Source organism: Ensifer sp. Root423 (genome assembly GCF_001426275.1).
Taxonomy (GTDB): Bacteria; Pseudomonadota; Alphaproteobacteria; order Rhizobiales; family Rhizobiaceae; genus Ensifer; species Ensifer adhaerens.
The window spans coordinates 55662-113332 of sequence record NZ_LMEG01000002.1 but is presented as its reverse complement, the minus strand read 5'-3'; the positions used below and the strand labels follow the sequence as shown (position 1 = coordinate 113332).

Here is a 57671-nt window from a genome sequence, read left to right as displayed (position 1 = left end):
GAAACGGCGACGGCAAACTGCTGGAACAGCTGGCCGCTGAGGCCAGGAATGAAGGCGACGGGCACGAAGACGGAGAGCAGCACGAGCGTGATGGCGACGATGGCGCCGGTGATTTCGCCCATCGCACGCCTTGCCGCTTCCGCAGCCGACAGGCCTGGATTTTCCTCCATCACCCGCTCGACGTTTTCGACGACCACAATCGCGTCGTCAACGACGATGCCGATCGCCAGCACCATGGCAAGCAGCGACACGGTATTGAGCGAGAAGCCCATGGCGAGCAGCACGGCGAAGGTGCCGATGAGCGCGACCGGAACGGCAACAAGCGGGATCAGGGTCGCCCGCCAGTTTCCGAGGAACAGGAAGACGATGATGATGACGAGGATGAAGGCCTCAAACAGCGTCTCCTCGACGTTGTCGACGCTGGCTTCGACAAACTGGCCTGTGTCGTAGGCGACCGAATAGGTGAGGCCCGGCGGGAAGGATTTCGACAATCGTTCCATCGCCTCCTGCACGCCCCTGGCGGCAGCAAGCGCGTTGGCGCCCGGCGCCTGGTAGGTGCCGATCATGGCGACCGGCTTGCCGTTGATCCGGGCGTTGGAATCGGAGCTGGCGGCGCCGAGCTCGACGCGCGCGACGTCGCGGATGCGCACATAGGAGCCGTCGGGCCGTGCGCGCAGCACCACATCCTCGAATTGCTTGGGATCGGTCAGGCGCCCTTGCGTCTGGAGATTCAATTGAAACAGCGGGTCGTCGGTCATCGGCTGGGCGCCGATGCGGCCGATCGCGGCCTGGACGTTCTGGGCCTTCAGCGCATTGATCACATCGGTCGGCGTCAGGTCGAGGCTGGTCATGCGGTCGATGTCGAGCACGACGCGCATCGAGTAGTCCTGGGCGCCGAAGAGCTGGGCATCGCCGACGCCGGGCACGCGCTTGACCGTATCAAGCACGTTGATCGTGGCGTAGTTGGACAGGAACAGGCTGTCGAAGTTCTGCTTCTCGTCCGCTGCAAAGATCGTGACGACCTGCATCAGCGCGGAGGACTTCTTGCGCACGCTGACGCCGCTCTGCTTGACCTCGGAGGGCAGGCCGGCCTCGGCGAGCGACACGCGGTTCTGCACGTTGACGGTGGCGATATCAGGATCGGTGCCGACGGCGAAGGTGACGGTCAGCGTATAAGAGCCGTCGGCGCCGCTCGTCGACTTCATGTAGAGCATGTCGTCGACGCCGACGACTTTGCTTTCGATCGGCTGGGCGACGGTGGTTTCGACCACGTCGGCGCCGGCGCCGGGATAACTGGCGGTGACGCTCACCTGCGGCGGCACGATATCGGGGAACTGGGCGATCGGCAGACGGGTGAGCGCAAGCAGACCCGCCAGCGTCAGCACGATGGAAATGACCGTGGCGAAGCGCGGGCGATCGATAAAGATCTCTGAAATCATCGCTTAGCCACCTGCTGCCGTGGCCGCATCGACGGTGATGCCGGGCCGCACCTTGCCGGCGCCTTCGGTGATGACGTTCTCGCCTTCCTTGAGGCCCTTGCTGATGACCGCCTGGCCGCGGGCGTTGCGTGACACGTCGATGCGGCGAAGCTCGACCTTGGAGCTGGCATCGACCACCAGAACGAAAGCGCCCTGCTGGTCACGCTGGACCGCTTGCTGCGGCACGGCAAGCACGTCCTGCTTGTCGGATTGTTCGAGCATCACCCGCACCAGCGCACCGTCGAGCAGGATGCTGTCCGGATTGGGGAACTCAGCGCGCACGGTCACCGTGTCCGTCCCTTGCGAGACGTTGCTGGCGATAAAGTTGATCGTGCCTTTTTGCTTGTACTCGGTGCCGTTCGGAAGGCCGAGCCCGACATTGGCGCCGCCGCTGATCTCGCCCTTCAGCACCCGTTCGCGATAGGTGAGGTAAAGTGCGGTCGCCACCGGAAACTGGACATAGATCGGGTCGAGCCGGGTCAGCGTCACGAGTGGGCCGCTGTCCGGGCCGACGAGGGCGCCGACATCGGCCGCCGTCAGGCCGACGATGCCGTCGAAAGGCGCCGTGATCTTCGTATAGGAGAGGTTGAGGTCGGCGTTGTCCTTGCTGCCCTTGAGCCGGATCAGGTCGCCTTCGGCTTTCCTGACTTGCGCGTGCGCTTCGTCGACCTTGGCTTGGCTGATCGTCTTGCTGGTGAGGAGTTGCTCGGCGCGGTCGCGCTCGAGGATCGCGAATTCCTTGGCGGCTTCGGCCGCCTCGATCTGCCCTTCGATCTCCTGCACCGCGGCGCGGTAGGCGCCGTCTTCCACCCGGTAGAGCTCCGTGCCCGCCGTCACCTTCTGCCCTTCGGTGAAGTTGACCGCCTCGAGGAAACCCGAAACGCGGGCGCGAATGTCGACCTTCTGGATCGCCGTAACCTTGCCCGTCAGATCCACGCTCTCGCGCAGGTCCATGATGGTGGCCGGCGCCACGACCACGGCCGGCGCCTGCTGCGCCAATGCCGTTTGCGCGGAAAACCCGATCGCGACAAGCAGTGCTGATGATAGTGAAAGGGCAGGAATTCTCGAACGACGCATGCAACGTTCCCCCTGAACGAAACAGCTGGAGATAAGATCAGTCCTTGGCAGTGCATTGAAATCAGAACATGTTCTCCGCGCCAAGTCACGCAATCATGGGTTGATTTAAGCGGAGGCTTGCAAAGATGATGCAAATACCCGCGAAAGGCGGGTTCAGAGAGAACTTGTCACAAAAGCAATGATTTGCCGGACCGCCGTGCGTTCACGGCAGAGGGAGGCGACAGGCTGATTTTGTCGGATTTCGGTTGAGGGAGATGCGTGGAGGCGAACGTTTTACGTGTGCCACATCGTCACAATTGACGAGACCGGTCTGCAACCTCCGGTGACAGTTTCGCGAAGCCGCTGGGCAGATAGGTCCCGGCGTGGTGCCGGGACCAAGCTTAGTACTGTTGCCGGATCGAGCCTTCAGACGAGGTCGAAACGGTCGGCGTTCATCACCTTGTTCCAGGCCGCGACGAAGTCGCGTACGAACTTCGCCTTTGCATCCGCCTGGCCGTAGACTTCGGCGATGGCCCGCAGCTGCGAGTTCGAACCGAAGACGAGATCGATGCGGGTGGCCGTCCGCTTGACGTCGCCGGTTCTGCGGTCACGCCCTTCGAAGACATCCTTCGCGTCGGACGTCGCCGTCCAGGCCGTGCCCATGTCGAGCAGGTTGACGAAGAAGTCGTTGCTGAGCGTTTCCGGGCGATCGGTGAAGACGCCGTGAGCGGTCTGGCCGTGGTTCGCGCCGAGAACGCGCAAGCCCCCGACGAGCACGGTCATCTCCGGCGCGGTCAGCGTCAGCAACTGCGCCCTGTCGATCAGCAGCTCTTCCGGCGAAACCGCGTACTGGGCCCGCTGGTAGTTGCGGAAGCCGTCGGCGATCGGTTCGAGAACCGCGAAGGACTCGACATCGGTCTGCTCTTGCGTCGCATCCATGCGGCCAGGCGCAAAGGCGACGTCGATGTCGTGGCCGGCGGCTTTGGCTGCCTTCTCGACCGCTGCGGTGCCGCCGAGCACGATCAGGTCGGCGAGCGACACCTTCTTGCCGCCGGACTGGGCGTCGTTGAAGCTACGCTGGATGCCTTCGAGGACCTCGAGAACCTTCGCCAGCTGTGCCGGCTGGTTGACCTGCCAGTCCTTCTGCGGGGAAAGGCGGATGCGCGCGCCGTTGGCGCCGCCGCGCTTGTCCGAGCCGCGGAAGGTCGAGGCCGACGCCCAGGCGGTCGAAACCAGTTCGGATACCGAAAGGCCCGAAGCGAGGATCCTGGCCTTGAGATCCGCGATATCCTTGGCGTCGACGAGCGGATGATCGACGGCCGGGATCGGATCCTGCCAGATCAACTCTTCGGCCGGCACTTCCGGGCCGAGATAGCGGGCGCGTGGACCCATGTCGCGGTGCGTCAGCTTGTACCAGGCGCGGGCGAAGGCGTCGGCGAAGGCATCCGGGTTCTCGTAGAAATGCCGTGCGACCTTCTCGTAGGCCGGGTCGACGCGCAGGGCGAGGTCGGTCGTCAGCATCGACGGCGCATGGCGCTTGGATTTGTCGTGCGCGTCCGGCACGGTGTTGGCACCCATGCCATGCTTCGGCGTCCACTGGTGTGCGCCGGCCGGGCTCTTCGTCAGTTCCCATTCGTAGCCGAAGAGGTTCCAGAAGAAGTTGTTGCTCCATTTGGTCGGCGTCGTCGTCCAGGTGACTTCGAGGCCGCTCGTGATGGTGTCGCCACCACGGCCGCTGGCGTAGGTGCTCGCCCAGCCGAGGCCCTGTTCCTCGATGCCGGCAGCTTCCGGCTCGCGGCCGACATTGGCCGCATCGCCGGCGCCATGGGTCTTGCCGAAGGTGTGGCCGCCGGCGATCAGCGCCACGGTTTCCTCGTCGTTCATCGCCATGCGCGCGAAGGTTTCGCGGATGTCACGCGCGGCGGCGAGCGGGTCCGGAGTGCCGTTCGGGCCTTCCGGATTGACGTAGATCAGGCCCATCTGAACGGCGGCGAGCGGGTTCTCGAGGTCGCGGTCGCCCGAGTAGCGCTTGTCGTCGAGCCAGGTCTTTTCCGTGCCCCAGTAGATGTCTTCCTCCGGTTCCCAGACGTCGGGGCGGCCACCGGCAAAGCCGAAGGTCTTGAAGCCCATAGACTCGAGCGCACAGTTGCCGGCGAGGATCATCAGGTCGGCCCAGGAGATGCTGTTGCCGTATTTCTGCTTGATCGGCCACAGCAGCCGGCGTGCCTTGTCGAGGTTGGCGTTGTCCGGCCAGCTGTTGAGTGGCGCAAAGCGCTGCTGTCCGGCGCCCGCGCCGCCGCGGCCGTCACCGGTACGGTAGGTGCCGGCGCTGTGCCAGGCCATGCGGATGAAGAGCGGGCCATAGTGACCGAAGTCGGCCGGCCACCAATCCTGCGAATCGGTCATCAGCGCGAAGAGGTCCCTCTTCACCGCCGGCAGGTCGAGTTTCTTGAATTCCTCGGCGTAGTCGAAGGCTTCGCCCATCGGATCGGACAGCGAAGAGTTCTGGTGCAGGATCTTCAGGTTGAGCTGGTTCGGCCACCAGTCGCGGTTCGAGGTGCCGGGCGACTGTGCGCTCGTCTGGGCTCCGTGCATGACGGGACATTTGCCCGTTTTGTCGGCTTTCGCGTCCATTTTTATCTCCCTTCAAGATGACGTGAATTTTGGATGGGTCAGAGGAAAAGCGCCAGGCGCTGACAGGCGCTCAGCCGAGCCTGCGGCCCGGCATGTCTGGTGCCGTCGGTGGTTGTCGTTCCGCGAAGCGGTGTCGCCACTGGCTGCGTCTCCCTCATTGTGCCGTAGACTCTATCAAAGTGGTTCCATTAATTTAAGTTGGATTTCCTGATTGTGGCGATAAGCGAATCCTATCGCTAATGGACATGGGTCCCATGGGCACATGCTTGCAGCCCTCCATGCATTTTTGATGACGTTGGAGCGTTGCCGATTGCAGCCGATACAAGAAAATTGTTGCACTGCACTCCCGCCAAACTTGCGGAAGGTAGCGCCAATGGTTAGTCACACCGCAACGACTCAAGAGCTTTCCATTTTTCGTGTGACGAAAGGACAGAAATCGTGGCTGAGACAGAAATTGGTGCCGGCAAGGGCCGTCGCAAAGCACTTTGGGCTGCTGTCGCGGTCATCGCGATCGCAGCCGCGGGTGTCGTCGGCGGGAAGTTCATGCTCGAAAAGGCGGTCGGGACCTTCATCGCCGAGCGCGGCGGGAAGGCCGGCTCGGTTGAGGCGGACTTCTTCGGCCGCGTTCATCTGCGCGACGTCACGCTGCCTTTCGCCGATGGCGTCAGCGCGCGCATCGCGGCAATCGACGGACGTCCGAAGATCTTTTCGCTGAGCGGCAAGCTCGACGTGAAGGGCCTGGAGCTCGACCTGAAGGCCGCCAAGCTTTCCGTGCCTGCGGCAACGCTGGAAGATCCCGACTTTTTCGCAGCCGGCCTGACGGCAAGCGGGGAAAAGGCTGACCTTTTGAAGCGCATCGAGCGTTTCGCGGCAAAGCAGGTCTCCGCGCCGGAAGTTGCCATCGTCCAGAACGTTGCAAGCTCCGAGCAGAAGACGGTCTACAAGGATGTCCGGCTCGAGGATATCGCCAGCGGCCGCGTTGCGCGCTATTCGGCGAGCGGCGCCACGTTCGCCTTTGCCATGGATATTCCTGACGGCGAAGGGGCAACGAAGCGGGAAAAGATGGACGGCACCATGGGCGCCGTCACCGGAGAGAGCTTCGATGTGGCCTACATGGCCCGCATCTACACGCAAAAAGCCGGTCCTGAAGACAAGGAACCGAAGCTGCTCTACGGCCCGATCTCCGTAAAGAACCTTGCTTTCTCCGATAGCAAGTCGCGTTTCGGCTACGACGAAGTGCGCAGCAGCGGCCTCAGCGTCCGCATGCCGACCGAGCCGCTTCTCGAAACGCTCGAGCAACTCCAGGCGGTCATCGATCCGGAAGCCCTGCCACCAGCGGAGCGCCAGGCATTCTTTAAACGCATTCTTTCGCTGGTCGACATGCTGGCAAAGGGCGACATGGAACTGCTCGGCCTGAAGATGGAAGTGCCGGAGCAGGCAAGCGCCGAAGGCAAGCTCGTGAAGCTCGCCGTCGACAAGATGGCCTTCCAGCTCAACGGCCGCAGTTTCGATGGCACGATGAACGGTGTCACGGCGGGCGAGGGGACCGACTACTTCAAGTTTGCCGAAGCCAGCATCAACGGTTTCTCCTGGGCTCCGACCATGGAGGCACTGACGAAGCTTGCGGGCCTGAAGGAGGAGGAATTCGAGACCTTCCCCTATACCACGCTGATGCCGGAATTCGGCACGATCCGGATCGCCGGGCTCGACGTGGACATGCCCGGCGGCGACCCGGCAGCCGTGACGGACAGTGAAACCGTCGAGGACGAGAGCGCGACCGAAACCGAGGTCGATCCGTCGATCAGTGCCGAACAGGCGCCGGAAGCCGAGCAGGTGCCGGACGAAACGACAGACGGCGAAGCCGCCAGCGACGCGGCGGTCCCCGGCGATGCAGCAGAAGAGCCGATGGCCGAGGCGCCTGCAGAGCAGTCGGCAGATGAAGCGACCGACGGCGAAGCCGCCAGCGGCGCGGAGATCGCCGGTGAAGTGCCGGAAGACCCGATGGCCGAGGCGCCCGTAGAGCAGTCGGCCGTGCCGTCCGTTCCGGAACGCGTTCGTTTCACGCTCGATACCTATGAAATCGCGCTGACGAAGCCGCGCAACGGCATTCCGACGGATGTCCGCGTCAGCTACCGCGATCTCAGCGTTCCGATCCCTGCGGACACGCAGGAAGAGGGCTTCAAGACGCTGCGCAAGATCGGCCTCGACAAACTGGTCTTCTCGTCCAACGTCGAACTGTCGTGGGATGAGCCCAACGAGAACTTCGTCATCAAGCAGATTTCGCTGGATGGCAAGGACATGGGCAGCCTCTCCTTCTCCGGCGTCATGGGCGGCGCTTCGGAGGACTTCTTCTCCGGCGACCTCAATGCCGCGCAGATCGCGATGTTCGGTCTTACGGCGAGGGAAGTCACGCTCAAGCTCGAGGACAAGGGCATCATGGCCAAGGGCATCAAGCTCTATGCCGAGGATAACCACATGACCGAGGACAGCGTTCGCGGCCTGCTCGTGTTGATGACGAGCGCCGGCGTGCAGCATTTTGCCGCCACGCAGCCGAAACTGCAGGACGCGGCGACGGCGTTTACCCAGTTCATCAGCAAGCCCGGCACCTTCACGCTGAAGGTCAAGGCCAAGGATGAAGCCGGTGTCGGCGCGCTCGAACTGATGGGAGCTGCCGAAAACCCGGCGCTTCTGCTCGAGCAAGTCGATATCGAAGCCAAGGCGCAGTAAAATCTATCGCGGGCCGCGTCATCAGATGCGGCCCGCATTGCTTCAGGCGATGGCCGCCTGAAGGAAATCCCGAAGCGCTATCAATTCATCCTGCCCGATCTCGTGTGCGCCCCGATTGTAGAGGGCTCGGACATCAGCTTTCTGCCCCGCAAGATAATCGACCAGTTGTTCGGTGAGGGCCAATGGACCGGTAGGATCGTCTTGGCCGCCGGTGGCCAGGATCGGTTTGCCCTGAAGTCCGGCGTTGCCGGGTGGCACCCACGACACAAGGGGATGCAGCAGGACCGCTCGCTCGAACAGACCAGGATATTTGACCAGGAGTGCGGCGAGCAGCGTCGCGCCTGTGGCGTAGCCGATGCCATAGACGGCTTGGCCCGGGTACACACGCCGCCTGTCGCCGATGGAGTTCGCCAGGTCTTCCACGGAGGCCGCGAATGCCCGGATATCGCACAGCCCGTCAATGGCTGCCGCTCAGGGTTGCCAAGTTCTCAGATTTCTTCGAGAGCTACGTCACCGAGACGCGGCCGCTTTGAAGCGGCGGGATCATGCGGCATGAAGTCAATACAGAGCCGTTTGCGGCTAAATGTGAGCAAAGGATACAAGAAATTACTGGCAGCACCCCCCATGTTTTCTCGGATATGAGCGGCAATAGCGAGATGCCCCCTTGCGTCGGATCTTTCGCGCATCGAAGCGGATTGCACGCGAGGAGTGAACTCCATCGCCAGGGGGCGGGGCTGGACGGATGATGACAGAGCCAAGCGGGATTGGAGCGTATTTTGGCGAGCCAAAGGCGCCGTTTCTCATGGTGCGGCCCGTGCGGGACGCCCGGTTTTCGGTGACGCGCCTGCGGTGCCGGCTGAACGGAGAATTGAGCCGCATCGTATCGCTGCCGGCCGACGACGCCTATTTCCTGATGTTCTACTTCAAGGATGTCATGCACTGCGACCTGGTGCCGGGCGAAAGCGAAAGTGAAATTCGCCGCTACCGGCAGGGGTCGATCTGTCTCGTCGATCTCGCTGAGGGCGCCAGTATCCGGCTTGTCAGCGATCTCGATTCACTCGCTTTCCATCTGCCACGGGCCTTGTTTCGTGAAGTCTGCGAGTTTTCGCATGCTCCCGCCGTCACCAGTCTCAGATGCCGTCGCGGCGAGGTCGACGACGTCATGCACAATCTCGCCTTGGCGCTGTCGCCGCTTCTTGACGAGAGCGAGGGTGAACCGGGTGCGGTACTGCAGCACATCGCCGTCGCCATCTGCGCGCATCTTCTGCATTCCTACCCGGATCGCGCCATCGCATCCGGCGGCCCCGATCTGTCTGTGTGGCAGGAGAAGGCGGCCAAGGATTTCATGATCGACCATTGGGCCAAGGACTTTTCGTTTGCGGCAGCAGCAGCGGCCGCAAATCTTTCGGAGGAGGGTTTTGCCGCGGCTTTTGCATCCGTGACCGGCCAGACGCCGCAAGAGTGGTTGATGCGGTACCGGATCGGTCGCGCCAAGCGCTATCTGATCGAAGAGGGATGGTCGCTGAGCAAAACCGCCGCCAGCTGCGGCTATGCCGACGAAGCCCGGTTCGTCGAGGCCTTTCGTGAGGTGACGGGCGTGACACCCGCCGTCTGGCGCGCGCGCTGGCTGCAGTGAGGGTACCATGCTGACCTTTGACGCTCGGCGATGCATCGCTGGATTTGCCTCTATATTGCGACAGCCAACCGTTGTAGCATCCGCCCGGCCGCTGAAGCGGGCGGCTGAGCTGGAAATCGGGAGACCCTGACCGATGGCCTTGCAAGAAGGACTGAGCGCAGACGAACGCACACCGCGCCCGATCGTCAAGCGGATCAGCGTCGGTGACATCACCGTCACGAGAACCTTCTCGGATCGCTTCGATCTGGAACTCGGGCCGCTGATTCCGGTCGCCGATGCCTTCAACGTCATCGTCCAGATGCTTGACTTCGAGGCGCATCGCCTGTGGCGGCGTGGCGAACTCGTGTATGAGGGAGGGCATCCCAAGGCTTCGCTCGCGATCACCGATCTTCGCGACCAATGGCAGTGCCACCATCTGTCGCCCTTCGACAATGTCCGCTTCCAAATTCCCTTTGCCTCAATGCGGAGCTTTACCGAAAGGGCCGGGCGCGGCGAGTATGTGTCGCTGTCTCCCGTGCAGGGACGCGTGGATCCGGTCATGTTCGGCCTTGCCCAGGCGCTGCTGCCCTCGCTCGATGAGCCGGACCGGGCCAATCTGCTCTTCGTCGAACAGATCAATCTTGCCGCATTGGCCCATCTCAGCCAGGCCTATGGCGGTCTGCATTTCCCCGTCGACAAGAAGGGGACGCTGGCGCCATGGCAGGAGAGGCTGGCGACGGAGTTTCTGGTCGCCCATTTCAACACGCCGTTCTCGATCGGCGATCTTGCGGCCCAGTGCGAGCTCTCGCGCAGCTATTTCAACAAGGCTTTCAAGGAAAGCTTCGGGCGCACACCGTCCAGGTGGCTGTCCGAATATCGGATCGCGCGGGTCAAGGAGTGTCTGCTTCAGGACACACCCCTTGCTGAAATTGCTATCCACTGCGGCTTTGCCGACCAGAGCCACATGACCCGGGTATTCACTAGCCTGACGGGGGAAACGCCGGCACGCTTCCGGAAAAAGAACCGGTCGGTCGTCGTCGCTGTGGATCGATCTCCGCAATAGGGTGGAAAGAGGGCGCGCCCTCGTGCAAAATTTTCAAAACAGGTGAAAAACGTGCAAGAATGATGCGGCGACCGGGGCAATCATAGGGCCGCTCCTGCAAATGATTTGGTGAAACCGAGAATGAGTTGCGCGCACGTTTACCCTGCGCACGGCGACTTACGTCTTTCGTTTTCGTCGTCACGGCAGGTGGGTTTGGCGGGCAGTCTCGACACATAGGAGCGAAGACGATGACGAATGTTTCCGCTGCCTCGGCCGGAGCGCGACCGCGCGACAGTCTCGGATGCTCGCTCGACCAGCTGGATGACGACAGGACGATCGAAGGCCGCGACATGGTCTTCCACCGCAAGCGGTCGACAGCGGGACCGCCGGGCCAGGTCACGACACCTGGCAACGGACGAGGCTATCTGATCGGCCTATCGCTTGTGGGCGGTCATCGCCGCCGGGTTTTCGGAGCGCACCACTCTGCGACCCAGGAGTTCGGCCAAAACTCGATCTACGTCAGGAACTTTGCCGACGATTATAAAGCCGATCTCAAAGGATCCTTCGATTTCACCTTGCTTGAAATCGGCCACGGTGCGCTCGAACGCATCGCAGACGCGGCAAATGCTTCTGGCGTGAGCGAGCTGCGGCCCGTTTCCGGCTCGCCCGACCCTGTTCTCGGCGGCATGCTCGGCGCTTTGTTTGCGTCGGTGGACGGATACACGGATCGAAGCGCGCTGTTTGTCGACCAGCTCTCGGTGGCAATCGGCGTGCATATGGTCCGGCAGTACGGTAACGGCCGTGGCGAGAGCCTTGCCGGAGGACGCAGGCTTTCGCAGCGCTGCCAGGCAAAGATCCGCGATCTGGTGCAAGCCCGTCTGGATGGCGAGCTCACCGTCGAGGACATGGCTGCGACCTGCAATCTGTCGCAGGCGGCTTTTTTGCGTGCCTTTCGCGAGACCATGGGCAGCACGCCCTACCGCTGGCTGCTGCAGCAGAGGATCGAAAAGGCCAAGGATCTGTTGCAGTTCTCGCCCACGTCCCTAAGTGAAATTGCCGTCGTCTGCGGCTTTTCGGATCAGAGCCATTTTACCCGGGCCTTTGCGCAGGCCGCAGGTGCCACGCCGCGCCAGTGGCGGCGCAGCCGACAGTCGTAACCCTCTGAAAGTACACGCGCCCTGCCGGCTGAAGGCGAGCGAAACTTTCAAAAATCCACCTTTGGCGACAAGAACGGGTCGCCGCTCGGCGGCATAGTTGGGCCTCTCCAATCGGAGTTCAGTTTCAACAGTAAGAGGTCACGACCATGTCTGCGACAGCGACCCCCGGTAAACTCCTCGTCTCGCCCAAAGACCACACTCTGATCATGATCGACTTCCAGTCGCAGATGTCCTTTGCGACCAAGTCGATCGACGCGGTGCTCTTGCGCAACAACGCAGCACTTGTCGCCAATGCGGCGGCAGGTTTCGGCGTTTCGACCATCCTCACGACCGTTGCCGAAAAGACCTTCTCCGGCCCGATGTTCTCCGAGATCACCGATGCCTTCCCCGGCCAGAAACTGCTGGACCGCACCTCGATGAACACCTGGGAAGACGCCGCCGTGATCGAAGAGGTCAACCGCATCGGCAAGAAGCGCCTTGTCATGTGCGGGCTGTGGACCTCGGTCTGCATCGTCGGCCCGACCCTCTCGGCGCTCGATCAGGGATTCGAGGTCTATGTCATCGCCGACGCCTGCGGCGACGTTTCGGATGAGGCGCATGAGCGGGCGATGGACCGCATGGTGCAGGCCGGCGTCCGGCCGATGACCTCGCTGCAATACATGCTCGAGCTGCAGCGCGACTGGGCGCGCACCGAGACCTACGACATGACCACCGGTATCGCCAAGAAGTTCGGCGGTTCGTATGGTCTCGGCATCATCTACGCCAAGTCGATGTTCGGCGCGTCCGAAGGCCACTGACAGAACGCTTCCGCGCTCTAGATTAACGCTCTGGCCGCCTCGCTGCGGCCGGAGCGCCACCTTTATCCCCTAAAGGAGTTGGCGATGAAGATGTACCTTCTCTCGCTTGGAGCCGGGCTGGTCGTCGGCGTCATCTATGCGCTGCTCAACGTCCGCTCGCCGGCGCCGCCGGTCATCGCGCTGATCGGTCTGCTCGGCATTCTCATCGGGGAGCAATCCGTCCCCCTGGTCAAGCGCGCCCTGTCGGGTGAGCCGGTCAACCTCTCCTGGTTCAATCGGCAGTGCATGCCGCACGTGTTCGGCCATCTGCCCGGCGGGCAGATCGCAACCGGCACGGCGAAGGATGCTGCCGGCCCCGACGAAAGGGCCTGACGATGCCGACAAGACGCTTGTTCCTCGGTGCCGCCTCGTCGCTGGCGCTGCCCGCTCTCTTCYCGTCGGCCCGCACCGCCGGCGCCCAACAGACCGGAGATACTTCGATGACGCCCGACCTGATCCTTCACAGCGGCCTCGTGACGACGCTCGACCGCGCCNCGTCGGCCCGCACCGCCGGCGCCCAACAGACCGGAGATACTTCGATGACGCCCGACCTGATCCTTCACAGCGGCCTCGTGACGACGCTCGACCGCGCCAATCCGACTGCCACTGCCGTTGCCGTCAAGGATGGCCTGATCCTCGCTGTCGGTGACGACAGGACGATCATGGCGCTGGCAGGCTCAGGCACAAAGACCATCGACCTCAAGGGCAAGCGCGTCCTGCCGGGCCTGAACGACAATCATACCCACGTCGTGCGTGGCGGCCTCAACTTCAACATGGAGCTGCGCTGGGACGGCGTGCGCTCGCTTGCCGATGCGATGGACATGCTGAAGCGGCAGGTGGCGATCACGCCGGCGCCGCAATGGGTGCGGGTCGTCGGCGGCTTCACCGAGCACCAGTTCGCCGAAAAGCGGTTGCCGACGATCGATGAGATCAACGCGGTCGCGCCCGATACGCCGGTGTTCCTGCTGCATCTCTATGACCGGGCGCTGCTCAATGCCGCGGCGCTMCGCGCCGTCGGCTACACCAGGGAAACGCCGAACCCGCCGGGCGGCGAGATCACTCGCGATGCCAGCGGCAACCCGACGGGGCTGCTCTTGGCCAAGCCCAATGCCGGCATCCTCTATTCGACGCTCGCCAAGGGGCCGAAGCTGCCCTTCGAWTACCAGGTCAACTCGACCCGTCATTTCATGCGCGAGCTCAACCGGCTCGGCGTCACCAGCGTCATCGACGCCGGCGGCGGCTTCCAGAACTACCCGGATGACTATGCCGTCATCCAGAAGCTCTCGGACGAGGGCCAGATGACGGTCCGCCTTGCCTACAACCTCTTCACCCAGAAGCCGAAGCAGGAGAAGGACGACTTCCTGAAATGGACGTCGTCGGTCAAGTACAAGCAGGGYAACGACTATTTCCGCCACAACGGTGCCGGCGAGATGCTGGTGTTTTCCGCCGCCGACTTCGAGGACTTCCGCGAGCCGCGCCCGGACATGCCGCCGGAGATGGAGGGCGAACTCGAAGGTCGTGCGYATTCTTGCGGAGAACCGCTGGCCCTGGCGACTGCATGCCACCTATGACGAGACGATCACCCGTGCGCTCGACGTCTTCGAGAAGGTCAACCGGGATATCCCGCTTGAGGGYATCAACTGGTTCTTCGACCATGCGGAGACGATCTCTGACCGCTCGATCGACCGGATCGCCGCCCTTSGCGGCGGCATCGCCGTGCAGCACCGCATGGCCTATCAGGGCGAGTACTTCGTCGAGCGCTACGGCCATGGTGTCGCTGAAGCGACGCCGCCGGTGGCCAAGATGCTGGCAAAGGGCGTCAACGTCTCCGCCGGCACCGGGCGAGTACTTCGTCGAGCGCTACGGCCATGGTGTCGCTGAAGCGACGCCGCCGGTGGCCAAGATGCTGGCAAAGGGCGTCAACGTCTCCGCCGGCACAGACGCTACCCGCGTCGCCTCTTACAATCCTTGGGTTTCGCTGTCGTGGATGGTGACCGGCAAGACTGTCGGCGGCATGCAGCTCTACCCGCGCGCCAACTGCCTCGATCGCGAGACGGCGCTTCGGATGTGGACCGAGAAAGTGCAGTGGTTTTCAAACGAGGAAGGCAAGAAAGGCCGGATTGAGAAAGGGCAGTTCGCCGACCTCATCGTGCCGAACAAGGATTTTTTCAACTGCGCNAGTGCAGTGGTTTTCAAACGAGGAAGGCAAGAAAGGCCGGATTGAGAAAGGGCAGTTCGCCGACCTCATCGTGCCGAACAAGGATTTTTTCAACTGCGCCGAGGACGAGATTTCCTTCCTCACGTCAGAGCTCACGATGGTCGGCGGCAAGATCGTCTATGCGGCCGGCGAACTTGCCTCTCACGACGAGAACAAGGTGCCGCCGGCAATGCCCGACTGGTCGCCGGTCCGCACCTTCGGCGGTTATGCCGCCTGGGGTGAGCCCGAGGGCGCCGGAAAGCGCTCGCTCCGGCGCACCGCGATCACGTCGTGCGGCTGCGCCAGCGATTGCGGCGTCCATGGCCACGATCATGCCGGCGCCTGGACGTCGAAACTGCCGATCGCCGACCTTAAGGGTTTCTTCGGCGCGCTTGGATGCTCCTGNCGATTGCGGCGTCCATGGCCACGATCATGCCGGCGCCTGGACGTCGAAACTGCCGATCGCCGACCTTAAGGGTTTCTTCGGCGCGCTTGGATGCTCCTGCTGGGCGGTGTGAAGGCACGCAAATCATGCATGAACACCAAAACGGGCAGCTCGGTCGCTGCCCGTTTTGGTGTTTGGCTGGAGCACATGCAATGCGCTTCTATTGTTGCAAAAAATGCAATTAAATAGCAAATATTGATGCAATTGTTGGTAGGGAACTTCCCGGTCAATATCGCTCTATCAGACGAACCACATAGCCGGTTTCAGAGACAGCGACGATCGCAGGAGCAAAAATGATCCATCACCCGACCTCTTCAATCCGTGGGCATTTTGCCGAAGTCATCGCGGCTCCCGCAATGCGGACCGCGGCGCTGCTTGCCCTTTGCGCCGCCTACATTCAGGGGCCGCTTGCCAAGACCTTCGACTTTGATGGCGCGATCGCCGAGATGGCGCATTTCGGTCTTCATCCGCCGGCGTTCTTCGCGGTTGCTGTCATCGGCTTTGAGCTTGCGGCTTCGGCCATGGTGGTATCAGGCATCCTGCGTTGGGCTGGCGCGCTGTCACTCGCGGGGTTCACTCTTCTTGCAACCTTCATTGCCCTTCGCTTCTGGGAAATGGCACCGGGCATGGATCGCACGATGGCCGGCAATGCCTTCTTCGAGCATCTCGGCCTCGCCGGCGCATTCGTCATTGTCGCCTCAATCGATCTGACAAAAGGAGATCGCAAATGAGCGACAAAAAATCTGTCGGCGGAAGCTTCGCTCCCCTGGCTCAACCGGTTTTCGCGGTCCTTTGGACGGCCACAGTCCTGGGCAATACCGGCAGCTTCATGCGTGACGTTGCCAGCTCGTGGCTCATGACTGACCTGTCCGCTTCAACTGCCGCAGTGGCGATGGTGCAGGCGGCGGGAACCTTGCCTATTTTCCTGCTCGCCATCCCGGCCGGTGTGCTCACCGACATCCTCGATCGGCGCAAGTTCCTGATTGCTGTTCAGATCTTGCTTGCCTCCGTCAGTATCAGTTTGATGGTTCTGGCGCAGACCGGAATGCTCTCCGTCAGCGCACTGATCGGTCTGACCTTCCTCGGCGGCATCGGTGCGGCACTGATGGGGCCGACCTGGCAGGCGATCGTTCCAGAACTGGTCAAGCGAGAAGACGTCAAAAGCGCCGTGGCGCTGAACTCACTCGGGATCAATATCGCACGATCGATCGGCCCCGCGGCAGGCGGACTTTTGCTTGCCGCGTTTGGCGCAGGCGTCACTTATGGTGCCGACGTGGCCAGCTACATCATCGTCATCGCCGCGCTTCTCTGGTGGCCACGGGCAAAAAGCGCCAACGATGCGTTGTCTGAAGACTTCTTTGGCGCATTCCGTGCCGGTCTCCGCTACACCCGCGCCAGTCGTCCACTGCATGTCGTCCTGCTGCGTGCCGCGATCTTTTTTGCCTTTGCGAGCGCGGTCTGGGCACTTTTGCCGCTGGTCGCCCGCCAACTCCTGGGTGGGGACGCAAGCTTCTACGGCATTCTGCTCGGCGCTGTCGGTGCCGGTGCGATCGCAGGAGCATTGGTCATGCCGAAGCTGCGTGACCGGCTGAGCGCCGATGGACTGTTGCTCGGGGCGGCCGTTGTCACCGCGATCGTCATGGCCGTACTTTCGCTTTCCCTCCCGAAGTGGGTTGCCATCATCGCCCTTCTGTTCCTCGGTGGCGCATGGATCACCGCGCTGACAACCCTCAATGGCGCAGCACAGGCCGTTCTCCCCAACTGGGTGCGTGGTCGCGGTCTCGCGGTCTACCTCACCGTTTTCAACGGGGCGATGACCGCCGGCAGCCTTGGCTGGGGTGCAGTTGGCGAAGCAGCGGGTATCCAGGGGACGCTGCTGATCGGCGCTGCCGGACTGCTTGCCGCCGGCTTCATCATGCACCGACTGAAGCTGCCAGCCGGCGATGTGGATTTGGTGCCTTCGAACCATTGGCCGGAACCGCTTGTTGCCGAACCTGTCGCTCATGACCGTGGTCCCGTCCTGATCCTGATCGAGTACCAGGTCGAAAAACATCACCGCCGCGCCTTCCTCCATGCGCTCGACACGCTCTCCCAGGAACGTCGCCGCGATGGTGCCTATGGCTGGGGCGTGACCGAAGACTCCGCCGACCCGGAAAAGATGGTTGAGTGGTTCATGGTGGAATCCTGGGCGGAACACCTTCGCCAGCATCAGCGGGTTTCCAACGCCGACGCAGACTTGCAGGGCAAGGTTCTGACCTATCACAAAGGCCCGGAGAAGCCAGTGGTTCGACACTTCCTGAGCATCAATCGGCCTGGTCAGGCCTGATGTGACGACATCGGGGAGGGGAGCGCAATGCTCCCCTCGTGTTCGTGGGGAACCGTTTGGTTCGGAGCGGCCGCCGCAAGACCCCTTGCTCAAAACCTCAGCCCACCTGTTCTGCGGCGCAACCGCACCGTCAAAGGTTTGAGCCGGCTTCCGTCGAGGGCATAGATCACGTCTAGCGCCTCTCGCACTGAGTTGCCGTAGGTGCCGCCTTGCGCCGCCCCGGCGCGGACCCTGAACTTGCCCTTCATGAATTCTGGCGTGTCGAATGACTTGGACGAACCGGTCACCCGAGCCGCCTCGTCTCCAATCTCCTTCTCGGTCGCCACCGGCACATCACGCATGAGCGCTCTGTGGTGGAAGCCAATCAACGGATGAAGAAGGAACGGAAGGCGGCGTTTCCACATACGTTCGTGGCATGTCTGTCATTGTTAAAAAGACTTGGTTAGGGACCAGGTCCCTTTTCTCGGTAGAGGCCGGTGCCGCCGGTTGCCGTCTTCTATCTCTTTTGGACAGACAGCGCCAAACAGGCGAGACACCATCGTCACGCCGAGGAGGAAAGGACAGCCGTTGCGAGTACCTCAAGGCGTATTCCGCTGGAGAGAAGATCGACTACGACGGTGGCACGAACCGGATAAGGTGCAGTAAAGAACTCCCGGTAAATCCTATTCATGCCGCCTGCATCCGCCTTATCCGTGAGATAGGCCTGGATCTGCACAACATCGGCAAGTGTTCCGCCGGCCGCTTCGAGCGCCTGTCGGAGGTTCAGGAACACCTGGCGTGCCTGTGTCTCGATGTCACCGGTAATGGGTTCGCCCGTCGTCGGATTCTTTGCAATATGCGCGGATCGCACGATGCGGCCTGCCTTGACCGTAGCGCTCAAAGGCGCCTTTGACGAAGCGATACCGGTTTCGACTTTCTCAAACATGATCGGCCACTTTAAGCTCTGTTGCCGAGAACGGCGTGGGCAAGGATTTCGATGCGAAGGCCTTCGGCCAAAAGCTCCTTTACCACCACGGTCGCACGCACCGGATAGGGCTCCTTGAAGAACTCGGCGTAGACCTTGTTCATTCCTGGTGCGTCCGATCTTTCAGTGAGGAAAACCTGAACCTGCACGACATCGGCCAGCGTGCCGCCCGCAGCACGGATCGCGATGTCGAGATTTCCAAGCGTTCGGCGCGTCTGGGTTTCGATGTCACCTGTGACGAGGTCGCCATTCTCCGGGTCTTCGGAAATATGGACCGACCAGACGAGATTGCCGGCGCGCACGACCTCGCTGACTGGCGCGTCTGAGGGGTCTGATCCGGTATCGATGGCTTCAAACATTTTGTTCTCCAAGAAAGTAAGGCTGCTCATTCGGGCCGCGCGTCGAAGCGGGTCACGAATTTCGTGTTGAGATAGCCGTCAAAGGTTTCAGTCCCACCTTCGCTACCATAGCCGCTGTCGTTGATGCCACCGAAAGGCGTTTCGGGTAGCGCCAGGCCGAAGTGATTGATGCTGACCATCCCGGCGGCAAGCGCTTTTGCGGCGTGCTGGGCTCGACTGCTGGAGGCGGTGAACACGTAGGACGCAAGGCCGAAAGGAAGGCTGTTGGCGCGCCGCATCACGTCGTCAAAACCAGAAAAAGGCGCGACGACCGCAATGGGTCCAAAGGGCTCCTCGTTCATCAGCCGCAACGCGTCGGAACCACCGGCAACCACCGTCGGCGCATAGAAAAAGCCGGCGTCGCCGATGCGACTGCCGCCGGTCACGATCTCCGCTCCCCGTTCGCGGGCATCCTGTACGAAGCCTTCCATAGCCGTGACCCGGCGGGCGTGGCAGAGCGGACCCATCTGCACTCCTTCGGCAAAGCCATAGCCAACCTTCGTGGCGGCCACCTTGTCGGCGAAGCGCGCTAGGAAACGGTCATACGCTCCTGTTTGAACGTAGAAGCGGGTCGGCGAAACGCAGACCTGTCCGGCATTGCGGACCTTTTGCGCGGCAAGCGCGTCGGCAGATGCTTCAACGTCGGCATCGTCGAAGACGATAACCGGAGCGTGGCCGCCAAGCTCCATCGTGGAGCGCTTCATATGGCGGCCTGCGAGCGAAGCAAGCAGCTTGCCGACTTCGACGGACCCCGTAAACGAGATCTTCTTCACCTCGGGCGCCGAAAGCAGCGTTTCGGAAATATGCGAAGACGATCCCCAGACGATATTGAGGCAACCGTCCGGCAGACCCGCCTCCTGCATAAGCCGGCCGATCGCGACCGTGGAGGAGGGCGATTCCGCCGGCCCTTTGAGGATTATCGTGCAGCCGCTTGCCAAGGCTGCCACGACCTTGCGCAGTGCCTGGCTAAACGGGAAATTCCAAGGGGTAAATGCGATGCAGACGCCGACGGGTTCGCGCGTGAGCGCCTGCTGTACACGTGGATCTCGCGAAGGGATAAGGCGACCATAGATGCGCCGCGCTTCCTCCGCATGCCAATCGGCATGGTCGGCGGCAAATCGGATCTCACCGATTGCTTCCGCCAGCGGTTTGCCCTGGTCAAGCACCATGTTGCGGCCGACCTCCTCGGCGTGCGTGCGAGCAAGATCGGCGAAGCGCCGCAGGATCTGCCCGCGGTCGAGCGGTGAGCGATCCTTCCAGCTTCCGAACGCCCGCTGCGCGGAGGCGACGGCCGCCGCTAGGTCGGCGTCGGTGGCGCAGGGCAAATAGCCGATGACCGCTCCGCTTGCCGGGTCGATGACCGCGTCCTGCCCCTCGGTCTCGTAAATCCAGCGGCCGCCGATCAGCATGCCGAGCCGTTCATAGGAATGTGGCGGACGGGTGGACATGTCGATCTCCGGCATCACGCGATGTAGCCTTGGCTGCGCGCCCACGAAAGCGTGTCGTCGAGAGCAAGCTGCATGCGGGCCATGAGATCGTCGATCTCATTCTCCGAGATGATCATGGCCGGGCACAGGCTCACCATGTCGCCGAGACCACGCGTGAGGACGCCGCGCTCGGTTGCGAACTTGCCAGCATGGTTGGCGACCTGCCAGGCAGGTGGGAAGTTCTCTTTCGTTACCTTGTCCTTGACGAATTCGAGGCCGGCGACAAGACCCACACCGCGGGCTTCACCTATCAGCGGATGTTCGCCAAGCTTTCGTATGCCCTCCTGAAAGCGCGGGCCGACGGCGCGGACGTGGGAGACGATGTCGACCTCCTGGTAGATAGTCAGGGCCTCCAGAGCCACGGCCGCGGCGACCGGATGACCACCATAGGTAAAGCCATGCGAGAATGTTCCGATCTTGCGGCTCTGGTCGAGGAGGACGTCAGAGATCGTCTCGTTGATCATCAGCGCGGAGATCGGCATGTAGGCGGCCGAAAGCTGCTTTGCGCAACTGATCATGTCCGGTTTCAGCCCGTAGGTTTCCGACCCGAACATGTTACCGGTACGCCCAAAGCCGCAGATGACTTCATCTGCCACCAGAAGGATGTCGTACTTCTTCAAGACCGCCTGGAGTTTTTCGAAGTAAGTCTTCGGCGGTGTAATCACTCCCCCAGACACCATGACCGGCTCGGCGAAGAAGGCCGCCACCGTTTCCGGACCCTCTTCGAGGATCATAGCCTCGAGATTGGAGACAAGCCGGGTTGCAAAATCTTCCTCGCTCTCACCAGGTTCTGCAAACCGCCAGTAATGCGGGCAATCGGTGTGGAGGATGTTGGCGATCGGCAGATCGAAATCACGGTGGTTGAACGGAAGACCCGTGAGGCTTGCAGTCGCCACCGTTACGCCATGGTAAGCCTTGCGGCGCGAAATGATCTTCTTCTTCTCAGGCCGTCCGACCGCGTTGTTGTAGTACCAGACCAGCTTGATCGCCGTGTCGTTCGCTTCGGAACCGGAACCGGCAAAGAAGACCTTCGACATGGGTACCGGCGCCATTTCGAGCAGCTTCTCTGCAAGGCGGATACCCGGTTCCGTCGATTTGTGGGCGAAGGAATGATAGAATGGCATCGTCTTCAGCTGCCGCGTCGCCGCTTCCACCAAACGCGGCTCGCTGAAGCCGAGCCCCGCGCAGAAGAGGCCAGCAAGACCCTCGATGTAACGTTTTCCCTGATCGTCGACGACGTAAATGCCCTCACCACCGGTGATTACATGCGGCCCCACTTCCTGGTGAACCGCAAGGTTGGTGTAGGGGTGCACGAGACTTTGCCGATCCAGGGCGTGAAGGGAGTTGGGACGGTCGTTCATGGCAGGCTCCAGGGTATGCTTGATTGCGCTTTGCGATTGTCAGGCGATGACGTGCACATCTTCGCTGCGCCAGGTGACGTGGCACTCGGAAGCACCGTCGAGCCTTCGTGCATCGACGCCGGGCACGCGCATGCGGATCGCTTGCGCGCCGAGTTTGCCGATGACCAGCAGGTTGTCACCATAGTTGATAGTGCTGTCGATCTTCATCGCCTGGCAGCTTGGGTCCGCTCCATCGGCGAGGCGGATCATCTCGGGGCGCAACAGCAATTCGGCTTTGCTGTTGCGGTCACCGCCTGCGGCTTTGGTGTCGACGACGCCGACTGGCGTCTCGTAGCGGCCATCGCCAAGCGAGGAAGCGGCGAGGATGTTGCTGTCGCCGATGAAGGAGGCGACGAAGCGGGTCTTCGGCGCGAAGTAGATCTCGTTTGGGGTGCCGACCTGTTCGATGCGCCCCTCGTTGAAGACGGCGATCCGGTCCGACATTGTCATGGCTTCCGACTGGTCGTGGGTGACGTAGACCATGGTGACGCCGAGGTCGCGGTGGATGCGCTTCAACTCCACCTGCATGTGCTCGCGAAGCGCCTTGTCGAGCGCGCCGAGCGGTTCGTCGAGCAGAATGATATCGGGCTCAAAGACGAGTGCGCGGGCAAGGGCCACACGCTGTTGCTGTCCGCCGGATAGTTCCGAGGGAATGCGCTTCTCGAAGCCCTGGAGGCCGACCTTCGCCAGTGCCTCCCGCGACCGCCGTTCTTTCTCGGCCTTTTCCACGCCGCGCATGCGCAGGGGAAAGGCGACGTTGTCGGCGATCGTCATGTGCGGGAAGAGGGCGTAGTTCTGGAAGACCATGCCGATATTGCGCTTGTGCGGCGGCAGCTTGTCGATGGCGCGTTCGCCGAGGCGGATTTCTCCGCTCGTCGGATGCTGGAAGCCGGCAATCATCATCAGCGTCGTGGTCTTGCCGGAGCCGGAGGGGCCAAGGAAGGAGACGAACTCGCCAGCCTTGATGTCGAGCAAAACGTTGTCGGCCGCCATATGCTTGCCGTCGTAGCTCTTGTTGACGTTGCGAAGTGTGAGAGAACGGGCGTTCATGGCTGTGCTCCTTGATCAGGATGCCGCCGCAGCGGTGTTGGTGGCGCCGTTTTCGAGCGGCTGACGTGTGGTCCCGGACCGGCGGCGCACAAATTGCGGCGCGAGCCAGACGCAGACGCCAGCCAGAACGAGCAGAAACAGGAAAGAGGATGCCGCCGAGATGGTTGGATCTGCCTCCTGGCGGACGGCGTTGAACATCTGGCGCGGCAAGGTCGCCCTGTCGCGGCCGGAGATGAAGAGCGCGATCACCGCTTCGTCGAAGGAAGCGATAAAGGCAAAGAGACCGGCGACGGTGAAGGCGGGACGCAGGATTGGGAAGGTCACCAACCGGAATGTCGTGAAGGGCGACGCGCCAAGGTTCATGGCAGCCCGCTCGACGGACCGGTCGAACCCTTTGAGTGCCGCCGTCAGGATCAGGGTCGCCATCGGCATGGCGATGCAGCTATGGGCGAGGATGACGCCAAGGTAACTCTGCACGAGGCGAAGTTGACCGAAGTACATGTAGTAGCCGAGCGCCATGACGATAGTCGGCACGATCATTGGCAGCATGATTAGGAGATTGAACAATTCACGGCCGAGGAAGATATGCCGCACCAGTGCGAAGGACGCGGGGATGGCAAGGCAGAGCGTCACCAGTACCGTTCCAAGACCGATGATGAGGCTGTTGATGAGCGGCTCAGTCCAGTTGGGGTCCGAGAAGAAGTTGATGTAGTTGGCAAGCGTGTAGCCGGGCGGCGGGAAGGTCAGCGACGCAGCCGAGCTGAACGACATCGGGATGACGATGAACATCGGTGCAGCGACAAAAAAGGCGATGAGGAGCGCAAGCGCGCGAACGAAGGGGTTCATCGGCCACCTCCTGCCCATAGCCGGTCAAGTCCGAAGAAGCGGTTGTAGAGCGCGTAAACTGCGAGCGTCAGGCCGAGCAACACGATCGAGATTGCCGAGCCAAGCCCGAAGTCGAGTGTCTGTTCGATCTGGTCGCCGATGATACCTGCGATCATCTGGTCGCGCGGGCTGCCGAGCAGCACGGGCATCACGTAGAAGCCGAGGCAGGAGATGAAGACGAGCGTGCAACCGTTGACGATGCCCGGTGCCGAAAGCGGCAGATAGACTGCGAGGAAGGCACGAAGCGGGCTCGCGCCGAGGCTTTCCGAAGCGCGAACATAGAGAGGATCGATGCGCTTCATGACCGAGAACAGCGACATGGTCATGAAAGGAATGAGCGCATGGGTCATGGCAAGCGTTGCGCTGAAGGTGGTGAAGAGTAGCTTCGGCGCAGGATCGAAGCCGAGCCAGGTAAGGAGTGCCGTGACCGGCCCCTGATTGCCGAGAATGACCATCCAGGCATAGGTGCGCACGAGATAGCTCGTCCAGAAAGAAAGGGCGACCACGGTCAGGAGAAAGGTGGCGAAGCGTTTGGATCCGTTGGCCGCAGCATAGGCGAGCGGATAGGCGAAGAGGAGCGCAAGAGCGGTGACCAGGAAGGCGGTCCTGAACGTCTGATAGAGCACGGACGCAAACAGGCTCGAATGTAAAAGCCGTGCGAAGTTCTGCAGGCCGACCACCGGCTGCGAGATGCTCATCCAGCCCACATAGGCAAGCGGCACCAGGAAGAATACCGCAAGGAAGACCGCTGCCGGGGCCATCAGCGGTATCGGCCCCTCCGCAATGGGCGAAAACGATCTCTGTTTCATGTCAATGCTCCCTCAGTACCTGATCGGGAAACCCCGATCCCATGGCGGCGGCGGGCCGTCCCTAGGCAATGCACCTGTTTCTTAGACCAACCCGGTTCCGTTTCTCGCGGAACCGGGAGGGTTGCATCAAAGACCGACCCAGCTCTCGAACCGGCTGCTCAACTCGTCGATCTGTGCCGTCAGCTTGGCGCCATCAAGCATGACGGCGCGGGCGAGGTGATCGGGATAAGTCGGCATGGTCTTGGCCACCTCAGCTGGGATGAAATCGAACGATTTCGGGTTCATCGGGCCATTTTGGTCGGCGATGCAGAACTTCGCGAGGCCTTCGGCATTCTGGCCGATATGGCTGATCAGCTTGAAGCCGTTTTCGGCACGCGGGCTATCCTTGGCGACGATCCAGCACGCCTGGTCGACGATCGCCTGGTCCCAGACGATCTCAATCGGCTCTTTCGAAGCCTTCTTCGCGCCGGCGGCATCGCTGTCCCAAAGGCCGGCCATGTCGACCTCGCCGTCGGTCAGGATCTGGCGGGCCTGCGGGCCTGCCGTCCACCAGACACGCACGTTGTCCTTGACCTTGTCGAGCGATGCGAAAGCGCGGTCGAGATCATAAGGGAACAGTTGATCCGGGGAAACGCCGTCGGCGAGCAACGCGATTGCGAGAACGCGGGCGGCGTGGCGCTGCAGGCTGCGGTTGCCCGGGAATTTCTCGACGTTGAAGAAGTCGGCCCAGTTCTTCAAACCATCCGGGTACTTGGTTTTGTTGAACGCGAGCTGCGTGGCAAAGCCGTGGGTCGAGAGGCCGTTCTCATAGATGGCGCCCTGCCAAAGTTTGGACGCATCGACATGGTCTCCGAGCGTTTCCAAGAGGCCGGCTGCATTCGCACGGGCGACGTCGGCCACGCCCAGTGTCGTGACGTCGAATTCAAAGACGCCGGTCGTCTTTTGCGCAGCAAGCTTGGCGAATGAGATCGGCGAGACCGTGCGGATCTCGATGCCGGTGTCGGCCGTGAACGGATCGAAGAGGAACTTCTTGACGGAAACTTCCCAGTCGCCACCCCAGGTGTTGACATAAAGTACATTGTCCGCAGCACTTGCGCGGCGCACGAGGGGTGAGGCAAGCATGGCGGCCCCAAAAAGGCCAGCACCGAGCACTGCGCGTCGCGACATCGGTATTACCGATGCTTTCTTGAACGTGTCCATTCGTTGTTCTCCTTAGTCGAACGGTCGTTGATTGCTGTTCCCCGTGGCCGCTCGCGAGTCTGGCGGCGGCCCTTCTTTCGTTGGAGTTTCGTTTCCCTAATCGGTCAGTCGGCGCGGAAGACCTCACCGTAAAGACGCAGCCAGTTGCCTCTGAGGATCTTGTTCACCTCTTCCTGATTGAAACCGACCCGAAGAAGCGCCGGCGCCACGTCCTGAAGGTTTTCCGGTTTCAGCAGCCATTCCGGCTTTGGCACGGCTCCAGGCGTGGCCGCCGAACCCGCGCCGTACTGAACGGATCGTGTCCAGCGGCCCTTTCGCATCCAGTCGTAGTCACGCTGGGTGTGGTTGTGGGAAATGTCGGTGCCGATGCCGACGTGGTCGACGCCCGCGATATCGACCGTTCGCGCCACCATCTCGCACCAGCCGTCGACCGTGGCGCAGGCGCTGGCGGGCGTGATGTTGCGGTAGGCTACGCAACCGATCACACCACCGCGGGCGGCAAGCGCCTTGATTACGCGGTCGGACTTGTTGCGCTTGTGCTCAAAGAGCGAGGCGGCGTTGGCATGAGTGATGGCCACGGGCTTTTGCGACCATTCGATCGCGTCCAGCGTCGTCTTGTCGCCGACATGCGACAGATCGACCAGTATGCCGACCCGGTTCATTTCGCGCACGACGTCCCGGCCGAACCGGGCCAGGCCGCTGTCATTTTCCTCGTAGCAGGACCCACCGAGTTCGTTCTGGTTGTTGTAGGTTAGCTGGACAACGCGCACACCAAGTTCGGCAAAGAACTCCACATAGGCGATGCGGTCTTCGAAGAGATTGGAGTTCTGATAGCCGAGCACAACAGCGAGCTTTCCTTCCTGCTCGGCGCGCTCGATATCGGCGGCGGTGCGGGCGATCAGGATGATGTCGGCGTTCTCACGCTCCATGTCGCGCCAGCGGGCAAGGGAATCGAGCGATTCCATTGTCCCCTCCCAGAAGCCGAGCGTCGGGGTGACGGCGCTGTAGCCGCCGCGTTTCAGGGCCTGGAAGGACGAGCGGTCAAAGTGGCCGCATTGCAGAGCATCGATGATCATGGTTATTCCATTCAGTGTTTGCCGGAAGCAGCGCTCTTGGGCGCGTCGGCCAGAAGCAGGGAAAAATCGGTCTCGTCTTCGTCCTGGCGGCCGATGACCTTGCCGTCGGCCTCGACGATGATCGGGCCGGCATGGCGACGCGAAAGATAGCTGTCGGGCGCGAGGGCTTCCGCCGAGCGATGGTAGAGTTCCCACCAAGTCGCTGCGTCCACGGCAACGCCATTGCGGCGGATCTTGTCGAGAAGGGCGATTTCATCGGGATCAGGCGCTTGTGTGACGGCGATAGCCGCGCGGTCGACGTCGACGGCGACTGTTGCCTTCAGGCTGAAGCGCTGCGCGAGTGCCTCGATGACTTTGAGTTCGCCGATGTCTTTGGCGTTACGCACGGTGACAACGCCGCTGCCGCCTGTCTTCATGTTTTCGACCGCGAGCTCGAGCGCGGCATCGGCGGCGAGCCAGGCATGCTGGCCGCCACAGTCGATGACGGGGTCGCCCGATACGTCGAGTGACAGGGCCTTTGGGGTGGCCTTGCTGATCGTCTCGAGCGTTGCGGTCAGACGCGAAAAGCCGCCAAGACCGAGGGCCGCAGAGTAGACGGCACAATCCCTAAGGGCCGGGACGAGGCCGCTTTCGATGCGCGTGACCTGGAGGAGACGCTCGAACACCATGCGCATCTCGCGCAGGCTCACAGTCATCGAGTTCGAAAGGTTGGACTGGCAGGTGCTCACAGGCTTGGCTCCGCAGGATAAAACCACAGCGCGTCGGCGTTTCCAGAAGCAATGTCTTCGGGAAGAGGCGCGCCATGAAACAGGACGCCGCGCAGGTTGCGGTCGAGGAAGTCGCGTGTCTTGTCGATGCCGTGAATGCCGACATTGAGAAGGCGGGTGATATGGGCTGGCGTAAACGAGCCGCTCATGATGTCGGCGTGCGGCGAATGCAGGCTGGTGCCGGCAAGCGCCTGGACGCGGGTGACGATGGCGCGGTGCTGCGGATGGGCGAACAGGAAGCGCGCCGTGCTGAGGTTGGGGTCAACCGCAGAAAGGTCGCGGTCCAGCGCCACCACGAGACGTGGCAGGTCGAGGCCGAGATTGACGACATCGTGACCGACCTCCGTTGCAAGGCCGCGACGCGGTTCTTCCGCGGTCACTGACTTGTACCAGACGTAGCGCTCGCCGGCGGGCACCTCGAGATTAAGATTGAACGCCCATGCATAGTCATTGCGAACCAGGTCGCGCAGCCGGTGGACCGGCATCTCCGGGCGCCCCGTCAATTCCTCATCGATGACCAGGCCCCCGACCAGGGCGTCGGCTTCATCGGGCACGAGTTCGATCAGCAGCGAATGAAGGGTTTCCATCGCCTCCGCGTGCACGCGGCCCTCAAGCGAGGCCGCAAGCTCTGCGAAGGGCTCTGCCTCGAAGCGGTTGCCCGCCTGCCAGCGTTGCAGAAGGTCGGCGACAGCGCGCCGGATGGTTTGCAGCTCTTCAGCAAGCACATCGGAGCGCGTGAAGTTCTCGTAGGCCGCGCGGTCCTGGCTGCGGAAAGTGATCGCCTTGTCGACGAGGGCAAGCAGCTTGGCAATCTCAGAACCTTCTGCGTCGGGAAGAACCGCCTTGGCTCGCGCAATGGCCTCTTCGCGAATAAAGAGCCAGCGTTCGATCAGCCGCGGGTGGTTGTTGACGAAGAGCATCAGGCCGAGAGCCGAGCCGTTGCCGACGCCGAGGAAACGGCGAAGATCCTTGGCCATGTCGGGTGCCTGCGGCGAGCCGAGGCGGACAAGATGCTGCAGCAGGTCCTGGGCAAAGACGCGCATCATGTAGGCGCACAGCATTTGCGCGGCGAGCGACCAGCGCAGGGGGTGATCTTTTTCAAAGGCAAGGAATGTCTTGGTTCCAAACGTGCCGTTGCCGTCGAGACCTGTGTTGCGCATGAGGTAGCAGGTCTGCGCCAGCTCAGCGACGTCCGGCTGCCTTCCTGACGCAAGCGCCTGGCGTGCACTCTCGAAGAAGCGACCGCTGCGGTTGGAACGGCACCAAATGAGCGTGCCGGCTGTGGCGCGTCCCTCATAGAGCTTGGGAAGTTCAGCGCCCGTCGTCTCGAAATCGGCCCGGCTCATATCGCCTTCGACCAGCGCGCCCATCATGTCCCAGGCCCGGCCAATGATGCGGCCGGTGCGGCCGTGGGGTGAGGGCTCAAAGGAATAGACGGGAAAGCTGAAGCGCCATCCGCCAATATCGATGCGGTATTCAGCGACACCGTTGCCCTTCTCATCGATCTCGAAGCGCTTGCACTGGATTTGCCAGCGACCGCGGATTGCCTGGCTGAGCAATGCGCGCGATGCGCTGACACGCGACGGCTGGATCGCGGCCAGGCGTTCGGGCGCCATCATTTCTCCGGCTGAACGCATTAGCCGCGCGATGCGGTGGGTGTCCGATTCCGGAGCAGGACTTCTAAGGGCAGTCATTTATTGGTCTCCTCGCATGCGTCCAGAGCTCGCCGCCGCTGCCGCGACGACGATCCCAGCGCATTTTTCAGTGTCAAAACCTTGGAACGGGCCCGAAAGGGCCAGTGCTCCAATGCACTCGCCCTGCGCATCCAGGATCGGGGCGGCCACAGCCGAGACAGTGCGCGGGCCCTCGACTTCGGAAATTGCGTATCCCTGCTGGCGAACCAGCGTCATCATCTCGTCATCGGGCAGGCTCACGCCCTGCACCCGAAGGCGCTCGATGATTTCCGGGCGTGCATGCGAAGCGAGGACGCGGCCAAATGCCGTGCGATCAAGTCTCAGATGCGCACCAACCTTGAGGTCGGCCCGAAGAACACCGCGCGATTCCACCCGGCGAACGATGACCGCATCCTTGCCATCGAGGACAGCAAGCGAAGCCGTTTCACCGCTCTGCGTCACCATTTCCTCGAGAACCCCCGCAAAGCGCGCGCCGAGGTTGGACTGCTCCAACGCCATCGCTGCGTGACTGACGACCCGCAGTGTCAGCCGGTAGCGACCGTCCTGCGTCTGCTCGATCCAGCCCGCTTCGACCAGCGTGACGAGGCGCTGGTGGGCAGCGCCTCGGGCTTCTCCGAGCTGCTTGGCGACCTCGGCCAGCCGCATCGGTTCCGCGGCGGCCGCGACACAGTCGAATGCAGCAAGTGTCTTCAGCACGGATGAAAGGGGGCGGACTGCCATTCGAAATTTCTTCCTTCTTCCTATTGTCCAACATTAGAAGACGTTGTATATTTATGTTGGACGAAATGTTGATATCTGTCAACTTGGGAATCGTGTGGCTGGGTGAAAAATATCTGCGCCCGAGCGCGCTCGCGGCTGACCAGGCGCTAGCAGTTTGAATGTGGCAACATCTTCGACGAACCCACGCAATGCACCGCTCGTTGCTGGGCCGGGCATTGGGGCTGGCTTGTCGGCGGACCACTTCTCAAAGACATCTGGACCGGTACCCACATTGGCAAGGCAAAGGCCACGCGAACCACCAGGTAAACTTCTGCGGCCGGTTGCGCCGGCTTCCGCTGGAGCGAACTCAAAACTGGCTAGGACATTGGGGCAAGGTCAATCGTCGATGATCGGTCGTGAGTGTCGGGTGCCGGCGGCATTTGGGGTGCGCCTTTTGACGCGATCACAAAAGCGGCTCCGTGATGAAAAGGGATCCACCGCAAAGTAGAAGGGATCGACGGCCCCTCAGCAGTTCTATTGAGCAGCGGCCCAGCTCGAACTGCGGACAGAAGCAAGCTCGGCGAGGGATCGGCCATAGGGACTGACGCAAAACCTTCGTCAGGGACGTCGGCCCCCTATGGATGATTAAGCCTCCGCGACGGGCGGAGGCTTAAAAGGGTCGAATTCCCATGATCATGAGCGGATCGTCGCTAACACGGCTCGAAGACGTCGCTGGTGCCGCCCCGGGCTCGTGGTTCCAGGCATATCTTCCAGGAGAACCCGATCGGATTGATGCACTTGTCGACCGCGTGCAACGCGCCGGTTTTCAGACGCTGGTCCTCACGGTCGACACAGCGACACTGGCAAATCGCGAGAACAATGTACGCGCCGGCTTTTCTACTCCCCTGCGCCCGAGCCTGCGTTTGGCGTGGCATGGCATTTCCCATCCGCGATGGACGATCGGCACCTTTCTACGCACTCTGGTGACGCAGGGCGTCCCGCATTTTGAGAACTCCTACGCAGACCGTGGAGCGCCGATCATTTCGTCGAACATCAATGCGCGAATTCGGGCGGCGGGATCACCTGAATTGGGACCACCTTGAGCGTATTCGCGCGCGTTGGCCGGGAAAACTCGTGGTCAAAGGTGTTCTGCATCCAGCCGACGCTTCGCGCGTGCATGACGTGGGCGCGGATGGGTTGATCGTGTCTAATCACGGCGGGCGTCAACTCGACGGCACCATGTCGCCCTTAAGCGCGCTTCCTGAGATCGTTGCGCGGATCGGCAACAAAACCACTGTCATGGTCGACGGCGGCTTCCGGCGGGGCACCGATATAATCAGGCACTGGCGTTGGGCGCACGCTTCGTTTTTGTCGGGCGGCCTTTCCTCTACGCGGCGGTTGTCGCCGGCAGTCCAGCTATCCGTAAAGCTATCGATATCCTAAAATCGGAAATCCATCAGGACATGGCGCTCCTCGGAGTCGTGGCGATAGATGACATCGATGGCTGTTTTGTCGTTTGCCGTGAGCGCCTCGCGTGACGGTTAACGCGTGATTGCAGTAAGCGCTGTAGGTGGCGGTCGGGGTCTTGCCCAACGCAGCCAATGCCCCAGCTGGAGTTAATTGACGAAACGAGGGCTTATATTAGTGAGCAACGTCACCACCTCGTCTTCGATCGCCTGGCATTTGTCGGTGTATTCAGCCTTCAGCGGTTCATCAGACATGGCATGCTCGCTCAACTCATTGCGAGTGACTACAGCTAGGCCGTAGGCTTCGATCAGAGTGCTCAATGCCAGAAATCGCAATTCTGAGAGCTGTTTGCGGTGTCGTGGCAGCCGTATCATGAGGCGTGCTCGGCCGATTTTCTCGAAGTCCAATGGCTGTCGCCTCTCAGATCCAGGATCCGTCATTGTCCTCCACAAAATTGCCGATAGCAACGTCAATCCAAGCACGTGGACCAATCAGCGGGGACCGGTTCGACCGTTTTTCAGTGCTGCACCAATAGCACAGCGCAAAAAATAAGCAGGTGTCGGCGGTTCAACCCGCTTCAAGGCGAAAGATTTAGTGCTGGGCTCTTCCGGCGAAAGCAGCCCGCGCCGAGCGCGATACCCGAAAGCTCAGGCAGGGGCAGATTGGGGTGGCACGTGAAGGGTCACTTGGTTGCGTCCATTTTTCTTGGCTGCGTACAAGGCTTCGTCCGCTTGCCCTTGCAGGGCTTCAAATGAGCCCACCTCATGGCCGTCTTTCAGGACCGCCAGTCCAATGCTGACCGTGACATAGGCGCCGACGGTCGATCTGGGGTTCGGCAAGGACGCAGCCTCGACGCGCCGTCGAATACGTTCGGCCACCGACACGCTATCCTCCTCATTGGCGTCCTGCAGGAGGACCAGGAATTCTTCGCCGCCATAACGCGCGACCTGATCGCGTTCGTCGCGCATGCTGCTCTGGATGATGCCTGCGACCTTGACCAGACACCGGTCGCCTTCCGAGTGCCCGAGGCTGTCGTTGAGCTGCTTGAAGTGGTCGATATCGCACATGAGTATCGCCGCACCTTTAGTCTGCGCGACGCCGCTGCTCCACACACGATTGAGCGTTTCCACCATCCAGCGCCGATTTGCGATGCCGGTGAGGGGGTCGGTTCGTGCAAGTAGCTCGAGCCGCGAATTTGCGTCCGTTAAATCGGCAAGGCGAGACCGATCGCGCAGTTCAAGCAGGAAAGTCTTGTGCGCCAGGATGCCTGCCGTCCGGCGCGCGACGACGGTCGCAATCACGCCGCTTGCGAAAAAGAGGGCGCCCGCCAGCGCATTCTCGGCGGCGATATCCGGGTTTTGGACTTGAAAGACGAGATAGAGGCCTAGCGCGAAGGCGGCGATCGCCATCGACCACTCGAGCGGAACCGGGAATATGATGATCGCGGTCACGGCGACAAAGAGCATGATCGTCAGATGTCGTTCGTAGTATTCACCGCCCGTTGTGACGCCGACCAGTGCGACTGAAAGCAGAATGAAGAATATGCCAAGGTGGAGCGCTAAGGCCTCCATCTTTAGCCCGCGCGGCTTCATGAAAACGATCGCCGTAACGATGGCTGCAGGTGGCAGGATCGATGCTGGAAGAAGCATCTTCATGACGGCTTCAGACGGCAGCAAGGCCGCGTTTACAGCCAGTGTCAGAACATCGAGAATGACCACCCAAACCATCCAGGCGCGAATGATCTTCGACGTTTGTGGCCACGACCGCATCCGGAAGAGGCGGGAAAGCTCCGCGTTCAGACGGATGTCGCGCGTTCGTCCGGCAAGCAGGCGGTCGATTTCGTTGACAACCGTGGGCGCCAATCGCTGAGGGCCTGTTTGTGTTGAAACACCGCTTGCTGGTGAAACGCCTGATGCTCGATGCGTGTCCATGATTTGGCAATGTAGGGGCGGTCGTGTCGATGGCAAGAACGAGCTGTCGGCCTGCGCGCGACCTTACCGATCTGGCTTAACGACCTGTGTCGATGCGCTCATCCCGCATGGCGGTGTCTCAGATCGGCGCACGTCGGTCGACTTGAGTTCTATCGGCCTGCATGGATTGGGCAGCTATCTCCCAGGCATTGGGAGGATAGGCGCGTTTCAATCCGATCGCACACAATAACGCCTGTGCTTTCAGCGACCCGTCCAAGCTGCTCAATAATCTGATTTATTTGCTGTCCCGGTAGCCGGCGGAACATCGTGAGATGCGCCCCCAGGAAGTTTCGCTCTGGTGGAAAATGTGTTCGTCTCAAGAGGTCGAACGGCGCCAGATCGCCTTCCCAACTTCGGGTTGTCAGTATGAGAGGGTGACGCGTCTTCAACGATGGGTCTGAAGTCTTCGCAAAAGGTTTAGAGTTCGCGACCGGCGTGCCATCCCGGCGACGAAGCTTGCTTGCGTCCCACGATGACTGTTGCGCACTTTAGTGCCCTTGTGGAGAGGGGTTTTCGGCCTACGTTTTAAATGATCGATGGAGGCTGACATGCGCTTTTCATCCCGCTTTGCGTTTGCCGTAACTGTCGCATAGCAAGATAATTCTTGACTGTCCTGCGAAGGTTATCTTGCCGGCCGCGGAAAGTGTGGCGAAAACGTGTCCGCGCTGCGGACCATTGCCGGCACCCGGGTAGGACTGACGAGCGAACTTTCCGAATTGACGACGCTCTATGTCGATGAGCATCAGCGCATGAGGCGAGCTTTCGGCGGCGAAACTCGCGGGTCCCCCGACGGGGTGGACTCCTGTTCGGACATTAGACGAGCGTGGGAAGGTCGGCTTGCCACACCCAGGTAAATATGACAATTAGCGTCAACTTACAATCTGAGGTGACGGTGTCAGCAACAGTGCATTTCCCTGACCGTCAAGGCATCTGACACCTGAAGAGGAAGAGCTGATCGAAAAATGGGCTTCTGGCATTCAATGTCCTGGAGAACAGAAGGCATCCGGGTCACGGCACCAGTCCAATGGCGCCAGTATGATGGGATGGTCAGCGTTCTCTGGGAGGCGGAAAGCCAGGTCGGTGCCAGCGGCTATTACCTCGCGGACGATCCGCGTATCATGTTCTTCTTCAACGACGTCTCGCCGAACGTTCGCATCTCGAATCTGGACAACGATCTGACGAGGAATTCGCGCCCCATGGCGCGCGCCGTATATGTTCCGGCCGGTATCCCCTTGTGGACGGGCAGCCGGAGGGCGCACAGCTTCTCCCACCTCAACCTGCATCTCCATAAGGATCGGGTGTTGCGCTATTTGGCTCCATCGGTCGGGAGTTCTGTAGCGCAGTCGGCGTTGCGCCGCCCGGTCGAGCTTCAAAACGTGGCTGCGATCGACGCTCTGGCGAAACTGCTGGCCGACGAGATCAGGACCCCCTCCAAGCATGAAGTCTATGCCGAAAGCCTGATAGGAAGCATCGTCGCCGGGCTTCTGGATATTCCGGCCAATCGTGAGGAAAGGGCCGACGGCAGGCTGACGCAGGCGCAGATGAACCGGCTCGTCTCGCATGTCGATGCGCTTGGTGACTATCGCATGTCGGTCGCCGATATGGCTGCCGTCGTCGGTCTATCGGAAAGCTGGTTTGCAAATGTCTTCAAGCAAACAACCGGTACCACTCCATGGCAGTGGCAGCTTTCAAAGCGTATCGAGTTATCGAAGCAACTGCTCGGTGAAAGTGATCTTCCGGTCGCCAGCATCGCCGCCCAGCTCGGCTTTTCCGATCAGGCACATCTGACGAAAGTCTTCCGCCAGATCGTTGGCGAAACGCCGGCGGCTTGGCGGCGGATGCGGCAATTCCGGCAATCGTGAGGATCCCGCCCGGCATATCGCGGGCGGGATGACCCATGTCTACCAAGTCTGGCGCAGCGTCGCGAGTATGCTGCGTCCCGGATTGTAGTACACCGCACCGGTGTCCTTGCTCGCCACGTGTTTCTCGTCGAACACATTGTTGACGTTCAGCTGGAATGTCGTGTTTTCCTGGACCTTGTAGGTGAAGGCCGCGTCGAACACGACTGCGCTGTCCGATGACGTCGTGTTGGTGATGTTGGTGTAGTAGGCGTCCGTAAAGCGAGCCCCGAGCCCGAACATCATGTCGCCGCGCGCACCTTCGCCTTCCAGCGTGTAGGTACCCCACACCGAAGCGATGTTTTTGGGAACGCGCATCAGCCGGTTGCCGTCATTGGCGCCGCCGGGTTCTTCGATCTTGGAATCGATGTAGCTATAGGCGGCAATCACGCTGATGTTGTCTGTCACCTCCGCCTTGGCTTCGAGTTCGAAACCGCGATGTCGGACCTTGTCGACCGTTTGCGGCAGATAGGTGACCTGGTCGAAGACGGTGATGTTTCCCTTCGTCAGATCGTAGACGGATGCGGTGAACAAGGCCGGAAATGCGTCCGGGCGATACTTGATGCCAACCTCATACTGTTTTCCCGTTGTCGGATCGCTGCCCACAGCGGGCGGTGCCGCCGACTCGGCGTAGCTGATATAGGGGGCTAGCTCCTCGGTGATCTTGTAGCTCGCACCAACGCGCGTTGTGAATTCGCTATGGTTGCCACTCCGTGTGGTTCCTGCAAGCAGGTTTGTCTCGCTGAGATCTAGCCAATCGTTGCGCAAGCCGACGCTGACCGTCAGCTTGTCGAAGAAGGTCAAGTCCTGCTGAAGATAGATGGCGTTGGTCTGCTGGTCGTTGTTGGTCTTGGCATAGGGGGACATCGCGCCAGGTCCACCTGAATAAACAGGGTTTTCCCAATCGATCGACGGTGCGGGCGTATAGAAATTGGCGCTGTCCGCAGAGTACTTGTTGTAGTCGGCGCCGAATAGAGTGCGGCTCTCGACATTGTCGAAACCTGCCTCGTACATGAGGTGTGCGTCGATGACGAATTGTTCGGTCGATTTGTCGTTTCCGAACAAATAGCGGCCGGCCACGGTCGACCCGTTCGTCGGTGTGCTGCCGATATAGGCGCTGCCGAACCCGTCGTTCAGGTTGCTGTAGCGCGCATTCGAGCTGAAACTGAGGCCATTGCCGAAATCGTGGTCGAAGAGGACACTATAGGTGTTGCGGTTCGTTTCGGTGAAATAATAGTCCGGCTCGCCGAAAAACATGTCCCTGTCGAAATCGGTACCGAGCGGATGGCCGCCGCTGCCGGGCACGCCATCCTTGTCGAGATGATCGAAGACAAATGTCAGGCTGTGGCGTCGGTGGGGCGCCAGGTCAGGCCACCCATGATGAAGTTCTCGTCATCCTGCGAATAGTCGTACTCAGCATCCGAGCGCTGGAACTTGCCGGTCAGGCGATAGGACAGTGTGTCGTCCGCGGTGAGGTTGTCACCGAAATCGAAACCCAGTTCCTTATGCGCGAACGAGCCGCCCGTGCCGTAGACCTCACCGAAACGATCGCTCTTCGGTGTCTTCGTGACATAGTTGACCGATCCGCCCGGCTCCGCCGCTCCGAAGCTCGAGGAACTCGCGCCTTTCAACACCTCGATGCGTTCGAACGCGTAGGGTTCTTCCCGAACCCCGGCAAAAGTTCTGCCGATGGCCAGGCCGTCGCGATAAGTGTACGGCGTGAAACCGCGAATGTCGAAATAGTCGAAGCGGTCGTCAGAACCATAAAAGTCGGTCACCACGCCGGCCGTATACTGCACGACCTGCTCGACCGTGTCCGCGCCGCGCTCTTCAATTTCCTTTGAGGTAATGACGGAAACCGAGGCGGGCGCGACAAGGATATCGGTCGGCATCTTGCCGACGCCGGTGGTTTCCGTGGCGACGATCGATTTCGAATCGCCATCGGTGTTCAGCACGCTGCCGCCCCTCGTTACTTCGGCGACAATCTTCTCCAGCGTCGTTGCACCGCCTTGCGTGTCTGCCTCCTGTGCAAACGACAGGGCAGGCGCCAAGGCAAAGAGTGTCGTGCAACCAAGGAGAAGCGCGTTGCGGTAGCGGATCGGCGCCTGCTTCGGGCTGCGGCTTATCTGAATATCCATGTCCATTTTCCAATTTACCTAAACGCGGAAGCGATTGGCCCCATGAATGCCGTTGGAGGTCGCCGAACTGCATCGCGTCTTCCCGTCCGCTGCGCATCGAAGCCGCGCCGGACGTCCCCGTCTTGAAGTCGTTGTCCCACATTGCCGCTATTAACTGGAGCGCTTTTGTCCAGTATTGTATATTTCCCTGGTTTTGTACGATCCTCCGGGAATCTCCGCGCACTTTCAGAAGATCGGCTGCTTTGACGTTGACGTCGGGTAATTAAGCTGAGACTTGGGGTCAACTTTTAATATCGGATGGAGTGGGGCGATGAAGCTAGTTCGTTTCGCCGTGTTGGCGATGATCGCCCTTTGCTGGCCCGGCAGGCACGACCTTGCGTTCGCTGCCGAGAGCGCGACTTATCCCATCACGATTAAGCACGCCTTCGGCACGACCGTCCTGGAAAAGAAGCCGGAGCGGGTCGCAACCGTTGCCTGGGCGAACCACGAAGTACCGCTGGCTCTTGGCATCGTTCCGGTCGGCATGGCGCGGGCCAACTTCGGTGACGATGACGGTGATGGCATTCTGCCATGGGTGGCCGCACGGCTGGACGAGCTCAAGGCTGAAAAACCGGTGCTTTTCGATGAGGGCGATGGCATCGATTTCGAGGCGGTCGCCGCCACGCGACCGGACGTGATCTTGGCGGCCTATTCCGGTCTTAGCCAGGCGGACTATGACACCTTGAGCCAGATTGCACCTGTCATCGCTTATCCGGAGGCTCCCTGGTCAACCGACTGGCGCGAGACGATCCGGTTAAACAGCGCGGGGCTCGGCATGGCTGCTGAAGGGCAAGCGCTGATCGCCAGCATTGAAGCAGACATTGCCCAAACGCTTGGCGGTCATCCGGAACTCAAGGGCAAAACGGCGATGTTCATCACGCATCTGAGCTCCTGGGACCTCAGCACCGTCAATTTTTACACGACCAACGATACGCGCGTCCGGTTCTTCGCAGATCTTGGGCTCGCGTCGCCGAAAAGCGTGGTGCAGGCGTCGCAGCCTGGTAAGTTCTCAGGTTCGGTGAGCGCCGAAGAGATCGATGCCTTCGACGATGTCGATATTCTCGTGACCTACGGCGACGGAATGCTATTCGATGCTTTGAAAGCCAACGCGCTGATGCTGCACATGCCTGCCGTTGCACGAGATTCGATCGTGATGCTCGGCAACAACGCGGTCGGCAATGCCGCCAATCCCACGCCTCTGTCGATCAGTTGGGTCCTGAAGGACTACGTGAAGCTGCTGAGCGAGGCAGCCAAGAAGGCGAAATGAAGGCAGGGATCGTCAAGATATCGGACCGGCGTTGGTCGCCGGTTTCCCGTTCCAACCGCATGCGAAGTCTTTGGCTGGCAGCGCTTTTCGCGCTCCTCATCCTCTTGCTTGTCGCCTCTGTCACGGTCGGTACGCGCTATGTCGGGTGGGGAGATATCCTCGCGGCGCTGGCCGGAGCGCAAGACAATATCGGTCGTGCATCAGTCGCCTTGCGCATCCCTCGGACCTTGCTGGCACTGTTGGCCGGCGGTGCCCTCGGCCTGGCCGGAGCGATCATGCAAGGCGTGACCCGCAATCCGCTTGCCGACCCTGGCATCCTCGGGGTCAACATGGGCGCGTCTCTTGCTGTCGTCGTCGGCGTCGCGTGGTTCGGGATGTCGTCGCTCTATGCGTATATCTGGGTGGCGATCCTGGGTGCCGGGTCCGCCGCGATCTTCGTCTACACCATAGGTTCGCTCGGCAGGGGCGGCGCAACACCTCTCAAGATGGCGCTCGCGGGTGCGGCAACGTCGATCGCGTTCTCGTCCTTGCTTATCGCCATCGTTTTGCCCCGTGGCGATATCGCGGGCGGTGTTCATTCCTGGCAGATTGGTGGTGTCGGTGGTGCGACTTACGAGCGCATCCTTCCCGTCTTGCCGTTTCTGTTCACAGGTTTCCTGATCAGCCTGTTGTCGGCCAGAAAACTCAACTCTCTTGCGCTCGGCGACGAGCTTGCAACCGGCCTTGGTGAAAGCGTTGCAACCGCACGCGCCGTCGCCTCCATCGGCGCCATCCTTCTGTGTGGCGCCACGACCGCCGTGTGCGGGCCGATCGGCTTTCTCGGCCTGGTCGTGCCGCATGCCTGCCGCATGCTGATCGGCGTCGACCATCGATGGCTGCTGCCTTTTTCGGCGCTTGCAGGCGCGTGCCTCTTGCTTGCTGCGGATGTTGTCGGGCGCACCGTCGCGCGCCCCTCGGAGATCGACGTCGGCATCGTCACCGCGCTGATCGGTGCGCCTTTCTTCATCTGGATCGTCCGGCGCCAGCGCGTGAGGGAACTGTGACAACTTCCTCGTCCACCCCCGATGTCGTCATCGCACACCGTCGCAAGCGCGTGCGCAGGCATGCGTTCATTCTTGCCGTGTTGCTGGCCCTGGTCGTAGCGATCTTCACCGTCACCTTGTCGGTTGGGCAATCCATCACACCGCCGGGCGATGTCTTGCGGGTGTTGATGGGGGAAGCGGTTCCTGGCGTATCCTTCACGGTGGGACAACTGAGGTTGCCGCGCGCGGTGATGTCGGTTCTTGCAGGCTTGTGCTTCGGACTGGGCGGCGTTGCGTTTCAGGTCATGTTACGCAATCCGCTCGCTAGCCCGGATATCATTGGGATCAGTTCCGGGGCGGGGGCGGCTGCCGTTTTCGCCATTGTCGTCCTGTCGGTGAACGGACCGATGGTCTCGGTCATCGCCGTTGTCGCGGGCCTCGGGGTTGCTCTGCTCGTCTACGGCCTTTCCTTCAAGCACGGCGTCGCCGGTACCCGGCTGATCCTCGTCGGTATTGGCGTCTCCGCCATGCTTCAAAGTGTCATCGCCTACATTTTGCAGTCAGCACCGGCCTGGAACTTGCAGGAAGCGATGCGTTGGCTGACCGGCAGCGTCAACGGGGCTCAGCTCGGCCAGGCGCTGCCGCTCCTGCTCGCCCTCCTCTTCTTCGGCGGGCTACTGCTCGTTAGCGGTCGCGATCTTGAGACGCTGCGCCTTGGCGACGAAATAGCGGCCGCCCTTGGAACGAGGGTGTCTCGGACGCGGATGCTGGTGATTGTAGCTGCGGTCGGCCTGATCGCGTCGGCGACCGCCGCGACGGGGCCCATTGCTTTCGTCGCGTTCCTGTCGGGACCGATCGCCGGCCGGATCGTACGAAACGACGGCTCGCTGCTGATACCGTCTGCGCTGACGGGCGCCGTTCTGGTGCTTATGGCCGACTATGTCGGTCAGCACCTTCTGCCGGGCCGCTACCCAGTTGGGGTCGTAACCGGAGCACTTGGAGCGCCTTACCTCCTTTACCTCATCGTTCGCATCAATCGGATCGGAGGGTCATTATGACCGATCATCTGCTCGTCGCCAGCGGATTGACGGCCGGCTACGACAACACCGAAATCCTGCGCGAGCTCGACCTCGCCATTCCCCCGGGTAAGATCACGGTGATCGTTGGCGCCAATGCCTGTGGCAAGTCCACATTTCTTCGCACGCTCTCGCGATTGATCGCGCCCAGCGAAGGCCAGGTTCTGCTTGACGGCAAGTCCATCCACCGGACGCCGTCGCGCGAGCTCGCCCGCACGCTGGGACTTCTGCCGCAATCGCCGATCGCCCCGGAGGGTATCACCGTGGCCGACCTCGTCAGCAGGGGACGGCATCCGCATCAAAGCCTGTTTTCTCGATGGACGCGACGGGACGACGAGGCGGTCGACAGTGCACTTGCGGTAACAAAGACAATTGATCTTGCCGAACGGCCGATCGACGAGCTCTCAGGCGGCCAGAGGCAGCGCGTCTGGATTGCGATGGCCCTCGCACAGCAGACCGACATCCTGCTACTCGATGAACCGACGACCTTTCTCGACATCAACCATCAGATCGAAGTGCTCGATCTTCTGACCGATCTCAACGGTACACGTGGGACGACGGTCGTCATGGTGCTGCACGATCTCAACCTTGCTGCCCGCTATGCCGACCATCTCGTGGCGATCGCTGGTGGGCGTGTGCATGTTTCGGGCACGCCGGAAGATGTGCTCACAGAAGAGACCGTACGGCAGGTTTTCGGGCTCGAAAACCGCGTCATCAGTGACCCGACTTCAGGGCGGCCGATCATGCTACCGATCGGGCGACACCGGATGTCCGCCATCGGCGGCATGGGTGATGCATCACAAAAGGAGAGCGCATGAACGCGGCTAATTTCAAGCTGTCCGGTATAGCCGTCCCCGTCAGTCCGGCCGACATGCTCGAGGAGATCTGTGAGCATTTTGTCGAGCATGCCGAGGTCGAACGGAAAGACGACCTTGTGGTATTGCGAAGCAAGCTCGGCGTCGCCCGCATCAGGATTGAAAACGCACAGCTGCAGATCGAGCTCGACTGCCCGACGCGCGAAACGCTGCACATGAGCCGCACGATCCTGGCGGAACATCTTTTCTATTTTGCCGAAGACCAGCCGTTCGAATTGACCTGGTCGGAGCCAACTTCTCTGTCGGCGCTTCCGAACCTCCACGAGGTGACCGTCGTTTCCGCACACGATGTCACGCCGCATATGCGTCGCGTGATTTTTTCCTGCACCAATGTGACGCCTTTCGTGCATGGCGACATGCACGTCCGCCTGTTGGTGCCGCCGAAGGGCAAACCGCCGGTCTGGCCCGGCTTCCGGGAAGACGGCCGTATCGCTTGGCCGGAGGGTGAGAACGCGCTGCTTGTCCGGGTCTATACCATCCGCGCCGTCGATTGCGATCGGGGCGAGTTGTGGATCGATTTCCTGCAACACCCAGCTCCCGGCGTATCGACACCAGGTGCGGATTTTGCCCGCGACGCAAGACCTGGTGATGTCGCCGCCCTGCTTGGCCCGGGCGCAGGCGGACTGCCGGAGGCGCGGTCGAATTTGCTGATCGGGGACGAGAGCGCGCTGCCAGCTATAGCGAGGATTGCGGCGGAGGCTCCTCCTGGAACCAACTTGCGTGCTATCATCGAGGTTGAGGACAAGGCGGAAGAGCAGCCGCTTCAAACCGATGGCGTGCTCAATGTGCAATGGTTGCACCGGGCGAGCTACCCGAACGGCGCCGCCGATGTTCTCGTGTCCGAGGCGAAAGCAGCAATTGAGGGGGCCAACGACGAGACGTTTGTCTGGGTTGCCTGCGAAAAGACGGATGTACGAACGATCAAGACATTTCTCAAAGCGCGGAAACATGATCGCAGGATGATGTATGTTGCCTGGTACTGGGAACGCGATGTGAACAACGCATGACGTACTGATGGGGACCCTGTTCTTTCCGCGGGCGAAGGATCTCCGGCGCGACTGGTAACGGAACCACTCCACTAGGCGCCGCCTGCAGCTTGAGAACAGACACGCAAGGTCGTTTCGAAGGAGCTATCGGCCGTGATCAAGCTTGAGAAGGTGCGCGATCTCGACATCGATGTGGGCTCGGCTTCCCGTTCCTTGCACCTAAGTGCTGCAAGCGGGCTGCAATGCCTGGGTACGGCGCTTTATGTGATCGCGGACGACGAACTTCACCTTGGAGTGTTTCCGGTTGCTGGCTCAGGTCGAGGTCGCTTGATCCGTCTGTTTGACGGCGAACTGCCCGAGACGAAGGGCGACCGCAAGAAACGCAAGCCTGATTTGGAAGCGCTGACCTTTCTCCCGCCTTTCTGCGACCTTTCGTATGGGGCGCTCTTTGCGATCGGTTCTGGATCGCGGCCCAATCGTAAAAAAGGCGTTCTGCTCGGTCTCGATGCGCAGGGCGCCATCTCCACACCTCCCAAAAACGTTGATCTCTCATTCATTCTCGATCCGCTCGCGGGGGAATTTGGCGAGCTCAACATCGAAGGCGCAGTGGTTGTCGGTGAAGAACTTCTCTTGCTTCAGCGCGGCAACAAGCGCCGCAATGACAATGCCATCGCTCGCTACCCGCTGCGTGCGGTGCTCAACGCGCTTTCGAACGATCAAGTTGATCCGCTGGGGCCCTCAGCGGTCGATCGCTTCGATCTGGGCGCCATCCAGGGAACGCCCTTCGGTTTTACGGATGCGGCAGCCTTGTCCAATGGAGACATGGTCTTCAGTGCCGTGGCTGAGAATACGGAGAATGCCTATCTTGACGGTCCGTGCCTTGGTGCGGGCATTGGAATTGTCGACGAACGAGGCATCCTTGTTGCCTTTGATCTACTCGAATACCCGCACAAGATAGAGGGCATACATGCCACCGAGGGCGACGGGGCTGTGGAACTTCTTCTTGTGACGGATGCTGACAACCCCGAAATCCCTGCGAGCCTGTTTTCAACACAGATCGCCCGCTAGTTGGCTGACGCTCTCGCCATCACGAAACCGTGCCCTCATTTGTTCGCCGCCTCGATTGGTCGGCGACCGAAAAGGCGCTAAGTTTCCACTCCGTTCATCATCGAATTCGGGAAGGAGATCGGAATGTCTGGCATCCGTTTCGAGCGCCGAACCTTGCTTGCCGCTGGCGCTGCCTTTGCTGTGGCAGGGCTTGCAAGCCTCAAGTTGCCTGCCCGTGCCGCGGGGCTTGCCGCGACCCCCTCGATGCGCGGGGGAGCCAACAACTACATGCCCGGTGCTCCGATCGTCGAGCGCATCGGGGGCGGCGGCTTCTGGATGTCGGGCACGGTGCGCCGGGCCGGCGACGGCGCCCCTCTGGCGGGCCAGCGCATCCAAATTTGGGCGCATACCACCGAAGGCAGCGAACGCGACTGGCACAGTCACGGCGCGACGCTGACCGACGCCAACGGCGCGTTCCGGCTTGAAATGCCGCAGATCGTGCCGGCGCTCGGCCAGGCACATGCGCACCTCACCTATGACAGCGGCGAGTACGAGACCGTTTTTCTTCGGCCTTTGCTATCTAGTCCGAAGGACACCAGCCTCGAGGCACATTTCGTCTTGCAGCCGGCCTGAGCTCGCTTTGTTGCACTTGGCCCGCGCTCTGCTGATCTGGACCGGCCTGGCGTTTGCGATCATCATGCCGATGACTTTTGCCGCGACGAGCGAATATCTGGCCTCGCGCGACCCGGTCTATATCGCGGCCAGCTTTGCCGGCGTGGTGGCGCTCTGCCTCGCGCTGGTGCAGCCGCTGCTCGCGGGCGGCTGGCTTCCCGGCCTCCACTTGCTGCGCGGACAGCGGGCCCACCGCGCGGTGGGCGTCATCCTGATCGCGGCGGTTGTCGTTCACGTCGTGGGCCTGTGGATCACTAGTCCACCCGATATAGTTGACGCGCTGCTGTTGCGCTCGCCGACACCGTTTTCTGTCTTCGGTGTCGGCGCCATGTGGGCACTTTTCGCCGCCGCATTGCTCGCTGCGCTCCGGCGTCGCTTCTCGGCGCATGTCTGGCGGGTGGGTCATAAGAGCCTCGTCAGCGTCGTCGTTTTTGGCGGCGCCGTCCACGCTCTCTTGGTCGAGGGCACGATGGAGACGACATCGAAGGCCGTGCTTTGCGCTCTGGCGATTGCCGCAACCTTGGCCGCGGTGGCAGCCTCCGGGCGGCGCGCAAAACGGCATGCTCTCGGCAAGAAATGAGCGTCTGGAACCCGGGACGTCGTAGGATCGAATGCTCGTGTCGTCGGACTTGGGAAGCGCGCTTATCGCGGACGATTGCTGTCGTGGCAAGCGAGTGCGACTTTGTGTTGGAAGGCTTGCCGCGGCGCATGGACAAGCTGCGGGTTGAAATGGCGGCCATTGCAATGGCGTTGAGCGCTGGGGGACGAATAAACACCTGATGCCGACCGACCAACCGAAGTGTCGGCCGCGGTGTGCTAGTGTGTTCTGGTTTGCTGGTTCCCGATCGAATGCAGCGCCATAGCTTGAAATCGGAGGGACGAGGCACCAGTTCAATTTTGGGCCATAGGGAATGAAACCAGCCCGATCTTTGCCCGGCAAGAGAGAAGCGGTGAAGAAAAGATGAATGGTAAAGACCTCCGCTTTGAAGATGACTTGATGCTCGGCGTGCCGGCGAGGGGCGGGCGGGCGGCTCTCCAAGCTATTTCATCTCACCTGGCGCAGCGCACGCGCGTCCCACCCGATGTCATTTTAGATGGCCTGCTTGAACGGGAAGCTCTTGGTTCCACGGGTTTCGGGCAAGGCTTTGCCTTGCCGCACGCGTTTATTCCGGGTTTGGTAGCTCCGACCAAAGTTCTTGTTACCCTGCGCGAACCGATCGAGTTCAACGCACCTGACGACGAACCAGTCGATATATTGCTCGCGGTGATATGGCCCCACGGCCAACATGACGGCTTCTTGCAATTCCTCTCCAAGCTTTGTCGTGTCTTTCGCTCAAGGAAGCTGTTGGCCGCCCTACGAGGGGTACGATCTGAAGCAGAGGCCTTAATCGTGATTTCGGCGAGCGCTTCTAAAGCTGCTCTAAATGCACAAAGCTCTGTTACGGCCTCATACGGCCCGCTCGTGCGGTAGATGACCTGCTAACGTCACGAAACCATTCGTCTGGGCACGGAGCTGTCGCAGCGCCAGTCTTGGATACCACACTGGGGACATCCCTCTGAAAATGAGAGTAGGATCCTTCAGTGGAGGAAAGAGATGCAAGTCGGCTTGTATGAGCCCGTCACTCTGAGCCAAGGGGTGTGAGCTATCGATGACACCAGGACCAGAAAATTACAAAGAGCTTCTGCTTTTTCTGACGACGGCCGGCGTCATTGTACCACTGTTTGGGCGATTGAAAGTGAGCCCGGTTTTTGGTTTTCTCGCAGCCGGCATCCTGCTTGGTCCCTTCGGTCTTGGAGCGCTCGTTGGAGATTGGCCGTGGCTCTCGGCAATCTCTATCACTGACGCTGGGCAGATCGCGCATCTTGCGGAGTTCGGCGTGGCGTTCCTGCTTTTTATGATCGCGCTCGAGCTGTCGTGGAGCCGTCTTCTGCTCATGCGCAAACTCGTCTTCGGATTGGGTGGCTTGCAGGTTCTCACCGCGACAGGCATCCTCGCGGCGATTGCGGGCTTGCTGGGCCAGACACCGGCTTCAGCGGTGGTGCTGGGCAGTGCGCTCGCCATGTCGTCGACGGCGATCATCATACCGTCGCTTGTTGAGCGCAGACTGCTGAACACGACGGTTGGACGGGCCAGTTTCGCCGTACTGCTCTTCCAGGATCTCGCGGTGGCGCCTCTTTTGTTCATGGTGACGATTTTGGGCACACGTGGGGGGACGGGGCTCGGTGCCGGCCTGTTGTATGCTCTGGCGCCAGCCGTTGTAGCGCTTTTCGCGATGGCGGGCCTCGGTCGCCTCATTCTGCGCCCTTTGTTCAAGCTGGTCGCAACGACAAAAAGTAACGAATTGTTCGTCGCTGCATGCCTGTTGGTCGTAGTTGGCTCCGGTCTAATCACAGCCCTCAGTGGTCAGTCGATGGCGCTGGGTGCTTTCGTTGCGGGTCTCTTGCTCGCTGAAACCGAGTATCGTCGTCAGGTCGAGGTTACCATCCAACCGTTCCAGGGGCTTTTGCTTGGGCTTTTCTTCGTCTCCGTGGGAGCTCGCCTGGATCTATCCGAGATCATTGCCAACCCTGTCGTCACCCTTGGCGTCGCCATCGGCCTTTTTGCCACAAAGGCTCTCACCCTTTTTCCCATCGCGCGCCTATCAGGACTAACGACCCGCAATGCCGGCGAGGTCGCGCTTGTATTGGGACCTGGTGGCGAGTTCGCATTGATCCTTATCGGTGCTGCTGTGGCCGGCAATGTGGTCCCTGGTGCCGTTGCCGCCACTGCCACGGTTGCGGCAACCTTAACGATGATCGGCGTTCCCTTGCTGGTGCGACTGCTAGACCGCGACCGGGCACCTGCCGGTGCGGTCGATCCTTCGTTTGCAGGATTAACGCCTGAGCATGACGACGGCTTGGAGCGTGTGATCGTGGTTGGATATGGACGTGTCGGGCAACTGGTCGCTGAGATGCTCACGCGACATGGGTTGAAGTTCCTGGCGGTCGACGCCGATCCCGTGCTTGTCGGCAAGGAGCGAGGGCGCGGCACCACGATCTATTATGGCGACGCCACCCGAACCGAGTTGCTTCGACGCTGCGGAATCCAGAGTGCTCGCGCGCTTGTTGTGACCTTGGACGATGCCGAGGCAGTGGCGTCTATCGTCTCTTCTGCAAGATCCGAGCGGGCGGATCTCACTATTGTCGCGCGCGCACGAGATGCGGTGCACGCAACTGAATTATACGAGCTCAAAGTGACAGATGCGGTGCCAGAAACCATCGAAGCCAGCCTCCAGTTGTCGCAGGCGGTGCTCGTTGGCATCGGCATTCCCATGGGGCCAGTGATAGCCTCCATTCATGAACGTCGGGATGAGTTTCGCAGGATGCTACAGCCAGAGGACAGTTCTGGCAGGGAACGGCATGCGATCCGACCGCGAAAATTGACGTGATACGAAATCACTCCAAAGCACGGGGAAATGTTCCGGGGCTGCCATGGAAGAGCGGTATCTCACACGTAGGGATAAGAATTGTCGAAGTCGGCTTATCGTCAGGCGGCGTGTATCAATTTGGTATTACTTGACCCCTTTTCGATCATCGATCTATATTAAAGCTGCTAGCGAAAACAAACCTTCGCGATTGTAGCTTACGTGGCATCAATAAGGTTAAGGTTCGGGTTTCTGCCGCTCGAAAGTTTCGAGTGCGTTGAAACCATGTGCTTCCTATGCCGATATCAATCTACGTAAGACTATTTAGACTGTGGGCCTAGATACTAAGAGCATCGCTGACGTTCTCTTTTTATCGGCGCATGATCGGTGTGGCGCTGCCGGCAGGCGGTTCCTTCGAAGGAAACCTGGGCATGTCCATCATAATTAGCGTCCTGGTCACGGCCCTTATCATCCCCTTGGTGCTGTATCTTGTGCAAAAACTTCCGATTGACTCGACGATGAAGCAGATGGCCCAGATCGTTGTTGTAGTCGTCGGCATAATTCTATTGCTCAGCTCTCTGGACGTATTCTGATCATTGCACTAGCTTGCCATTACTCGATCCAGACGACGGTTCGGCCAGGAGTTGCTCACTGCCCGCCTTTGCAACGAAATTGAAGCCGGTGTTATCGAGACTCTATTGTGAAGGTTGCCGCCCGCGCCGTGAAACTGCGTTTTTGGGGCCTGTCCAGACGAGCTATTATGGACACTGTTGGCTGCCGGAAGCCTCCTCGCCGGGTTCGGCTTCACCATGGCTCCGTTCCTGCCGAGCTTCTGATTCCGTCAAGCTCGGCATTCTCAGCGCTTCCGTCATCTCTGCAGCCCTGGGTATCCTGGCGCTGAACTGGCTGATATCTCCTGGCAGTTGTCGTAGCTCGCTCCATCGGCGCCGCTCCGCGTTCTATTGTCTGGGTCGGCGATTGCCTGCCCTCAACTCGCGAGAGACGCGGCCGGGCATAGTAGCACCCCGTCTACGCGATGTTCGAACAGCCACCCCTCGAGTGCGGGAGTAAGACCGCATACATTCGGCTTAACTTGAAAAGCGGAATAATAATTCCGCGTCTGAGGTGCTCGTCTCCCGTGCCACCGGCAGACCTTAGATGCCACCACGGTGAACCTGAAAATGGAATTGAAACAACGCTTGCGCTAAAGGGGCGGCCAAAACCACAGGATCAGAGGCACGCCCAGCACGACCACAATGAACGAGAGCGGCAGCCCCAACTTCCAATAGTCGCTGAAACGATAACCGCCGGGTCCCAACACCAAGGTGTTGCACTGGTGCCCAACAGGCGTAAGAAAATCACAAGCCGCCCCCACCGCGACTGCCATCAAAAAGGCGTCCGGATTGTAGCCAAGGCGCTGAGCAAGGGTGACAGCGATCGGCGCGACGACGAGAACGGTGGCTGCATTGTTCAGGAACGGTGTTGCGGCCATTGCGACCACCATGATCATTGCAAGGGCCCCATAGGGAGGCAACGTGGCAGCAAGTTGAGCGAGGCCGCCGGCGATTAGGTCGGCACCACCGGTCACACGGATCGACTCGCTGACCGGAATGAGAGCGCCCAACATTATCAGTATGGGCCAATCGACAGCCTCGTAAGCTTCCCGAAGCGAAAGTGAACCGAGCATTACCGTCAGCACGGCAGCCGTAAAGAAGGCCGTGGAGACGGGCAGCAGGCCGAATGCCGTTAGCATCATGGCACCAGCCAGGACCACCACCGGCATCAGGCCTTTTCGGGGGTTCCCCAAGCGGATTTCGCGTCCGACCAACGGAAGAAGTCCGAGTTCCATCAACCTGGTCGGGAGAAGCACGAGATCGCCCTTCAAAACGAGAACGTCGCCTGGTCTTAACACGATGTCGCGCAATCGATCAGTGAATCGTTCGCTGCTTCGGCTTACCGCGAGTAGATTGATATTGAAGCGATCATGCAGCGCCAAACGTTTGGCGGTTTGCCCGATCAAGACTGATTTCGGGCCGATCACTGCTTCAATTCCGGCAATCTCCTCATCGGCTCCCTTTGCTTCCGTCGGGCGGTCGTGCCCCTCAAGTTCCAAACGCGCACGACTGATGCCCCGTTCGAGCGCCTGAGGGTCTCCTTCCAACAGAACGATATCGCCTTGATGGAGAATGACCTCCGGCAGGGGCATCAGCGGTTCGACCCGATTGCGAATGAGGCCAGTGACCAGAACCTCCTCGTCCAACAAGATCGACAGGTGACGGATCGACTTGCCGATGACGGACGAAGTCGCAGTGATGCGGGCCTCTGTCATGTAGTCGTTAATGTTCAGCGCCTTCTCCATTGTCGCGGCCGCCTTGCGCTCCTTTGGAAGCAGCCGGTAACCAAACGCCAGAAAGATCACGCCCGCTGCGGCAAGCCCTATGCCGACGGGGGTGAAATCGAACATGTTGAAAGGGCGGCCCGTCAGTTCCTCGCGCATCCGGGAGACGACGATGTTTGGCGATGTTCCGATGAGAGTCGTGAGACCGCCAAGCAAGGAAGCGAACGCCATAGGCATGAGAAAAGACGACGGGGAGGCTTTCGACCGGCGCGCCATCTGGAATGCGACTGGGATCATCATCGCCAAAGCGCCGATGTTCTTGATGAAGATGGAGAGTACCGAGACAGTCGTCACGAGAATGACAACCTGACCCTGGACAGAGGTCACGCTTGGCGCCGCCCGATGGAGGAGTGCCTCTATCACGCCACTTCGCTCAATCGCGGCGCTGACGACCAGCGCGCTGGCTACAATGATGACAATGTCGTCGCCGAAGCCGGAAAACGCTGCCTTGTGGGGCACTATCCCGGTGAAAACTGCGGCAAGCAACGCGAGAACCGCAATGAGGTCGTAGCGGAGCCGTCCCCAAATGAAAGCGACCATCAGGCCGATCAGAATGGCGAAGGCGAAAGCCTGAGCCTGTGTCATGGATAAAGTCCCGACCAACTCTTCCCAATGCCGGGCCCATTTTACTCGCCTGAAAGAGCTAATGTCTGGATTGCTTACCAGCTTTTTTTCAAAGGCGCGGCACCCCGAACGTCCATCCAGGACGTTTTCCAGCCTCGTAGCCCGGATGCACGCATGATCAGGCGACTACAGGATGCTTCCGAAGAGGACCGAATAGACAATCACTGCAATCGCCAGCGTAAACGCAAGCGATACCAACAGGCGCGTGAAGTCGTACGTAGAGAAGCGGGCGGGAATGAGGTTTTTCATAACGATCTCCTATGTTTCGTCGAGATTCCCAACGAGCCGCGTTACCGCGCTTCACGATAGTGCGCGACTGCAACTCGTGCTGACCTTGCTGACGACGTCAGCTGGAACTTGGATGTTGGCCATAATGCTCGCTACGAGTTCGTCACGCTTCGCACGATTGGCGTAGCCCTGAAGCGTTGCGAGATCCGTGCTGGTGGCAGTAGCCATTCGTCCAGCGGTGTCTGAACAGATGCCGGCAAAGGCGTCCACTCTGGCCGTTTCTGCCGCCAGATTGCTGGCAGTCGTAGTGGTGAGCCATCCCGCATTGAAGCCGATGATTGGGCTGAAGAAAAGCCCGACCACCAAACCAATGGCGTAGGGTTTTGCATGTTCAAGGATTTGTCCGAAGGTCATGGATTAATTCCCTTTAATCAGGTGATTATCGGGATCGTTGCGGGCCCGCGCTCCGACCAGGAGCCAATGGCAATCCAGATTTACTACAGTGCGCTTTAAAAGATTTAATGTAAACAACCAATTCAATTGTTCATTAAAAAGTACGTTTCAAATAATTATCGTGCATAAATTTGAGCCGAAAACGACCGCATCTCGATTTATCAGTGCTCGTATATTTATAGAGTCTGGACGTATTTTTCGATAAAACAGATTAGCAATTAGCAAACAAAGTAAAGACGTATTCAAGGCATAGAGAGTTTTGATTGCTTTTGGCGCAAGATTGGCTTTTTGCTTTACCAAACTTATCGATCTCGATTTCGCATATTCACCTGCGGCGCGCTGCGCAGTGATTGACGCCAAACGGCCCGATCCCGGCTGAATCTCGCCCACGTATGCCGCAGAAAAGGAGGGCAGCGTGTTGCCCGGACGAAACATCGAAAGTCCATTTCGACCGACCATTTTGGATGCTAGACCTCGGCGAGATAGTGGCACCTGGCGAATAGCCGCAATCTTGCCGTCACCCTAACCGTATCGGCAACGTTAAAGTGTCACCATCGATCCCGACCGGTCTGTCAGTGGGCCATAGAGATCGCGCAAATATTTCACCCCGTGCGGCGGAAACGATCCACATCGCCAAATCCGCTTCAGGTACATCTCGCCTCGGTATCGCATCCGCAATGATGAACTCGGCCACGAGCAAGAGAGCAACGAAAGACAATCCGCAGCCGATGAACAGGGCATGGCGGCCGATAGCAGAGCAGTGTCGCCAGTCGTGGTACATCGGCTGCCGCAATGAAAAGCAAACACGAAGAACACGCGTTCGTCATCAGCGAATGGGAATCCGAAGGGGGGGCGCCGAACAGGTCTGAACAGCTCGGTCAGTATGGTCGCCGTTTCGACGGAGACGGAACCTATTCGATTTATCACCTCTTCACGGGAAAGACCGCAGAAATAGGCACCTGGAAGATGGAAGGGCTCAGCCCTAAAAATGCAGCGCGAGCGCTGCGTATTCTCAATAGCCCCAAGCTGGCCGGCAGTCGCCTCCGCCCGTGAAGAAACATTCGCAGCGTGTGTTGATAGGAGGCGCTGCGGCCCGGCGTCTGCCCAGCATTCCATCGGCCGAAGCCCTACTACGTTCGGAGATCGCTATTCCATGCTCAGAGCCCGCTGCGGAGCCGATACCGCCGGTTGCACTCCCAGGCGTTACCGGAGCTCTGAACCCGGCGACGTCAACGGCTGACTATGTCGTCCGATGCGAGTATGTTGGAGGGCGTATGCCTGCAATCTTTACTGTGCCTTGGTACCTTGCTTCAGGCGAATGCTGACGGGCCGGCCCTCCGCATGCTGGACCTCGAACTTGTTTGTCTTTCGGATGAGGTCGCTGAGCTTTCGAAACCCCAAGGTACGCGGATCAAAGTCTGGTGCCAAGTTGAGCAGTTGCTTGCCAACAGTACCGAGGTTTACCCAACCTTCCTCGGTTTCTTCTTGGGCAAGAACTTTTTTTATCAACGGCACGGCGGCGCTCACCGGTTGCAAGGACTTTGCGGCTGATGCGGTATCCTGTTCGTCTTTCCCTGCGTCTGCGAGCAGGTTCTCAGTGTAGATGAATCGGCGGCAGGCCTGCCGGAAGCTCTCCGGAGTCTTTTGTTCGCCAAAGCCAAAAACGTCGATGCCCTGCTCGCGAATACGGGCGGCCAAACGCGTGAAATCGCTATCGGACGAAACGAGGCAGAAGCCATCAAAACGACCACTATGCAGCAGGTCCATGGCGTCGATCACGAGCGTGATATCTGAAGCGTTCTTGCCGGTGGTGTAGGCGAACTGCTGCTGGGGAATGATCGCGTGTTTCGCGAGCACATCCGCCCAGGCCTTGGAACGCGTGCCCGAGAAATCGCCGTAAATGCGGCGGACACTCGCTTCCCCGATCTTTGCCACCTCTTCGAACAACCCGTCGGCGATCTTTGCCGAGGTATTGTCAGCGTCGATAAGGACCGCCAGGCGTGGTGATCGAGGCTCGAACGGCATGCTTTGCTCCTCTCGTCCAATCATCAAAGCTTAGCAGCCGGTTCGCCATAGCACTATCCGGCTTTCCAGCCAGCACTCTTTTTCACCCACATCAACGCCATCAGCATCGGGCCGAGGGAGAATTCCCCCGGCCTTTTGCCGATCAGATCCCTGAGATAGCCGCCTGGCGAAACTGATATACCCCGCCCCAAGGGTGATCACGCTTACATTTATGGAGGCGTAGTCCGGCAATTGGAGATTGCTGGTCCTTTGGAGATGCGAAAGGTCATCTGAAGATGATTGTGCGGCTTGACAGAGGGCCCATGGCGGCAAGCCGCTAAGAGAAGACGGGAAACGTCATGGGCGATGGTCAACGGCGTCTGGCGTCGCGCCAAATAACAGCTCTGAACAATGGCGAGCGGGTTTACCGTCGCCCACCGCTGGCGCCGGAACGAACGCGCATTTGGCGCGTTACATCCTACGTTGGAGTACGGCAGGAAATAGCATCGTCAATCATCCTGATCGACGATAACCAGGTACTCCCAAGAGGCCCCGATGGATATCACCACACTACTCATCATCGTTCTCGTTGTTCTCTTGCTGGGCGGCGGCTGGTACGGTCGCGGTCGCTGGTATTGAGCCGTTCGTCACGGGCGGGCACTCCCCTATCCTGGACTGATCGGATTTCTCGAAGCGATCCCTTTGAGGCCCATCGTGACCGGATCGCAGCATTATGGGTCAGTGAGTTCCGCGCATCCCTAGCTCCGAGAGTGTTTCAGCAACGCCCGTCGGAGCTACTCGTTCTGAACCTCTGACCGCTGCCAGGTTTCAGCGTTTCCGCAGTGGCCGTCCAATGACTTGCCATGCGAGGCGTCGCCCCGCTTTCTGGCAAAACGGCGATCGGTCCAGAGGAGGCGGATCGGTAATGTTAGATCTTCGCAGCTGGATAGGCTCTGTACTCGCTCTCGGTGCGCTTACACTTCTATTTGTCGGCTGCGCGCTGGTCCTTTGGCCCTTCCTGTCGGCTTTGCTATGGGCTGCGGTTATCTGTTTTTCGACGTGGCCTCTCTACCGCCAATGCGAACGTGCCGTCGGAGGATACCGTGCCGCTGCCGCGGCGATAATGACGATGGTGGTGGTCTTTGCTTTGGCAGCACCGCTTGCGTTCTTTGTGACCGCGCTCGTGGACGACATTGAGAACCTGGCAGAAGCGATTACGCAGGTCCTGGAGGAAGGGCCTTCGGCGCCACCCAACTGGGTCAACGGTCTACCCATCATCGGCGAAGGCGTCGCGGCCTACTGGGAGAACCTCGCTCACGATGCTCCAGCGTTCATAGCTGAGCTCAAGAAATTAACAGGCCCAATCACGGACATCGCGCTTTCAGGCGGAGCGGCCCTCGGCGGCGTCCTGATTGAACTTGCCCTCAGCATATTCATCACCTTCTTTCTGTTTCTGCATGGTCGTCGCATGATCGGCTTCATGCGCCAGATCAGCGAGCGCGTTGCTGGCCCGCGGTCCAAGAGGCTGCTGACGGTCATCGGTGCGACCGTAAAGGGGGTCGTCTATGGGATGATCGGAACCGCGCTTGCGCAGGGCTTGCTTGCCGGTACCGGCTTCTGGATCGCCGGTGTGCCCCAGCCCGTATTGTTGGGTTGCCTAACTTTTGCGCTGTCATTCGTGCCGGGTGGTCCACCGTTTCTTTGGGTGCCGGTGGGGCTTTGGCTTCTGCTCCAAGGTTCCATGGGCTGGGCGATTTTCGTTGGCTTGTGGGGTTTTCTTCTTGTCAGCAGCATCGACAATTTCCTGCGGCCGTACCTGCTCAACCAAAACACCAATCTGCCGGTGTTGCTCAGTTTGTTTGGACTGGTTGGCGGGGTGCTCGCCTTTGGGTTGATTGGGCTCTTTCTTGGGCCCACATTGTTGGCGGTCGCGTACAATCTGTTTCTCGAGTGGGTGGCAGCCGAGATCGAGGGACGGGTCCAAGCAGCCTCCGGCTTGCCCGTGGATTTGGCAACCAGCTCAGAGAACTGAGCAACGTTGTAAATCGGGCCTTACTGAAGTTCCTGTCTGGCTGGGCGCTTCTCACCGGCGGCCCGGCGATAGCAATGGCCTGGCAGTGACCTCATGCTTTGCCTGTCGAGGAGATAGCGGCTACCGGCACCAAAGTGAGCAATGCAGAAGAAAACGGCAATTGGTGCCCCATCCGATCAATGGACTGTCTCCGGCGTTGCGAGATCAGGCTGTACGCCGCCACCTTCGTTTTCCCAGCGGTCGACATCTTCACACGGGAAAGGTGGCGAGAGCATTTCGATCTGGCTCATCAGAATGGTGACGAGCGCTGCTTCGGAGCAAGTGCCGCGTTGAAAAGCCGAGATCAGCAATCGAGCTGCGGCTCGTCTTTTCGCGCGGTGCCACGCACTCCCGACATCGAATATCCCGACGGTGTCGAGCACCCGTTTGAGCATATCGAGGGGAACGGGGACATGGGAGGCTACGTTGGAAGACATCTTGTCCTCCTTTGGTTGGAGGCATATCCGCAGACCGAACTTGAGGCCTGCTTAAGAGTTTGCCTGCCATCACTGTGATCCCGCTGCAAAGATATGGGAAGCACTTTCGTGATCGCAGTCTGATATCATGAGTTGGAGACGACAGACTGGACCCCCGGCTTTAGCCGAGAAGCTTTGCTAGAGTCCCGGTCCCGACGCGAAGCTTGAGACCGTAGCCTTTGCCCGGCTCGATAAAAGGATAAGGCCGGGCTGGTGTTTGCGTCAGGCCGCTTTTCGGCGGTCTGATTGACGACCTTGGTGGCGGTCGCGGTCAGGGCAATCTCCGCGCCTGCTCTTCGTCAAGCGTCGTCAGAAGCAGCTTGGCGGCGTCTTTCATGCCCAGCTCCAGCGCCCAGGTCCTCAGCGCGCCGTTAGCGTGACATTTGTGTTCGACAGCCTGTGCGGCTGCAAGCAGTCCGGCGTCGAGCGCGGGCGAACCTGGATACTCTTCCATGATCGAGGCGCCTTCCCATGATCGCGTCACACGTCTTTTCAGGCTTTTTGCCGGTGATCCTGAACACTTCGTCCAGCCGCTCGACATGGACCTTTGTCTCTGCGAGATGCTTGATAGACGCGTCTTTGAGGTGCTTGCTCTCGGCGGCATCGCGCATCACGTGTTGGAGCGCACATGTTACCTGACGGTGCGCCGGTTTAGCGCCCGGGCCAATTCAATAGTTCGCCAGCCTTCATGTCGTTCTCCCCTTTCTTCAGGGATTCCAGCACACGAACCTTCGCGAATGTTCCACACATCCCGGTTGGCCTACGCTGACCTTGAATTGACCTCAATTGACGGGCATGCTCATTAAATCGATTTAAGCCTGCTTGGCTTCTCGCGCGTCAGAAACTCTCGCCATTTCCCCCTTAGATCGTCGCGTCGTAGCGCTGCGCCATGCAGCGGTATCGGCCCACAACCATCATCACAAACGAGATCGCGTGCCGGCTACAAATGCCGGTATGGAGAGGAGATGTCATGTTCGACTGAACGATCAACCGGACAATCCATTTCGACCGGCCGTTCAGATTGCCGGGCGTTGATGAGACAATAGTTGCGGGCGACTACGATATAGGTGCCGATCGAATGGCATAACTGCCTAGCCTGCCGTGATGTTGCCACCGCCATCAAATGGCCCGTGACAGTCGAGAACCGCTCCGGCAAGCGAATGATTCCAATTGAACCCGACGAGATGGCGCGTCTGATCGCGCTTGGTGGCGCCGGAATATCAGATGCGCCAAGACAGGAGATAGACGCAAATGGAATCTACCCATCGAAAAAATGAGATTGTCATCGCGCGCTGGCAGCGAGACGGTGGGGCACCCGGTAACTTGGGCAAACTCTATCAATACGGCAGGCGTGTGGAAGGTGACGAGTCCTGGACGATTTACCACGTGTTTACGGGAGTGCCGGCCCATATCGACTCCTGGACGATGACCGGTCTCGATCAACAGTTGGCCTCCGATGTGCTTCACATCCTCAATCGGCCTCTCCAGATCTAGGAGGAGGCGAAACGGGTGCCCGAATTCAGCGAGAATGGGAACGACTTGATGAACGTCGCGGAAATCGACCTGCTGAGGCGTGTGTCGACGCAGTTTGCGCAAGGTATCAGATACAACGGT

General features: G+C 60.3%; 47 protein-coding genes and 6 pseudogenes (1 of these 53 only partly in view). 27 read left to right on the top strand and 26 right to left on the bottom strand.

What is annotated here, in order from left to right:
* The 3 genes from ASD01_RS04465 to katG form a co-directional block, all read right to left on the bottom strand.
* Positions 1–1439, bottom strand: partial view of an efflux RND transporter permease subunit gene (locus tag ASD01_RS04465; RefSeq protein WP_060643589.1) — the 5' end (the start) only. Its footprint begins 1750 nt before the window's first position; the window shows 1439 of its 3189 coding nt (coding positions 1–1439); its start codon is at positions 1437–1439; its stop codon lies beyond the left edge, outside the window.
* A gap of 3 nt (positions 1440–1442) precedes the next feature.
* Positions 1443–2555 (bottom strand): efflux RND transporter periplasmic adaptor subunit, encoded by a 1113-nt coding sequence (locus ASD01_RS04460; protein ID WP_060519355.1) that lies wholly within the window; start codon positions 2553–2555, stop codon positions 1443–1445.
* 405 nt (positions 2556–2960) lie between these two features.
* Entirely contained in the window at positions 2961–5168 is a 2208-nt protein-coding gene (katG, locus tag ASD01_RS04455; protein ID WP_060643588.1) for a catalase/peroxidase HPI, read from the bottom strand.
* Between the two features lie 438 nt (positions 5169–5606).
* Between katG and ASD01_RS04450 the strand changes: the two genes are divergently transcribed.
* Positions 5607–7895: a prolipoprotein diacylglyceryl transferase gene (locus tag ASD01_RS04450; RefSeq protein ID WP_060643587.1), complete on the top strand. Its 2289-nt coding sequence runs from the start codon at positions 5607–5609 to the stop codon at positions 7893–7895.
* A gap of 42 nt (positions 7896–7937) precedes the next feature.
* Here the strand turns inward: ASD01_RS04450 and ASD01_RS04445 are convergent, their stop codons facing one another.
* Entirely contained in the window at positions 7938–8318 is a 381-nt protein-coding gene (locus tag ASD01_RS04445; RefSeq protein WP_060643586.1) for an alpha/beta hydrolase, read from the bottom strand.
* Between the two features lie 319 nt (positions 8319–8637).
* Here ASD01_RS04445 and ASD01_RS04440 point away from each other — a divergent pair, with 319 nt between their 5' ends.
* The 9 genes and pseudogenes from ASD01_RS04440 to ASD01_RS04405 all read left to right on the top strand — a co-directional run bounded on the left by ASD01_RS04440 (position 8638) and on the right by ASD01_RS04405 (position 17513).
* On the top strand, positions 8638–9531 hold the full coding sequence (locus ASD01_RS04440) for a helix-turn-helix domain-containing protein (RefSeq protein ID WP_156623611.1): 894 nt from the start codon (positions 8638–8640) through the stop codon (positions 9529–9531).
* Between the two features lie 133 nt (positions 9532–9664).
* Positions 9665–10573: a helix-turn-helix domain-containing protein gene (locus tag ASD01_RS04435; protein ID WP_060643585.1), complete on the top strand. Its 909-nt coding sequence runs from the start codon at positions 9665–9667 to the stop codon at positions 10571–10573.
* Between the two features lie 227 nt (positions 10574–10800).
* Positions 10801–11709, top strand: coding sequence for a helix-turn-helix domain-containing protein (locus ASD01_RS04430; protein ID WP_060585703.1), 909 nt, complete (start codon positions 10801–10803; stop codon positions 11707–11709).
* Positions 11710–11855: 146 nt separating this feature from the next.
* Complete coding sequence (locus ASD01_RS04425; RefSeq protein WP_043623178.1) at positions 11856–12506, top strand: hydrolase; 651 nt, start codon at positions 11856–11858, stop codon at positions 12504–12506.
* Between the two features lie 84 nt (positions 12507–12590).
* Positions 12591–12878 (top strand): XapX domain-containing protein, encoded by a 288-nt coding sequence (locus ASD01_RS04420; RefSeq protein ID WP_060643584.1) that lies wholly within the window; start codon positions 12591–12593, stop codon positions 12876–12878.
* 206 nt (positions 12879–13084) lie between these two features.
* A pseudogene (locus ASD01_RS04415) lies at positions 13085–14723 on the top strand (amidohydrolase); the annotation flags it as partial.
* Between the two features lie 95 nt (positions 14724–14818).
* Positions 14819–15147: pseudogene (locus ASD01_RS36465) on the top strand (amidohydrolase); the annotation flags it as partial.
* A gap of 333 nt (positions 15148–15480) precedes the next feature.
* On the top strand, positions 15481–15918 hold the full coding sequence (locus tag ASD01_RS04410) for a DoxX family protein (RefSeq protein WP_034802058.1): 438 nt from the start codon (positions 15481–15483) through the stop codon (positions 15916–15918).
* Entirely contained in the window at positions 15915–17513 is a 1599-nt protein-coding gene (locus tag ASD01_RS04405) for an MFS transporter (RefSeq protein WP_060529288.1), read from the top strand. Before ASD01_RS04410 ends, ASD01_RS04405 begins: the two co-directional genes overlap by 4 nt.
* An 89-nt stretch (positions 17514–17602) precedes the next feature.
* Here the strand turns inward: ASD01_RS04405 and ASD01_RS34410 are convergent, their stop codons facing one another.
* The 13 genes from ASD01_RS34410 to ASD01_RS04340 form a co-directional block, all read right to left on the bottom strand.
* Complete coding sequence (locus tag ASD01_RS34410) at positions 17603–17854, bottom strand: hypothetical protein (protein ID WP_234798841.1); 252 nt, start codon at positions 17852–17854, stop codon at positions 17603–17605.
* A 200-nt stretch (positions 17855–18054) separates the two neighbouring features.
* On the bottom strand, positions 18055–18438 hold the full coding sequence (locus tag ASD01_RS04395; RefSeq protein WP_034802064.1) for a RidA family protein: 384 nt from the start codon (positions 18436–18438) through the stop codon (positions 18055–18057).
* An 11-nt stretch (positions 18439–18449) separates the two neighbouring features.
* Entirely contained in the window at positions 18450–18836 is a 387-nt protein-coding gene (locus tag ASD01_RS04390; protein ID WP_060643639.1) for a RidA family protein, read from the bottom strand.
* Between the two features lie 26 nt (positions 18837–18862).
* Entirely contained in the window at positions 18863–20323 is a 1461-nt protein-coding gene (locus ASD01_RS04385; protein WP_034802112.1) for an NAD-dependent succinate-semialdehyde dehydrogenase, read from the bottom strand.
* 14 nt (positions 20324–20337) lie between these two features.
* The gene (locus ASD01_RS04380; RefSeq protein WP_051659610.1) at positions 20338–21723 is read right to left on the bottom strand and encodes an aspartate aminotransferase family protein; all 1386 of its coding nucleotides are present in this window, start codon (positions 21721–21723) and stop codon (positions 20338–20340) included.
* 39 nt (positions 21724–21762) lie between these two features.
* A complete protein-coding gene (locus ASD01_RS04375) occupies positions 21763–22812 on the bottom strand; it encodes an ABC transporter ATP-binding protein (protein WP_060643582.1) in 1050 nt (349 codons plus the stop codon).
* Positions 22813–22827: 15 nt separating this feature from the next.
* Positions 22828–23658: an ABC transporter permease gene (locus tag ASD01_RS04370; protein ID WP_034802072.1), complete on the bottom strand. Its 831-nt coding sequence runs from the start codon at positions 23656–23658 to the stop codon at positions 22828–22830.
* On the bottom strand, positions 23655–24506 hold the full coding sequence (locus tag ASD01_RS04365) for an ABC transporter permease (protein ID WP_034802075.1): 852 nt from the start codon (positions 24504–24506) through the stop codon (positions 23655–23657). The genes ASD01_RS04370 and ASD01_RS04365 overlap by 4 nt, the downstream gene beginning before the upstream one ends.
* A 126-nt stretch (positions 24507–24632) precedes the next feature.
* On the bottom strand, positions 24633–25706 hold the full coding sequence (locus ASD01_RS04360) for an extracellular solute-binding protein (protein ID WP_029742656.1): 1074 nt from the start codon (positions 25704–25706) through the stop codon (positions 24633–24635).
* Between the two features lie 104 nt (positions 25707–25810).
* On the bottom strand, positions 25811–26782 hold the full coding sequence (locus ASD01_RS04355; RefSeq protein WP_034802078.1) for a membrane dipeptidase: 972 nt from the start codon (positions 26780–26782) through the stop codon (positions 25811–25813).
* Positions 26783–26793: 11 nt separating this feature from the next.
* Entirely contained in the window at positions 26794–27510 is a 717-nt protein-coding gene (locus tag ASD01_RS04350; protein WP_034802081.1) for a hypothetical protein, read from the bottom strand.
* Positions 27507–29243 carry a hypothetical protein gene (locus tag ASD01_RS04345; RefSeq protein ID WP_060610091.1) on the bottom strand — a complete coding sequence of 579 codons (1737 nt, stop codon included), beginning with the start codon at positions 29241–29243 and terminating at the stop codon, positions 27507–27509. Before ASD01_RS04345 ends, ASD01_RS04350 begins: the two co-directional genes overlap by 4 nt.
* The gene (locus ASD01_RS04340; RefSeq protein WP_029742651.1) at positions 29244–29963 is read right to left on the bottom strand and encodes an IclR family transcriptional regulator; all 720 of its coding nucleotides are present in this window, start codon (positions 29961–29963) and stop codon (positions 29244–29246) included.
* Positions 29964–30625: 662 nt separating this feature from the next.
* Here ASD01_RS04340 and ASD01_RS04335 point away from each other — a divergent pair.
* Positions 30626–31480, top strand: a pseudogene (locus ASD01_RS04335) (alpha-hydroxy acid oxidase); the annotation flags it as partial.
* Positions 31481–31558: 78 nt separating this feature from the next.
* Here ASD01_RS04335 and ASD01_RS04330 read toward each other — a convergent pair.
* A complete protein-coding gene (locus ASD01_RS04330) occupies positions 31559–31816 on the bottom strand; it encodes a hypothetical protein (RefSeq protein WP_127890887.1) in 258 nt (85 codons plus the stop codon).
* Positions 31817–32056: 240 nt separating this feature from the next.
* Complete coding sequence (locus tag ASD01_RS04325; protein WP_082572850.1) at positions 32057–33340, bottom strand: GGDEF domain-containing protein; 1284 nt, start codon at positions 33338–33340, stop codon at positions 32057–32059.
* 1001 nt (positions 33341–34341) lie between these two features.
* Between ASD01_RS04325 and ASD01_RS04320 the strand changes: the two genes are divergently transcribed.
* On the top strand, positions 34342–35241 hold the full coding sequence (locus ASD01_RS04320) for a helix-turn-helix domain-containing protein (RefSeq protein ID WP_060529281.1): 900 nt from the start codon (positions 34342–34344) through the stop codon (positions 35239–35241).
* 39 nt (positions 35242–35280) lie between these two features.
* Here the strand turns inward: ASD01_RS04320 and ASD01_RS04315 are convergent.
* Positions 35281–37421 (bottom strand): annotated as a pseudogene (locus ASD01_RS04315) (TonB-dependent siderophore receptor).
* Between the two features lie 304 nt (positions 37422–37725).
* Here ASD01_RS04315 and ASD01_RS04310 point away from each other — a divergent pair.
* From ASD01_RS04310 to ASD01_RS36460, 12 genes and pseudogenes are all read left to right on the top strand, one after another.
* Complete coding sequence (locus tag ASD01_RS04310; protein ID WP_060520245.1) at positions 37726–38721, top strand: iron-siderophore ABC transporter substrate-binding protein; 996 nt, start codon at positions 37726–37728, stop codon at positions 38719–38721.
* Positions 38718–39764 (top strand): FecCD family ABC transporter permease, encoded by a 1047-nt coding sequence (locus ASD01_RS04305; protein WP_060520244.1) that lies wholly within the window; start codon positions 38718–38720, stop codon positions 39762–39764. Before ASD01_RS04310 ends, ASD01_RS04305 begins: the two co-directional genes overlap by 4 nt.
* The gene (locus ASD01_RS04300) at positions 39761–40801 is read left to right on the top strand and encodes a FecCD family ABC transporter permease (RefSeq protein ID WP_060520243.1); all 1041 of its coding nucleotides are present in this window, start codon (positions 39761–39763) and stop codon (positions 40799–40801) included. Before ASD01_RS04305 ends, ASD01_RS04300 begins: the two co-directional genes overlap by 4 nt.
* Complete coding sequence (locus ASD01_RS04295; RefSeq protein ID WP_060520242.1) at positions 40798–41637, top strand: ABC transporter ATP-binding protein; 840 nt, start codon at positions 40798–40800, stop codon at positions 41635–41637. The genes ASD01_RS04300 and ASD01_RS04295 overlap by 4 nt, the downstream gene beginning before the upstream one ends.
* A complete protein-coding gene (locus tag ASD01_RS04290; protein ID WP_060520241.1) occupies positions 41634–42701 on the top strand; it encodes a DUF2218 domain-containing protein in 1068 nt (355 codons plus the stop codon). The genes ASD01_RS04295 and ASD01_RS04290 overlap by 4 nt, the downstream gene beginning before the upstream one ends.
* Positions 42702–42833: 132 nt before the next feature.
* Positions 42834–43748 (top strand): DUF6929 family protein, encoded by a 915-nt coding sequence (locus ASD01_RS04285; protein ID WP_060520240.1) that lies wholly within the window; start codon positions 42834–42836, stop codon positions 43746–43748.
* Positions 43749–43871: 123 nt separating this feature from the next.
* Positions 43872–44360: a peptidase associated/transthyretin-like domain-containing protein gene (locus ASD01_RS04280; protein WP_060529278.1), complete on the top strand. Its 489-nt coding sequence runs from the start codon at positions 43872–43874 to the stop codon at positions 44358–44360.
* 10 nt (positions 44361–44370) lie between these two features.
* Positions 44371–44979: a ferric reductase-like transmembrane domain-containing protein gene (locus tag ASD01_RS04275; protein ID WP_244495192.1), complete on the top strand. Its 609-nt coding sequence runs from the start codon at positions 44371–44373 to the stop codon at positions 44977–44979.
* Between the two features lie 381 nt (positions 44980–45360).
* On the top strand, positions 45361–45870 hold the full coding sequence (locus tag ASD01_RS04270; protein ID WP_060529277.1) for a PTS sugar transporter subunit IIA: 510 nt from the start codon (positions 45361–45363) through the stop codon (positions 45868–45870).
* A gap of 178 nt (positions 45871–46048) precedes the next feature.
* Entirely contained in the window at positions 46049–47827 is a 1779-nt protein-coding gene (locus ASD01_RS04265; protein WP_060529276.1) for a cation:proton antiporter domain-containing protein, read from the top strand.
* Between the two features lie 407 nt (positions 47828–48234).
* Positions 48235–48396, top strand: a complete 162-nt coding sequence (locus ASD01_RS37360) for a Thivi_2564 family membrane protein (RefSeq protein WP_089046019.1) — start codon at positions 48235–48237, stop codon at positions 48394–48396.
* A 153-nt stretch (positions 48397–48549) separates the two neighbouring features.
* Positions 48550–48721: pseudogene (locus ASD01_RS36460) on the top strand (Na+/H+ antiporter NhaA); the annotation flags it as partial.
* A 286-nt stretch (positions 48722–49007) separates the two neighbouring features.
* Here the strand turns inward: ASD01_RS36460 and ASD01_RS04255 are convergent.
* From ASD01_RS04255 to ASD01_RS04250, 3 genes are all read right to left on the bottom strand, one after another.
* Positions 49008–50786 (bottom strand): SLC13 family permease, encoded by a 1779-nt coding sequence (locus ASD01_RS04255; protein WP_060520235.1) that lies wholly within the window; start codon positions 50784–50786, stop codon positions 49008–49010.
* 165 nt (positions 50787–50951) lie between these two features.
* Positions 50952–51074: a hypothetical protein gene (locus tag ASD01_RS37200; protein WP_029742645.1), complete on the bottom strand. Its 123-nt coding sequence runs from the start codon at positions 51072–51074 to the stop codon at positions 50952–50954.
* A gap of 51 nt (positions 51075–51125) precedes the next feature.
* On the bottom strand, positions 51126–51467 hold the full coding sequence (locus ASD01_RS04250; RefSeq protein ID WP_029742644.1) for a hypothetical protein: 342 nt from the start codon (positions 51465–51467) through the stop codon (positions 51126–51128).
* An 831-nt stretch (positions 51468–52298) separates the two neighbouring features.
* On the opposite strand from ASD01_RS04250, the gene ASD01_RS04240 reads away from it, so the two are divergent.
* Entirely contained in the window at positions 52299–52559 is a 261-nt protein-coding gene (locus tag ASD01_RS04240) for a hypothetical protein (RefSeq protein WP_060520234.1), read from the top strand.
* A gap of 234 nt (positions 52560–52793) precedes the next feature.
* On the opposite strand, the gene ASD01_RS04235 is transcribed toward ASD01_RS04240, so the two are convergent.
* Complete coding sequence (locus ASD01_RS04235) at positions 52794–53531, bottom strand: NYN domain-containing protein (protein ID WP_060643581.1); 738 nt, start codon at positions 53529–53531, stop codon at positions 52794–52796.
* A 904-nt stretch (positions 53532–54435) separates the two neighbouring features.
* On the opposite strand from ASD01_RS04235, the gene ASD01_RS04230 reads away from it, so the two are divergent.
* Complete coding sequence (locus ASD01_RS04230) at positions 54436–55542, top strand: AI-2E family transporter (RefSeq protein WP_060643580.1); 1107 nt, start codon at positions 54436–54438, stop codon at positions 55540–55542.
* Between the two features lie 176 nt (positions 55543–55718).
* Here ASD01_RS04230 and ASD01_RS35345 read toward each other — a convergent pair whose 3' ends face one another.
* Positions 55719–56018: a hypothetical protein gene (locus ASD01_RS35345; RefSeq protein ID WP_089046020.1), complete on the bottom strand. Its 300-nt coding sequence runs from the start codon at positions 56016–56018 to the stop codon at positions 55719–55721.
* A gap of 310 nt (positions 56019–56328) precedes the next feature.
* Positions 56329–56668 (bottom strand): annotated as a pseudogene (locus tag ASD01_RS35935) (DUF892 family protein).
* 640 nt (positions 56669–57308) lie between these two features.
* Between ASD01_RS35935 and ASD01_RS04215 the strand changes: the two are divergent.
* The gene (locus tag ASD01_RS04215) at positions 57309–57551 is read left to right on the top strand and encodes a hypothetical protein (protein WP_060529273.1); all 243 of its coding nucleotides are present in this window, start codon (positions 57309–57311) and stop codon (positions 57549–57551) included.
* The last annotated feature ends 120 nt before the right edge of the window (positions 57552–57671 follow it).

Coding starts and splice junctions, on each gene's coding strand:
- ASD01_RS04230 (WP_060643580.1), top strand. CDS start 54,436: ATGTTAGATCTTCGCAGCTGGATAGGCTCTGTACTCGCTCTCGGTGCG.
- ASD01_RS04320 (WP_060529281.1), top strand. CDS start 34,342: ATGGGCTTCTGGCATTCAATGTCCTGGAGAACAGAAGGCATCCGGGTC.
- ASD01_RS04235 (WP_060643581.1), bottom strand. CDS start 53,531: ATGCCGTTCGAGCCTCGATCACCACGCCTGGCGGTCCTTATCGACGCT.
- ASD01_RS04305 (WP_060520244.1), top strand. CDS start 38,718: ATGAAGGCAGGGATCGTCAAGATATCGGACCGGCGTTGGTCGCCGGTT.
- ASD01_RS04365 (WP_034802075.1), bottom strand. CDS start 24,506: ATGAAACAGAGATCGTTTTCGCCCATTGCGGAGGGGCCGATACCGCTG.
- ASD01_RS04395 (WP_034802064.1), bottom strand. CDS start 18,438: ATGTTTGAGAAAGTCGAAACCGGTATCGCTTCGTCAAAGGCGCCTTTG.
- ASD01_RS04340 (WP_029742651.1), bottom strand. CDS start 29,963: ATGGCAGTCCGCCCCCTTTCATCCGTGCTGAAGACACTTGCTGCATTC.
- ASD01_RS37200 (WP_029742645.1), bottom strand. CDS start 51,074: ATGAAAAACCTCATTCCCGCCCGCTTCTCTACGTACGACTTCACGCGC.
- ASD01_RS04370 (WP_034802072.1), bottom strand. CDS start 23,658: ATGAACCCCTTCGTTCGCGCGCTTGCGCTCCTCATCGCCTTTTTTGTC.
- ASD01_RS04325 (WP_082572850.1), bottom strand. CDS start 33,340: ATGGACACGCATCGAGCATCAGGCGTTTCACCAGCAAGCGGTGTTTCA.
- ASD01_RS04265 (WP_060529276.1), top strand. CDS start 46,049: ATGACACCAGGACCAGAAAATTACAAAGAGCTTCTGCTTTTTCTGACG.
- ASD01_RS34410 (WP_234798841.1), bottom strand. CDS start 17,854: ATGCGTGATGTGCCGGTGGCGACCGAGAAGGAGATTGGAGACGAGGCG.
- ASD01_RS04290 (WP_060520241.1), top strand. CDS start 41,634: ATGAACGCGGCTAATTTCAAGCTGTCCGGTATAGCCGTCCCCGTCAGT.
- ASD01_RS04435 (WP_060643585.1), top strand. CDS start 9,665: ATGGCCTTGCAAGAAGGACTGAGCGCAGACGAACGCACACCGCGCCCG.
- ASD01_RS04355 (WP_034802078.1), bottom strand. CDS start 26,782: ATGATCATCGATGCTCTGCAATGCGGCCACTTTGACCGCTCGTCCTTC.
- ASD01_RS04280 (WP_060529278.1), top strand. CDS start 43,872: ATGTCTGGCATCCGTTTCGAGCGCCGAACCTTGCTTGCCGCTGGCGCT.
- ASD01_RS04270 (WP_060529277.1), top strand. CDS start 45,361: ATGAATGGTAAAGACCTCCGCTTTGAAGATGACTTGATGCTCGGCGTG.
- ASD01_RS04405 (WP_060529288.1), top strand. CDS start 15,915: ATGAGCGACAAAAAATCTGTCGGCGGAAGCTTCGCTCCCCTGGCTCAA.
- ASD01_RS04410 (WP_034802058.1), top strand. CDS start 15,481: ATGATCCATCACCCGACCTCTTCAATCCGTGGGCATTTTGCCGAAGTC.
- ASD01_RS04420 (WP_060643584.1), top strand. CDS start 12,591: ATGAAGATGTACCTTCTCTCGCTTGGAGCCGGGCTGGTCGTCGGCGTC.
- ASD01_RS04430 (WP_060585703.1), top strand. CDS start 10,801: ATGACGAATGTTTCCGCTGCCTCGGCCGGAGCGCGACCGCGCGACAGT.
- ASD01_RS04345 (WP_060610091.1), bottom strand. CDS start 29,243: ATGACTGCCCTTAGAAGTCCTGCTCCGGAATCGGACACCCACCGCATC.
- ASD01_RS04425 (WP_043623178.1), top strand. CDS start 11,856: ATGTCTGCGACAGCGACCCCCGGTAAACTCCTCGTCTCGCCCAAAGAC.
- ASD01_RS04215 (WP_060529273.1), top strand. CDS start 57,309: ATGGAATCTACCCATCGAAAAAATGAGATTGTCATCGCGCGCTGGCAG.
- ASD01_RS04295 (WP_060520242.1), top strand. CDS start 40,798: ATGACCGATCATCTGCTCGTCGCCAGCGGATTGACGGCCGGCTACGAC.
- ASD01_RS04255 (WP_060520235.1), bottom strand. CDS start 50,786: ATGACACAGGCTCAGGCTTTCGCCTTCGCCATTCTGATCGGCCTGATG.
- ASD01_RS04390 (WP_060643639.1), bottom strand. CDS start 18,836: ATGTTTGAAGCCATCGATACCGGATCAGACCCCTCAGACGCGCCAGTC.
- ASD01_RS04240 (WP_060520234.1), top strand. CDS start 52,299: ATGAAAAGCAAACACGAAGAACACGCGTTCGTCATCAGCGAATGGGAA.
- ASD01_RS04385 (WP_034802112.1), bottom strand. CDS start 20,323: ATGTCCACCCGTCCGCCACATTCCTATGAACGGCTCGGCATGCTGATC.
- ASD01_RS04310 (WP_060520245.1), top strand. CDS start 37,726: ATGAAGCTAGTTCGTTTCGCCGTGTTGGCGATGATCGCCCTTTGCTGG.
- ASD01_RS04460 (WP_060519355.1), bottom strand. CDS start 2,555: ATGCGTCGTTCGAGAATTCCTGCCCTTTCACTATCATCAGCACTGCTT.
- ASD01_RS04380 (WP_051659610.1), bottom strand. CDS start 21,723: ATGAACGACCGTCCCAACTCCCTTCACGCCCTGGATCGGCAAAGTCTC.
- katG (WP_060643588.1), bottom strand. CDS start 5,168: ATGGACGCGAAAGCCGACAAAACGGGCAAATGTCCCGTCATGCACGGA.
- ASD01_RS04360 (WP_029742656.1), bottom strand. CDS start 25,706: ATGGACACGTTCAAGAAAGCATCGGTAATACCGATGTCGCGACGCGCA.
- ASD01_RS04375 (WP_060643582.1), bottom strand. CDS start 22,812: ATGAACGCCCGTTCTCTCACACTTCGCAACGTCAACAAGAGCTACGAC.
- ASD01_RS04440 (WP_156623611.1), top strand. CDS start 8,638: ATGATGACAGAGCCAAGCGGGATTGGAGCGTATTTTGGCGAGCCAAAG.
- ASD01_RS04250 (WP_029742644.1), bottom strand. CDS start 51,467: ATGACCTTCGGACAAATCCTTGAACATGCAAAACCCTACGCCATTGGT.
- ASD01_RS35345 (WP_089046020.1), bottom strand. CDS start 56,018: ATGTCTTCCAACGTAGCCTCCCATGTCCCCGTTCCCCTCGATATGCTC.
- ASD01_RS37360 (WP_089046019.1), top strand. CDS start 48,235: ATGTCCATCATAATTAGCGTCCTGGTCACGGCCCTTATCATCCCCTTG.